46 protein-coding genes and 1 pseudogene (1 of these 47 only partly in view) are annotated in these 56,602 nt (G+C 72.8%); 20 read left to right on the top strand and 27 right to left on the bottom strand.

Features of this window, described 5'->3' with window-relative positions; all coding sequences use genetic code 11:
• Positions 1-17: the beginning of a hypothetical protein gene (locus U8525_RS23020; RefSeq protein ID WP_374268439.1), read on the bottom strand. The gene continues 469 nt to the left of window position 1, outside the view; only the first 17 of its 486 coding nucleotides appear in the window; it begins with the start codon at positions 15-17; the stop codon falls past the left edge of the window.
• A gap of 125 nt (positions 18-142) precedes the next feature.
• Between U8525_RS23020 and U8525_RS23015 the strand changes: the two genes are divergently transcribed.
• Complete coding sequence (locus tag U8525_RS23015) at positions 143-850, top strand: class I SAM-dependent methyltransferase (RefSeq protein WP_374268438.1); 708 nt, start codon at positions 143-145, stop codon at positions 848-850.
• A gap of 7 nt (positions 851-857) precedes the next feature.
• On the opposite strand, the gene U8525_RS23010 is transcribed toward U8525_RS23015, so the two are convergent.
• Positions 858-1,379 (bottom strand): GreA/GreB family elongation factor, encoded by a 522-nt coding sequence (locus U8525_RS23010; RefSeq protein ID WP_374268437.1) that lies wholly within the window; start codon positions 1,377-1,379, stop codon positions 858-860.
• Between the two features lie 127 nt (positions 1,380-1,506).
• On the opposite strand from U8525_RS23010, the gene U8525_RS23005 reads away from it, so the two are divergent.
• On the top strand, positions 1,507-1,842 hold the full coding sequence (locus tag U8525_RS23005) for a PilZ domain-containing protein (protein ID WP_374268436.1): 336 nt from the start codon (positions 1,507-1,509) through the stop codon (positions 1,840-1,842).
• Positions 1,843-1,851: 9 nt separating this feature from the next.
• Here the strand turns inward: U8525_RS23005 and U8525_RS23000 are convergent, their stop codons facing one another.
• The 5 genes from U8525_RS23000 to U8525_RS22980 all read right to left on the bottom strand — a co-directional run bounded on the left by U8525_RS23000 (position 1,852) and on the right by U8525_RS22980 (position 9,578).
• Entirely contained in the window at positions 1,852-2,337 is a 486-nt protein-coding gene (locus U8525_RS23000; RefSeq protein WP_374268435.1) for a hypothetical protein, read from the bottom strand.
• Between the two features lie 754 nt (positions 2,338-3,091).
• A complete protein-coding gene (locus tag U8525_RS22995) occupies positions 3,092-5,980 on the bottom strand; it encodes a DUF4105 domain-containing protein (protein WP_374268434.1) in 2,889 nt (962 codons plus the stop codon).
• Positions 5,977-6,855 carry a hypothetical protein gene (locus U8525_RS22990; RefSeq protein ID WP_374268433.1) on the bottom strand — a complete coding sequence of 293 codons (879 nt, stop codon included), beginning with the start codon at positions 6,853-6,855 and terminating at the stop codon, positions 5,977-5,979. Before U8525_RS22990 ends, U8525_RS22995 begins: the two co-directional genes overlap by 4 nt.
• 181 nt (positions 6,856-7,036) lie before the next feature.
• Complete coding sequence (locus U8525_RS22985; RefSeq protein ID WP_374268432.1) at positions 7,037-8,398, bottom strand: D-arabinono-1,4-lactone oxidase; 1,362 nt, start codon at positions 8,396-8,398, stop codon at positions 7,037-7,039.
• Between the two features lie 4 nt (positions 8,399-8,402).
• Entirely contained in the window at positions 8,403-9,578 is a 1,176-nt protein-coding gene (locus U8525_RS22980) for an alanine racemase (protein WP_374268431.1), read from the bottom strand.
• Positions 9,579-9,968: 390 nt separating this feature from the next.
• Here U8525_RS22980 and U8525_RS22975 point away from each other — a divergent pair, with 390 nt between their 5' ends.
• Positions 9,969-11,096, top strand: a complete 1,128-nt coding sequence (locus tag U8525_RS22975; protein WP_374268430.1) for a LuxR C-terminal-related transcriptional regulator — start codon at positions 9,969-9,971, stop codon at positions 11,094-11,096.
• A gap of 42 nt (positions 11,097-11,138) precedes the next feature.
• On the top strand, positions 11,139-12,290 hold the full coding sequence (locus tag U8525_RS22970) for a transcriptional regulator (protein WP_374268429.1): 1,152 nt from the start codon (positions 11,139-11,141) through the stop codon (positions 12,288-12,290).
• 48 nt (positions 12,291-12,338) lie between these two features.
• Here U8525_RS22970 and U8525_RS22965 read toward each other — a convergent pair whose 3' ends face one another.
• On the bottom strand, positions 12,339-13,718 hold the full coding sequence (locus tag U8525_RS22965) for a thioredoxin family protein (protein WP_374268428.1): 1,380 nt from the start codon (positions 13,716-13,718) through the stop codon (positions 12,339-12,341).
• A 104-nt stretch (positions 13,719-13,822) separates the two neighbouring features.
• Between U8525_RS22965 and U8525_RS22960 the strand changes: the two genes are divergently transcribed.
• The 4 genes from U8525_RS22960 (at position 13,823) to traB (ending at position 20,608) form a co-directional block, all read left to right on the top strand.
• Positions 13,823-15,589 (top strand): GTPase, encoded by a 1,767-nt coding sequence (locus U8525_RS22960; protein ID WP_374268427.1) that lies wholly within the window; start codon positions 13,823-13,825, stop codon positions 15,587-15,589.
• A 72-nt stretch (positions 15,590-15,661) separates the two neighbouring features.
• Entirely contained in the window at positions 15,662-16,726 is a 1,065-nt protein-coding gene (locus tag U8525_RS22955) for a hypothetical protein (protein ID WP_374268426.1), read from the top strand.
• Positions 16,727-16,937: 211 nt separating this feature from the next.
• Positions 16,938-18,998, top strand: a complete 2,061-nt coding sequence (gene traA, locus U8525_RS22950; RefSeq protein ID WP_374268480.1) for an outer membrane exchange protein TraA — start codon at positions 16,938-16,940, stop codon at positions 18,996-18,998.
• Entirely contained in the window at positions 18,995-20,608 is a 1,614-nt protein-coding gene (gene traB, locus U8525_RS22945; RefSeq protein WP_374268425.1) for an outer membrane exchange protein TraB, read from the top strand. Before traA ends, traB begins: the two co-directional genes overlap by 4 nt.
• 50 nt (positions 20,609-20,658) lie before the next feature.
• On the opposite strand, the gene U8525_RS22940 is transcribed toward traB, so the two are convergent.
• The 3 genes from U8525_RS22940 to U8525_RS22930 form a co-directional block, all read right to left on the bottom strand.
• Positions 20,659-21,465 (bottom strand): Ig-like domain-containing protein, encoded by an 807-nt coding sequence (locus tag U8525_RS22940; RefSeq protein WP_374268424.1) that lies wholly within the window; start codon positions 21,463-21,465, stop codon positions 20,659-20,661.
• Between the two features lie 162 nt (positions 21,466-21,627).
• Positions 21,628-25,500, bottom strand: coding sequence for a protein kinase (locus U8525_RS22935; RefSeq protein WP_374268479.1), 3,873 nt, complete (start codon positions 25,498-25,500; stop codon positions 21,628-21,630).
• 199 nt (positions 25,501-25,699) lie between these two features.
• Complete coding sequence (locus tag U8525_RS22930) at positions 25,700-27,583, bottom strand: lipase maturation factor family protein (RefSeq protein WP_374268423.1); 1,884 nt, start codon at positions 27,581-27,583, stop codon at positions 25,700-25,702.
• Between the two features lie 139 nt (positions 27,584-27,722).
• Here U8525_RS22930 and U8525_RS22925 point away from each other — a divergent pair, with 139 nt between their 5' ends.
• Positions 27,723-28,376 (top strand): MBL fold metallo-hydrolase, encoded by a 654-nt coding sequence (locus tag U8525_RS22925; protein WP_374268422.1) that lies wholly within the window; start codon positions 27,723-27,725, stop codon positions 28,374-28,376.
• Between the two features lie 3 nt (positions 28,377-28,379).
• Here the strand turns inward: U8525_RS22925 and U8525_RS22920 are convergent, their stop codons facing one another.
• Positions 28,380-29,174 (bottom strand): hypothetical protein, encoded by a 795-nt coding sequence (locus tag U8525_RS22920; protein ID WP_374268421.1) that lies wholly within the window; start codon positions 29,172-29,174, stop codon positions 28,380-28,382.
• A complete protein-coding gene (locus U8525_RS22915; protein WP_374268420.1) occupies positions 29,164-30,066 on the bottom strand; it encodes a dimethylarginine dimethylaminohydrolase family protein in 903 nt (300 codons plus the stop codon). Before U8525_RS22915 ends, U8525_RS22920 begins: the two co-directional genes overlap by 11 nt.
• A 271-nt stretch (positions 30,067-30,337) precedes the next feature.
• Here U8525_RS22915 and U8525_RS22910 point away from each other — a divergent pair, with 271 nt between their 5' ends.
• Positions 30,338-31,951 carry a Na+/H+ antiporter gene (locus U8525_RS22910; RefSeq protein WP_374268419.1) on the top strand — a complete coding sequence of 538 codons (1,614 nt, stop codon included), beginning with the start codon at positions 30,338-30,340 and terminating at the stop codon, positions 31,949-31,951.
• A 6-nt stretch (positions 31,952-31,957) separates the two neighbouring features.
• On the opposite strand, the gene U8525_RS22905 is transcribed toward U8525_RS22910, so the two are convergent.
• Both U8525_RS22905 and U8525_RS22900 read right to left on the bottom strand, forming a co-directional pair.
• Positions 31,958-32,617 carry an SRPBCC domain-containing protein gene (locus U8525_RS22905; RefSeq protein ID WP_374268418.1) on the bottom strand — a complete coding sequence of 220 codons (660 nt, stop codon included), beginning with the start codon at positions 32,615-32,617 and terminating at the stop codon, positions 31,958-31,960.
• On the bottom strand, positions 32,614-33,264 hold the full coding sequence (locus tag U8525_RS22900) for a 2OG-Fe(II) oxygenase (protein WP_374268417.1): 651 nt from the start codon (positions 33,262-33,264) through the stop codon (positions 32,614-32,616). The genes U8525_RS22905 and U8525_RS22900 overlap by 4 nt, the downstream gene beginning before the upstream one ends.
• Before the next feature lie 281 nt (positions 33,265-33,545).
• On the opposite strand from U8525_RS22900, the gene U8525_RS22895 reads away from it, so the two are divergent.
• On the top strand, positions 33,546-35,813 hold the full coding sequence (locus tag U8525_RS22895; protein WP_374268416.1) for a di-heme oxidoredictase family protein: 2,268 nt from the start codon (positions 33,546-33,548) through the stop codon (positions 35,811-35,813).
• 78 nt (positions 35,814-35,891) lie between these two features.
• On the opposite strand, the gene U8525_RS22890 is transcribed toward U8525_RS22895, so the two are convergent.
• Positions 35,892-37,217 carry a hypothetical protein gene (locus U8525_RS22890; protein WP_374268415.1) on the bottom strand — a complete coding sequence of 442 codons (1,326 nt, stop codon included), beginning with the start codon at positions 37,215-37,217 and terminating at the stop codon, positions 35,892-35,894.
• A 322-nt stretch (positions 37,218-37,539) separates the two neighbouring features.
• Here U8525_RS22890 and U8525_RS22885 point away from each other — a divergent pair, with 322 nt between their 5' ends.
• Both U8525_RS22885 and U8525_RS22880 read left to right on the top strand, forming a co-directional pair.
• Entirely contained in the window at positions 37,540-38,250 is a 711-nt protein-coding gene (locus U8525_RS22885) for a hypothetical protein (RefSeq protein ID WP_374268414.1), read from the top strand.
• A gap of 79 nt (positions 38,251-38,329) precedes the next feature.
• Complete coding sequence (locus U8525_RS22880) at positions 38,330-40,039, top strand: GTPase (RefSeq protein WP_374268413.1); 1,710 nt, start codon at positions 38,330-38,332, stop codon at positions 40,037-40,039.
• 225 nt (positions 40,040-40,264) lie between these two features.
• Here U8525_RS22880 and U8525_RS22875 read toward each other — a convergent pair.
• Positions 40,265-40,429: pseudogene (locus U8525_RS22875) on the bottom strand (M23 family metallopeptidase); the annotation flags it as partial.
• Positions 40,430-41,057: 628 nt separating this feature from the next.
• Here U8525_RS22875 and U8525_RS22870 point away from each other — a divergent pair.
• From U8525_RS22870 to U8525_RS22845, 6 genes are all read left to right on the top strand, one after another.
• Positions 41,058-41,696 (top strand): TetR/AcrR family transcriptional regulator, encoded by a 639-nt coding sequence (locus U8525_RS22870; RefSeq protein WP_374268412.1) that lies wholly within the window; start codon positions 41,058-41,060, stop codon positions 41,694-41,696.
• Between the two features lie 20 nt (positions 41,697-41,716).
• A complete protein-coding gene (locus U8525_RS22865; RefSeq protein ID WP_374268411.1) occupies positions 41,717-42,616 on the top strand; it encodes a sterol desaturase family protein in 900 nt (299 codons plus the stop codon).
• Between the two features lie 169 nt (positions 42,617-42,785).
• Complete coding sequence (locus U8525_RS22860) at positions 42,786-44,375, top strand: glucose-6-phosphate isomerase (protein ID WP_374268410.1); 1,590 nt, start codon at positions 42,786-42,788, stop codon at positions 44,373-44,375.
• A gap of 241 nt (positions 44,376-44,616) precedes the next feature.
• On the top strand, positions 44,617-45,198 hold the full coding sequence (locus U8525_RS22855; RefSeq protein ID WP_374268409.1) for a methyltransferase domain-containing protein: 582 nt from the start codon (positions 44,617-44,619) through the stop codon (positions 45,196-45,198).
• 56 nt (positions 45,199-45,254) lie between these two features.
• Entirely contained in the window at positions 45,255-46,025 is a 771-nt protein-coding gene (locus U8525_RS22850; RefSeq protein WP_374268408.1) for an SDR family NAD(P)-dependent oxidoreductase, read from the top strand.
• Between the two features lie 42 nt (positions 46,026-46,067).
• Positions 46,068-46,595, top strand: coding sequence for a hypothetical protein (locus U8525_RS22845; protein ID WP_374268407.1), 528 nt, complete (start codon positions 46,068-46,070; stop codon positions 46,593-46,595).
• On the opposite strand, the gene U8525_RS22840 is transcribed toward U8525_RS22845, so the two are convergent.
• The 10 genes from U8525_RS22840 to atpG all read right to left on the bottom strand — a co-directional run bounded on the left by U8525_RS22840 (position 46,585) and on the right by atpG (position 55,633).
• Positions 46,585-47,616, bottom strand: a complete 1,032-nt coding sequence (locus tag U8525_RS22840; protein ID WP_374268406.1) for a cytochrome d ubiquinol oxidase subunit II — start codon at positions 47,614-47,616, stop codon at positions 46,585-46,587. The genes U8525_RS22845 and U8525_RS22840 overlap by 11 nt on opposite strands.
• Positions 47,606-48,946, bottom strand: coding sequence for a cytochrome ubiquinol oxidase subunit I (locus U8525_RS22835; protein WP_374268478.1), 1,341 nt, complete (start codon positions 48,944-48,946; stop codon positions 47,606-47,608). The genes U8525_RS22840 and U8525_RS22835 overlap by 11 nt, the downstream gene beginning before the upstream one ends.
• 36 nt (positions 48,947-48,982) lie before the next feature.
• Positions 48,983-49,480, bottom strand: coding sequence for a hypothetical protein (locus U8525_RS22830; RefSeq protein WP_374268405.1), 498 nt, complete (start codon positions 49,478-49,480; stop codon positions 48,983-48,985).
• The gene (locus tag U8525_RS22825; RefSeq protein WP_374268404.1) at positions 49,477-49,881 is read right to left on the bottom strand and encodes a phage holin family protein; all 405 of its coding nucleotides are present in this window, start codon (positions 49,879-49,881) and stop codon (positions 49,477-49,479) included. Before U8525_RS22825 ends, U8525_RS22830 begins: the two co-directional genes overlap by 4 nt.
• 194 nt (positions 49,882-50,075) lie before the next feature.
• The gene (locus tag U8525_RS22820; protein WP_374268403.1) at positions 50,076-51,107 is read right to left on the bottom strand and encodes an ADP-ribosylglycohydrolase family protein; all 1,032 of its coding nucleotides are present in this window, start codon (positions 51,105-51,107) and stop codon (positions 50,076-50,078) included.
• Between the two features lie 424 nt (positions 51,108-51,531).
• Positions 51,532-51,801 (bottom strand): hypothetical protein, encoded by a 270-nt coding sequence (locus U8525_RS22815; protein WP_374268402.1) that lies wholly within the window; start codon positions 51,799-51,801, stop codon positions 51,532-51,534.
• A 155-nt stretch (positions 51,802-51,956) separates the two neighbouring features.
• Positions 51,957-52,361 carry a F0F1 ATP synthase subunit epsilon gene (locus tag U8525_RS22810; protein ID WP_374268401.1) on the bottom strand — a complete coding sequence of 135 codons (405 nt, stop codon included), beginning with the start codon at positions 52,359-52,361 and terminating at the stop codon, positions 51,957-51,959.
• Between the two features lie 29 nt (positions 52,362-52,390).
• On the bottom strand, positions 52,391-52,948 hold the full coding sequence (locus U8525_RS22805; RefSeq protein WP_374268400.1) for a hypothetical protein: 558 nt from the start codon (positions 52,946-52,948) through the stop codon (positions 52,391-52,393).
• Positions 52,949-52,970: 22 nt separating this feature from the next.
• Positions 52,971-54,416 (bottom strand): F0F1 ATP synthase subunit beta, encoded by a 1,446-nt coding sequence (atpD, locus tag U8525_RS22800; RefSeq protein WP_374268399.1) that lies wholly within the window; start codon positions 54,414-54,416, stop codon positions 52,971-52,973.
• Positions 54,417-54,736: 320 nt separating this feature from the next.
• Positions 54,737-55,633: an ATP synthase F1 subunit gamma gene (gene atpG, locus U8525_RS22795; RefSeq protein ID WP_374268398.1), complete on the bottom strand. Its 897-nt coding sequence runs from the start codon at positions 55,631-55,633 to the stop codon at positions 54,737-54,739.
• Positions 55,634-55,907: 274 nt separating this feature from the next.
• Here atpG and U8525_RS22790 point away from each other — a divergent pair, with 274 nt between their 5' ends.
• Positions 55,908-56,555 (top strand): vancomycin high temperature exclusion protein, encoded by a 648-nt coding sequence (locus tag U8525_RS22790; RefSeq protein ID WP_374268397.1) that lies wholly within the window; start codon positions 55,908-55,910, stop codon positions 56,553-56,555.
• The last annotated feature ends 47 nt before the right edge of the window (positions 56,556-56,602 follow it).

Here is a 56,602-nt window from a genome sequence, read left to right as displayed (position 1 = left end):
CCGAGCTTGAAAGCCATGTCTTCCATCCTCCGTCCAGGTTGCTTGTCCTGACTGACGGGGCCCCCGCCGGAACATTCAAATCCCGTCGGCGCTCGCCCGACCCCGGTGGCGGGACCGGAGGGATGTGGGTACACCTCGCTCCATGTTCCACCGCGACGGCCCCACCTTCCGCGAGCTGGCCCGGCAGGCCCTCACCTCCGTCGAGCACGGCTACGACCTGCTCGCGCCCAAGTTCGAGCACACGCCGTTCCGCACGCCGGATCCGGTGCTCAAGGCCGCGCTCGCGCACGTGGGCCCCGTGGGCAGCGCCCTGGACGTGTGCTGCGGCACCGGCGCCGCGATGCGCGTGCTGCGCCCCCTGTGCCGCGAGCGCGTCGTCGGCTTCGACCTGAGCCAGGGCATGCTGGACGAGGCGCGGCGGCGGCTCGCGGATGCGCCGGGGAGCGCGGCGCTCGACTTCGTGCGCGGGGACGCGCTGGCGCTGCCCTTCGACGCGGCGTTCGACCTGGTGACCAGCTTCGGCGCCTTCGGACACATCCTGGAGGAGGACGAGCCCCGCCTCGTCGCGGGCATCGCGCGGGCGCTGAAGCCCGGGGGCCGCTTCGTCTTCGTCACCGCGCAGCCGCCGTCCGCGCTGAACCCCGGCTACTGGGTGGCGAAGGGCTTCAACGCGGCGATGCGCGTGCGAAACGCGCTCTGGAAGCCGCCGTTCGTCATGTACTACCTGACGTTCCTCGTGCCCCGCGCCCGCGCGCTGCTGGAGGCGGCGGGGTTCGACGTGGAGGTGCGCGAGGGCGACATGCCGGAGCCCTTCGGCCGGCTCGTCACCGTCATCGCCACCAAGCGCTGACGCGGCCTCACGGCGCGGCCGTGGCGCCTTCGGACTCCGCGTACTCCACCGCGAGGAGCTCGTATTCGACCGTGCCGCGCGGACGCTCCACCTGCACGGACTCGCCGGCCTCCTTGCCCAGGAGCGCGCGCGCCAGCGGGGACTCCACGCTCAACCGCCCCGCCTTCACGTCCGCCTCATCCGGACCGACGATGCGGTAGCGCATGCGCGCGCCGTCCTCGTCCTCCAGCACCACCCACGCCCCGAAGAAGACGCGGCCCGCCTGCGAGGGCTCCGGCGTCACCACCCGCACGTCCTCCAGGATGGCGGTGAGCTCGCGCGCCCGGCGCTCCCGCTCGCGCTTGCGCACGCCCGCCTCCAGCTCCGGCCAGTCCCGCGGCACGGGACCCTGAAGCTCCTGGAGCTCCTCCTGGAGCGCGCGGTAGCCCTCCGGCGTGATGTAGCGCTGCTCCGCCGACGTCGAACGCGGACGCGCGGGCGTGAGCCCCTCGTCGCCGCCCCCGTCTTCCTTGGTGAATGCCTTCGACATGGCCCGCTCCCTCCTCCCGGGAAATTTCTCAACGTTTCCCGGGCCTTGCACGTGGGGTCCGCCTGCCCGCCTGTTCTCCGCAGGTGCAATTTTACTACTTGGTCGGAATTGGACAGAATCCCGGGACATGCACCTCCCCCGAGCCGTGCCTCGCTTCGAGCATCGCCTGGCCGTCCGTCTGCGCGGCATGCTGCCGCTCTACACGCGGGATGTTTCGGAGAGCGGCTTCTGCGCGGAGATGCTCCAGCCGATGAAGGCGGGCGATCTCCTGGAAGGCGCGCTGCTGCTGGGGGACGAGGAGGTCCCCTTCCAGGCCCGGGTCATGTGGGCCCGCCGCTCCGCTGGGGAGCGCACGCGGGGGCGCTGCGGCGTGCGCTTCGTCACCATCGGCGAGGACTTCCAGCGGCGGCTGGGGGCGTTCAGGCGCGCGCAGGGCAGGCGCCTGATCCGCTGGTTCACCTGAGGTCCGGACCTACTTGCTGGTGGCCGTGTCGGGGGTGGGCTCGGCCGGGGTCTCCGACGGCGCGCCGGGCGTCGCGGGCGTGGCGGACGACTCCGGGGCGGGCTCGGCCGGGGCGGTGATGGGGGCGCCTTCGGGCGCGGGGGCCTGACCGGAGGGCACCACCTGGAGCTTGTAGCGGCTCACGCCCTTGGGCAGCACGACCTCCACCAGCGGGTTCTCCTTCACCAAGCCCGGGTCGAGCTGGAGGGAGAACTCGCCGTTCTCGTCGCTGACGGAGTTGAGGTGGTTGCGGTACTCGCCGCCCAGGATCTTGGCGCCCTTCACCGGCTGGCCCGTCTCGGCGTCCGTCACGCGCAGCACCACGAGCTGGTTCTCCTGGAGGGCGGTCGCGCCGTTCGCCTGCACGATGTCGTTGTAGCGCGGGCGCAGCGCGCAGGCGGACAGCAGCGCGGAGGAGAGGAGGGCGACGGTCAACAGGTTGCGGCGAAGGCTCATGGAATCCATCCGGGCTGGGAAGCGGTACTGCGGAGGCGCGGCAGCATAGCCGCCAGCCACCGGACGCCAAGTCCCCGGTGTGCCATGGTCCCCGCGTATGGCACCCGCCCTCACGCCCGGTGGCGGAAATTCCCGGCGGGCAGGCAGAACCAGCGCCCTCCTCCTCGGGGACCGGCGAGGCCCTCGGCCCTTCCACCCGCCCGCTTCCAGCACCATCTCCCAGGTGTCCGGGCACGTCCTTCCCCCCGCCCGAACGGAGGCCCATGCTCCATGAGTGAGACCTATACGGAGGAGTCGGAACGCGTCGCGAGTCCGGGCGAGCGCTTCCCGCTGAGGAATGAACAGGTCGAATACGCGAGCCTCCCGCCCGACACGCGCGTGGAGGAGAGCCGGATCTTCTGGAAGCACAACCGGTTCGACGTCAGCGTGCTGACGATGGTGCTCATCAGCGCCGTCACGTTCTTCATCCCGCTGTTCAACGGCCTGCTGGCCGGCACCTTCGGCGGCTTCCACGCGGGGCGGCCCCGCCGGGCCCTGGCCGCCGCGCTCGTCGCCGCCGTGGGGGTGCCCGCGGTGTTCTTCGTGGCCTACAACGTCTTCAGCGTGGGCTCCGAGCGCCTCTTCTACGGCCTGGGCTGGTGGAACTGGACCCTCCTGAACGCCATCGGCCTGTTCATCGGCGCCCTCTGCGGGGCCGCCAGCCGCCCGATGTTCAGCGGGGAGATCCCCGTCGGCTACGCGTACCCGACGGGCGTCAGCGGAGCTCCACTCCTAGCGCAAGGCGATGTCGCGCCAGCCCTTCCGGAAGGCTCGCGAGACTTCTCCCGGGACCTGCCCACGACGCGAGTGTCCCCTCCCAGTGAACCTGGGCGCGAGGAGTGAGCAGCACGCTCCAGCGGGCGACCCGCCCCAGGTACCACTCCACCTGGAGCGTCGCGTCCGCCTCGTGCGTGAAGCCCGGCGTGATGCCCATGCGCCACGAGGGCACGTAGGTGGCCTCCAGGCGCAGCGCGCTGTTTCCCGGTCCGGGCAGGCCCGTGCGATGGGCCAGTGACAGCCGGGGCCCGACGGTCGGGACCGTCTCCCCCCGGCTCCAGGCCATCGCAGCCTGGGCGCCCAACCCCACCGCCAGGAAGGTGTCGAAGCGCTCCGAGGCCGACACCACGCCCAGCGCCTCCGCCTCCATCGTCGCGCGGTAGGGCAGCGGGCGGTCGAGGTCCGTGGACATCCTCGCCTCCGCGCCCCAGCCCAGCGCGTCGGAGAGCGACCGCTGCTGCTGGGGCAACTCGGGCAGCAGCGTGCGGTAGCCCACCAACGTCAGGCGCGACCCGATGATGCGCGGCACGCCCCAGCGGGGCTCCACCGAGAGCTCTCCGTCCAGCACGCGCAGCTCGCTGCTGGACTGGAAGCCGTGCAGGCGCGCGTCGCCCAGGGCCTCGTTCATCGCGGAGGTGCGCAGGCTCACCACCGGCCGCGCGGCCCCCACCTCCGGGAAGTCCATGCCGCCGCTCACCACCATGCGGGCCGCGCCGGATTCGCGCAGCGCGCCCCGGGCCCAGGTGGTCTCCGCCTCCACCTTCCGTTGATGGTCCCGCGCGAGGAAGGCGCGCGGATCCACGCCCGCGAACGGACCCTCGTTCAGCGTGCCCTGCGCCTCCGTGGCCGCGGCGAAGGCGGCTTCGGTGCGCTCCGCCCGGACCAGGGCCTTGAGCTCGTCCGGCGTGGGCAGGCGCTTGGTGGCGGTGTCCAGGGCCTGCTGGAGCAGGGCCGTGCGGTCGAGCACCGCGAGCTTCCGCTGCATGGCGTCCTCGCGCTCGAAGAGGCGCTGACGTTCCCGAGCCCCCTGCGTGGCGCCCCCCTCCCCCTTGAGGTCGACGGCGACGAGGCGCTCACGTTCGATGGAGAGCTTCTCCTCCTCGGCTTGATCCACCGCCGCGCGCTCCACCCGAACCGCGTGCGCCACGTAGGCGTGCAGGGCTTCGCGCGCGTTGGCTTGTTCGGGTGGCGCGGCGGCATCGAGCGCCGTCATCACGGCCTGGGGCAGGTGCTCGTAGGCCCGCCGGCGGACGTCGGGCTCGGGGGACTGGAGCTGGCGGTGCACGTGGTGCAGGGGCGCGAGGGCAGCGGCCGGCAGCAGGGAGGCCAGCGTCGTGAGCAGCCGCTCCTCTTCCACGAGCGCGCGCCGGGCGCGGTCACCGGTGGACTCGAAGGCGTCTGGCAGGTGCTCCAGGAGCGGCACCGTGCGGCCCCGGGCGTCCACGACGCTCGTCTTCGCGAGCGTGTCCAACGTGGCGGTGGGCAGGACCCACAGCGTGCCGGGGGCGCTCACGTGTCTGCCGTCCTCCAGCGAGCCGTTGAGGAGGAAGAGGAGCGCGGCGGCGCAGTTGTCGGTGAAGAAGTAGTAGCCCAGGTAGCCGCGACGCTCGAGCTCCCAGATGCGCTCCAGCATGCGCTGGGACTCGCCGGGCGTGAGGTTCAGCCGGAAGCGGCGGATGGTGCGCTGCTCCAGCTCCAGCGACTCGTGGGTGATGTCGCCCAGGGTGCCCGTGAGGAAGACGGTGCTGTAGCCGCCCGTCATGCCCTTCATCAGGTAGCCCAGGCCCTTCTCCTCCATGCCGGTGAGCGCCACGAGCTGCACGACGCGCTCGAAGCCCGGGCCCTGCACCCTGGCGCCTTCGCGCCAGACCGGGCGCAGGAGGAGGTGGCCGAAGAGGGACTGGGGCTGGCGGCCCGAGGCCGCGACGAGCAGGACCTCCAGGTGGGAGAGCGCGTCCGCCTCCGCCCAGGCGTCGAAGGCCGGGCAGTCGCCCCTCGCGGGCAGCGTGCCCAGGCGCGCTTCCGCGATGAGCTCCGACAGGGCGCGCGCCTTGGAGAACTCCTGGCAGCGCACCTGATCATCCACGGGCAACGCCTCCGGGCGCAGGGACTCCACGGGGACGAACAGCTCCTCCGCGAACGTGACCAGGTCCAACGACGCGCTGACCTGGCCCCGGGCGCGGCTGAAGGCGCCCGCGTAGGTGATGCTCGCGGACTCCCTCCACGTGAGGGGCCGGTCGAAGGGGAGCAGCCATCCGTCCAACCTGCGCCACTGGGGACGCTTGCTCCAGCCGCGCGCGTCGTCCCAGCGCTGCATCACGGCGTGCACCACGGCGCGGCGGCGCCACAGGTGCTCGGCCTCCGGGTCGGTGAGCCGTGACAGCCGCAGCGTGGCCCGGCGCTCCTCGGACGGGGCGTAGCGGTAGAGGTGGAACTGCTCGCGGGACTCCGACCAGTCGGGACGGGCCTTCGTGCCGTCGCCCAGGCCCAGGGGCGCGGGCTCCGGGTGGAGCACCAACTCCAGCTTGCCCCCCGGCGGACGGCGCATCGCGGGAGGCAGGGCGGCGAGGCCCGCCTCCACGTCCGAGACCAGCGCGGCATCCCGCGCCGCGGCGCCGCGCAGGAGGATGCCCGCCGTGGCCTCCAGGGCCGCGACCCGCGAGGCCAGGGCGACCTCCGGGGACACGCCCCTCAAGAACGCGGGCACCGCGAGGTGGCCTGGGGGTTCTTCGAGGAGCGCCGCGTCCTGTCCCCGCGCGTGTGCCCGCGCGCTCACGCAGAGCAGCAGCACCGTCAGCAACCCCGCCCAGGCTGGGCGGGGCTTCACTGAAGGGCCTCGGCCGCTTGGGTCGCCCCTTCCTGCTCCTGGAGGAACGCCCGCCGGTCCTCTTCGAGCCGGGGCTCGGTGCGCGCCAGCGCGCCCACCCGCTCCAGCCAGGCGCGGGCGCGCTCGGGCGTCAGCCTCCTCGCGTCCGCCATGCTCAGCAGCTCCTGGCGGTGCGCGCGCAGCAGCCTGCCGAAGACCTCCAGGTTCTCCCGGCGGATGCGCGCCGCCTGCGCCAGGTCTTCCACCGTCGGGCCGGCGCCCAGCGCCAGGTCCTCGCGCAGCTGGTGCGTGCGGGCCCGCAGGTACACCTGGGCCGCCTGCCCCACCTCCCTGGGCGAGGGCCGCTTGCCCTTGCGCCGCGCCGAGTGCTCGTAGGACTGCCAGATGACGATGCCGAGGCCCATCACCGTCAGCGCCACCGTGGCCGTCGATAGGAGCTGGTTCTCCCGGCCATTGCTGCTCTCGCTGCGCGTGCGCGAGTCGTCGCCCTGGTCCACCTGGTTCGACTCGCTGGTGCCCGAGTCGCTGTGCTCGCTGGAGCCGGAGTGGCTGGAGTCCCCTTCTCCCGTGCTGTGGTCGCTGGCGCCCGAGGAGTCGTTCGAGTCCGTCTGACTCAAGTCCCCGTGGCTGGAGTTGCCCGAGTCGGAGTCGCTGGACTCGCCCGAGCCCGACTCGCTGGAGCCCTCGTCGCTGGAGCCGTCGGAGCCGGACTGGCTCGAATCTCCACCGCTGGAGTTGCCCGAGTCCGACTGGCTGGAGTTGCCCGAGTCCGACGCATCCGCGGCCCGCAGGCCCGCGGAGGGCGTGCGACACCCCACGGCGAACACCAGCATCGACGCCGTCACCACGCGCTTCCAGGAAGGCTTCGTCCGCATCCATCCCCCTCGACAAGGCGCCACCGGGCCTGGCGCCAACCCACGCCCTAGCCAACCGCATGCCGGGCGTTGGATTGTGCATTATCGAGAGGTTGGTGGATCGTCTGACGCGATACGGCGCGAAAACCCGGTCCCAGGGTGCGTCAAGGACTTCGCGCCCCTCGCTCCACGGCGGGTGGGGCTACGCGAGCCTCGCGCTTCCGGGTTCCCTCCCCGGGCGACGGGCGCCCTCCTCCAGGAAGAGACGTCTCAGATAGGGATTGAGGAAGCGCCCCTCCGGGTCCAGCTGCTCGCGCACGCGCTGGAAGTCGTCCCAGCGCGGATACAGGTGTTTCAGCGTCTCCGCCGTCTGCGTGTGCAGCTTGCCCCAGTGCGGCCGGCCGCCGTGGTTGCGGAAGATGGCCTCCGCGCCGGAGAAGTAGGGCTCCAGCGGCATGCCCCGGTATTGATGCACCGCGATGAACGCGCGGTCCCCGCCGTTCGCCGGGCTGAGGAACACGTCGTCGCCGCGCACGAAGCGGTACTCCACGGGGAAGTGCACGGGCAGGTGCTCGCGCGTGATGTACCCGGACAGCTCGCGCAGGCAGTCCGGCCCGCGCTCCACCGGCACGGCGTATTCCATCTCCTGGAAGCGCACGAGCCGCGGCGTGGCGAACAGCGCGTGGCTCTGCCCCGCCAGCACCCCCTCCGACGCCAGCTTCGCCGACAGCCGGCTCACCGGCGCGCACCACGCCGGCCGCAGGCGGCACGCGCGGCTCACCGCGCCAAAGACGGCGTTCTCCATCACCATCTCGCTGAACCAGCGCCCCACGCCCACCCCGTGCGGGGTCTCGTCCGTGAGGTCCATGGCCTTGGTCATCACGCGGTCGGAGTGCGGGAACCAGAAGAACTCGTAGTGCCGGTGGCGCGCCCGCGCTTCGTCCAGCCCCGCGAGGCACTCCTCCAGCCCCAGGTTCCGACGCGTCAGCCGCAGCCGGTACGCGGGCAGCAAGCGCAGCCGCACCCGCGTCACCACGCCCAGCGCGCCCAGGGACACCCGCGCGGCCTGGAGCAGCTCCGGCGACGCGTCCTCCGAGCACGTCACCTCGTCACCGCTCGCCGTGACGAGCGTCATCGCCGCCGCCTGCGTGGAGAGGATGCCCAGCTCCACGCCCGTGCCGTGCGTGCCCGTGCCCAGCGCGCCGCCCAGCGACTGCTTGTTGATGTCGCCCAGGTTCTCCATCGCGAGCCCGTGCGACGCGAGCAGCGTCCCCAGCTCGCGCAGGTTCGTGCCCGCCCACACCACGGCCTCGCGCGCGCCCTCGTCCACGGACTCCAGGCCCCGCAGCGCTTCGAGCGACACCATCGTCTCGTCCGTCGCGCACAGCGGCGGGAACGAGTGGCCGCTGCCCACCACGCGCACGGTGCGCCCCTGGGCGCTGGCCTCGCGGAGCGCGGCCTTCAGCGCGTCCACGGACTCCGGCTGGAGGAAGCCGGACGGGTGGGCCACCACCGCGCCGGACCAGTTGCGCCACGTCTTCGCCTTCACCGCCTCGGTCGTCATGCCGTCACCCCCATTCACCCCGGTAGGTCGGGACCTCTTCCACGACGCGGCCCTCCGAGATGAGCAGCAGCGTGCGGAAGTGCTCGCACACCTCGCCCGCCTTCGCGTGCCGGAAGAACACCGGCGCGCCCAGGGGCAGCGGCACCGGGCCCGTGTACGCGATGGGCGTCTGCACCTCGCCCGCGCCCTCCAGCGGGAGGAGCCTGGCGCCCTCGGGCAGGTAGGGCGCGGGCAGCTTGTCCGCGCCCGCCGCGCCAGAGGCCACGTAGCCCCCGCCCTGGAGCGTGAAGACGCCCGGGCCCGGACGCCGCGTGACGGGGATGGCGAACGCCACCGCGGGCTGGTGGTGGAAGCCGCGATAGCCGTCGAAGAGCGCGGGCGAGTACAGGCCGCTGCCCGCGGTGAGCTCGGTGACGCTCGCGTCCTGGCGCGTGGACTCCAGGCTGCCGGTGCCACCGCCGTTCACGAAGCGCGGCGCGAAGCCCGCGACCTTCAGCGCCGCCACCACCGCCTGCCGGCGCGCGTGCACGCGGCCCACCGAGCCCCGCTTGAGCGCCCGGATGACCACGTTCTTCGCCCCCGTGCGCGGCGCCGCGTCCGGCACGCCCGCGAGCTGCGCCTCGTAGCCCATGACGCCCGCCAGGAACGCGGCGTCTTCTTCCGCCGCGATGCGCCTCGCCACCCTCAGCGCGTCCTCCGGCGAGCGCACCGGCGAGCGGTGCACCCCGAAGCGCAGGCCCGGCAGGTCCACGGACAGGTCCACGTCCAGGCACAGCGGCGCACGCGCGCCGTGCCGCCGGGCAGCCCGGGCGGCGAGCGCCACGTGCTCCACCGAGTCGACCATCAGCGTCACGGGCGCCGGCGGACGGCAGAGGTCCGCCAGGGCCTCGGCATCCACGACGGGGTAGCCCATGAGCAGGTCGCTAAAGCCGCGCTCGCGCAGGCGCACGGCTTCGTCGGCGCTGAAGCACATGAGGCCCTGGAAGCCGGGGTGCTCGTCGAGCACGCGCCGCAGCAACGACACGCACCGCACCGACTTGGTGGCCACCCGCACCGGCAGGCCCCCCGCGCGCCGCAGCAGCGCCGCCGCGTTCTCGCCCAGCAGGTCCAGGTCCGCGAAGGCCAGCGGCAGCCGCCGTCCCTCCAGCGCCCGGGCGTAGTAGGCGTAATCACGCGGCATCTCAGGGCCTCCGGGCGGGGACGACAGGCGCGGCCATCATCGCCGCGCCCCGTCACGGCGGGGGCGTCGCGGCACCGGGCCCGTGGGGTGGTGGACAGGTGGGGCGGGAGGCGCCAGAAAAGGGGCAGCGCGCCGGACATTCCTGGGGGAACGCCCGGCGCGCGCACACGCGGTTTCTTCGACTCCTAGGGTCGGCCCACCCCCCCGGAAGGGCACGGAATGCCATGGTGCCGTCAGCCGAAAGTCATTTCTATTGAGGAAATCACGCGAGTCTTAAACGACTCGGGGGTCTGGGAATCACTTCCCACCTGGACAGGCGGAAGAGGCGCTGATTCCCATTCCGACCTTACAAGTCTTCCAATTGGCCCCAGCGGCTATAGTAAGTAAACCGTGATTGATTTGATTTCCGAGGACCAACGCCTCTTGCAGGAGCTGGAGGGCCTGCTGGAGGGGTTGGAGCCTGGCTCCGAGGCCCTGCCGACGGTCCTCACCGCGCTCCGGAGCGCCCTGCGCGCGGAGCGGACGGCGGCCTACGGCGTGGACGTGGGCCCGGACCGCTATCACACGGCGTTCGTGCACGGCGTGGGCTTCCCGCAGCCGCCCTCGGTCCTGTCAGAGATGTTCGACGCGTCGCTGCCGCCGGCGGGGACCTGCTTCGGCTATTTCGATCCCGCGCGGCCGCCCCTGGCCCAGCGCAACCGGGCGATGCGCTTCTCGCCGCTGGGGCTCTCGGAGCCGCTGCGGGCCCTGCCCATCACCGGCGAGGGCGAGGGGCCGCTGTGGGAGCGTCTGGGGTTGAGCGAGGCGGAGTGGGAGCACGGGCGGACGTACCTGGCGGGCTCCCCCGCCAATCTCTATCGGCAATTGGGATTGGAGCCGCTGGCGCAGCTGCGGGTGCTGGTGTGCGAGGGCGACATGATGCTGGGCTGGGTGGGCGCCTTCCGGACCGAGCCCTTCACGGAGCGGGAGCAGCGGCTGTTGCAGGCGCTGACGCCGGCCATCCAGCGGCGGATGGCCATGGACCGGCGGCTGCGCGAGGCGGGCCTGCTGGGGCCGGCCCTGGGCGCGGCGCTGGAGGTGCTGGGGCGGCCCGCGTGGGTCGTCACGTTCAGCGGCCGGGTGATGCACGCGAACAAGGCGGGCCAGGCGCGGTGGGAGCAGGACGCCCAGGCGCTGGCGGCGCAGGTGCGCGAGTGTCTGCGGAGCCCGCCGGGCACGGGGCCGCTGTTCTCCTCCGGGCCGCTGCGCACGCAAGGGCTGCCGGACCACTACCTGGTGCTGGACCCCGGGCCGCCGATGGATCCGACCTCGCGCCTGCCGGTGCTGACCCAGCGCTGGGGGCTCACCGCGCGCGAGGCGCAGGTGCTGGAGCACGTGGTGCAGGGCGAGACGAACAAGGCCATTGCCCTGCACCTGGGCTGCGCCGAGCGCACGGTGGAGGTGCACGTCACGCACCTGCTGAACAAGGCCCAGGTGGAGAGCCGCTCCGCGCTCATCTCCCGCTTCTTCCAGTCCTGAAGGGCCGGTGGGTGACGGCCGGGACGTGACTAGGATGGAGGGATGGACGACGCGCTCTTGAGGAAGGCGCTGGCTCGCGCGGACGCGGCGGTGGCGAAGGGGCCGCACGCGGTCGCGGCGGAGGGCCGGCGCCGCACGCTGCACGTGGCGATGGGGGACCCGCAGGCGGACTTCGACCGGGTGCTGTCCATCCTCTGGCTGAAGGGGCTGCTGGACGGAGAGGGCGGGCTGCGCTCGGACGTGTGCCTGGTGTCCGTGGGCGACCACTTCGACTGGGGCCCCGCGGCGGACCGGGAGCGCGTGGCCCGGAGCGCGCTCCGGCTGGTGGCGTGGCTCGCGTCCCACCCGGCGGACCAGGCGGTGATGCTCCTGGGCAACCACGACCTGGGGCGCGTGGGGGAGCTGGCGGACTTCACCGACGCGACCTTCCGCGCCGCGCAGGCGGACGCGGACCGGGTCTACGCGGGGGACGCCACCGACGCGGCGGCGGAGCGGGCCTTCCTCCAGCGCTGGCCCGGGCTGCCGAGCGCGGAGCTGGCGGCGCGGGACTTCAGCACCTGGACCGAGGAGCAGCGCGCGTGGGTGGAGCACCTGCTGCGCGCACGGCGCTTCCGGGTGGCGCACGCGGCAGGAGACTCGCTGCTGGTGCTGCACGCGGGCGTCACGCGTGAGGACCTGCGGGTCGTGGGGCTGGAGCCCGCGAGGTGGGCGGAGGCGCGCGCGGTGGCCGAGGCGCTCAACGGCGTGATGGACCGGGCGGTGGACGCGTGGAAGGGCGGGCCGCTCGTGCTGCCGGGGCTGCACCATCCGGGCAACGCGAAGGATGGCGAAGGGCTGGGCATCTTCTACCAGCGGCCCAGCCTCCAGGCAGACGACGCGGAGCGCGTGCGGGGGACGCCCCGGCGCAGGTTCGATCCCCGGGACCTGCCGCGCGGGCTGGTCCAGGTGGTGGGCCATACGCGGGACAAGCGGGTGCGGGAGCTGGTGTCCGCTCCGGGGCCCGCGCGCGACGGGGTGTTGCGCCATCTGGTGACGGACGGGGCGCGCGTGGACTACGCGCACGGCCCGCCGCCAGTGACGGGCCCGGGCGAGGCGGTGATGGTGTTCACCGACGGCGCCATGCGCGAGGGCCGCGCGGAGGACTTCGAGCTGTTCGACCTGGAGGCGCGGCGCGCGGTGAAGCGAGCGCCGTGAACCCCCGCGCGTGCCCCATCCGAGGCGCGCGCGAAGGCGGGTGCCCCGCTACGGCGCCGCGCCCGGAGCGGCGGCGGGCGACTGGAGGCCGGCGAGCTTCTTCTCCAGCGCCTCCACCTGACGCGCGGACACCTGCGCCGCGGGCAGCGTCTTCGCGAAGGCCAGCGCCTCCTCCAGCGTCTTCACCGCGCCCGCGGTGTCCTTGCGCGCGACCTGGATGTCCGCGCGGCCGGAGAGCACGGCCAGCCGCCGCGATCCCCGCACCCGCGCCAGGGCCCGGTCGCTCGCGGCGAGCGCGTCGTCGAGCCGGCCCGACAGGCGGTACAGCGTGGCGAGCCGCGCGGGCGGGTTGTAGTCCTGGGGCAGGTCCTTCTCGCTCTGCTCCAGCGCGGGGATGGCCCGCTGCGGCTGCTCCAGCGTCATCGCCGCGAGCATGCGGTGCGAGTCGAACACGCTGCGCGCCTCGGGGTTCGGCGCCTTCGCGGCCTCGCCCTCCAGGTACGTCAGCCACTGCTGGGCCACCTGCTTCGCGCCCTCGGTGTCCTTGTCCTGCTTCCGGGCCTCCACCAGCACCTCGTACAGGCCGGAGCGGTCATCCGCCTCCATCTCGATGGCGGGCGGCGCCAGCACCTCGCGCGCTTTCGCCTCCAGCGTGTGCCGCAGCTCCGCCGCCTCGGGCGCGCCCTCGGGGATGGCCAGCGCGCAGGTGAGCCCGTTGAGGACGCTGTTGGCCTGGTGGAGCGAGCGCGGCACCGTCGGCAGCTCCGCCACCGCCTTCCGCGCGCAGGGCACGTACTGCTTCGCCCCGTACTGCGCCATCAGCAGCGACTCCAGCGCGCGGCCCCGGCGGGACCAGTCCGCGGGGGCCTCCGCGAGCGCGAGCGACAGGGCCTCCGCGGCCTCCGCGGGCTTGCGCTCGCCGTAGAGGGCATCGCCCCGGGCGAGCAGCGCGTCCGCGCCGGTGGCGCCGCCCTGGTAGGCGCGCTCACCGTCCTCGAAGAGGCGCTCCAGCTGCGGCACCGTCGCGCTGCCGGCGAAGCGCAGCAGGGCCTTCTCCTCGCGCGGGTCGATGATGAAGAAGGTGGGCCAGAACTCCACCGGGTACTTCTCCTGGAACGCCGCGTTCTGGGTCAGGTCGGTGTTGAGCTCCAGCCACACGAAGCGGTCCGCGTGCTTCGCCAGCGCCTGGTCCGTGAAGACATACGCGCGCATGGAGCGGCAGGTGTGGCACCACGGCGCCCAGGTGTCGACGAACAGGGGCACGCCCTTCGCCTTCGCGTCCGCGAGCGCGCGGGCGTAGTCGTCCGGGATGAAGGGCAGCGGGCCTTCGGCGTGGGTCCCGGCGGACGCGGGCGCCGGCGCGTTGGCGTTCGTGGCCGTGCAGGCGACGGACCCCGACAGGAGCAGACAGGCGAGGAGGGAGCGCATGCGGCGCACCCTATCGCGCCTCTCCAGGGGTGTCCCCGGTGGACAGAGCGCGCACACTTGTCTGGGCACCACGCGGCGCGCGTGATGTCCTGCGCCTGGCCCCTATGCCCCTGAAGGACCCTCGCGCCCTGCGCACCGCCCTCGCGTCCGCCCTGGACGCCCTGCCCGCCTCCGAGCGCTTCCCCGACGGAGGCGACGCCGACGTGGCCCGCCGCCTGGCCGAGCGCCTGCGCCGCGACCTGCTGCCCCGCCTGGGCTCCGGCGCCGAGGACGCCCCGCTGCTCCTCGTGGCCATCGCCGGGCCCAACAACGTCGGGAAGTCCACGCTCTTCAACGCGCTGGCGAAGGCGCCCCTGTCGCCCGCGCGCCCCGAAGGCGGCCTCACCAAGCAGTGCCTGGCCGCGGCGAACCCGGAGACGTGGACGGGCGCGCTGAAGGACATGCTCACCCAGCGCTACGACATCGTCCCGGTGGCTGACGGCGCGGTGGCGCCGGTGGACGAGCCCGGGCCCGCGGGCCGGCTGTACCTGGTGTTGTCGGGCGTGGTGCCGCGCGGGCTGCTGGTGATGGACACGCCGGACTTCGACAGCGTGTACCGCGACAACCGCGAGCGGGCCGAGGCGCTGCTCGTCACGGTGGACGTGCTGGTGTTCGTGGTGAGCCGGCAGACGTACCAGAACGCGGCGCTGGTGGACTTCCTGCGCGCGGCGGTGGGCCACGGCAAGCCGTACCTGCTCGTCTACAACGAGGCCACGCGCGAGGACGTGGCGCGCGGCCACCTGGACAAGCTGGCCCAGGACGTGGGCCACCCGCCGATGGCCCGCTACCTGGCGCCGCATCAGCCGGACGTGGAGGCGGGGCTGAAGCCGCTGGCCACGGAGGCGCTGGATGGACGGCCGCCGCTCGCCGCGCTGCTGGGACAGGCCGAGCACGCGCGCGAGCTGAAGGCGCGGGCGCTGGAGGCCTCGCTGTCGGATGCGCGCTCGGAGCTGGACGCGGTGGCGCAAGCGGCGACCCGCGCGGCCCGTGAGCCGGAGCGGCTGCGGCAGCGGCTGCGGCACGACCTGCGAGGCATTGGCGCGCAGGCGGCGCTGAAGGCCGTGCCCGCGGACGTGCTCGTGGACGCGTTCCGCGACGAGCTGGACGCGCGCAGCACCTTCCACCGCTTCGTGCGCCTGCCGTTCCGCGGGCTGGCCACGGCGCTCACGTTCGTGAGCCGCAAGGTGCGCGACTCCTTCACCGGCCCCCGGCCCCAGGAGGCGCTGCCCACGCAGGCGGTGGATGCGTCGCTGAAGGACGGGCTGCGCAGGCTGGTGGACGCCTTCGCGCCGGAGGTGGCCGCGTGGCGCGGTGACGCGGAGACCCAGGAGAAGCTGGCGCGGGCCTTCGGCCCCGCGATGCTCGGCCGCCTGGATGCGCCGCTGGACCTGGGCGCGCTGCACGCGCACGCGGCGGACCGGGCGACGCTGTATGACTTCTGCCGCCAGTTGGTGGGCAGCGAGCTGCAGGGCGGCATGCGCGAGGAGCTGCTCCAGGCGCTCACCACCCTGGTGTACTCGGTGCCGTCCGGGGCGGCGGCGGTGGTGACGGTGGCCACCGGCGGCCTGGGCCATGACGCGGTGGTGTGGGCGGGGACGCTCCTGTCCACGCCGCTCCTGGAGCGCTTCGTGGACCTGCTGGGCGCCCAGGTGCGCGCGACGGTGACGCGCAAGTGGGCGGACGCGCACGGGGCCACGCTGGCGCAGGCGCTGGAGACCCGGTTCTTCGCGGAGCTCCTGTCCCACCTCGACGCCCAGGCGGAGGGCTGGCTGCGCACCGCCTCCACCCTGGAGTCGGCGCGGCGGGCGGCGGAGCAGGCGGCGGCCGCCTGACACGTCCCAGCCTCCGGGAGGGCGGCGAGACTTCGTGCCTCGCCGCCGCCGATGCGCCATGCTGGGTCCGCCATGACCGGTCCGGGCCCGGAAGCGGGTTCACCTCCCATCCTGTCGTTCCGTCACCTGCTGACCGAGTCCGTCAGTGCGTTCCTCGACGAGGCGGACATGACGTGTCCGCAGACGGCGGACGCCCTCAGCGAGCTGCTGGTGACGCTGTCGCGCTACCGCGAGGAGGGCGCGCTGCTGTTCCCCACCGCGTTCCTGGGGGACGACCTGGGCACGATGATGGAGCTGCTGGGCGGACATGATCCGATCCCCATCGGCGTGGGGCCGCGCAACCGCGCCACCATCCAGCGCGCGCTCAAGCAGTGCGCGCCCCTGGGCCAGGGGCGCTGGTGGGCGCTGTACCTGCTGCGTGAGCCGGCGGGCCTCTCCTACGGCATCTTCCGCACGGATCCGTTCCCCCTGGCGGAGACGCCCCTGGAGCGCCTGCGGCACGCGCCGGACCGGGGCGCGCGCGTGGTGGGCGTGTTGCAGCTCGCGGACAACATCATCGAGCTGCGCGGCTGTGGGGACCTGTGCCGGCACGTGTACCTGTCCGGCGCGCGTATCGATCTGGAGCCCCCCTCGGTGGTGCTGGACGCCCTGGCGAGCGCGGTGACCGAGCAGGTCCTGCCCTCCAGCCGTGAGCACGCGCGGGGCTTCTTCCGGCGGGTGCTCTTCGAGGTGATGCAGTCCTCGCACGGCACACTGGTGGCGGTGCTGCCCCGGGAGCGCGCGGGCTCGGCGCTGTTCGTGGACGGCATCCTGTTGCCCCGGCCCATGGACGTGGTGGCGCTGCTGGATCGTCACCACGCGACCCAGGACGACAGCGTGGCGTCGGCGGTGCGTGCGACCGCGCAGCTCCTGCGCGGCATGATGGCCACCGACGGCATCACCGTGCTGCGCGCGGATGGGTGCATCCTCGGGTACAACGTCTTCGTGCGTCACCCGGAGACCCTGACCCGGCAGCCGGGCTTCTACGGCGGGGCGCGGCGGCGGACGTACGAGGTGCTGTGCGCGGCCCTGGGCACCGAGCTCGCCGCGGCGTTCATCCGCTCGCAGGATGGGGACGTCGCCTGCCGTCGCGCGTGACGCTTCCGGCACGCGGATGGGTTCCGGTTTTGCGTGCTGTCCGGATTGCTTGCGGCCCAGAGGAATGGAGGACCCTGGAGGTCGCATGCGGCACGGGGTTTTGAGACGCGGGCGGAAGGTTGAGAACGTCAACCAGATCTGAAAGGCTGTGCGCGTTTTGCGCACTGCTCCCTTCTCCCTCCACGCGACCGCCGCGCTGTTCCTGCTCGCGATGTGCCTCGCGAGCACGTCCGTCGTCGCGCAGAAGCTGCCGGATGTGGTGGTGACGGGAGCCCCTGCGGCGCCCTCTCCCACTGAACCCGGTACAGGGATTTGCATGGCGTCCAACGTGTGGACGCGCACCGCGAATGAGTTTCCGCAGAGCCAATCGCTCTACACGGAGAGCCTGAACGCATACATGGAGGAGAACAGCGGAACGCGCATGACCTCCGTGCTGCGCTCCGCGTTCGACCTGTCGAACAACCTGAACGATGGTCGAATCCTGAGTTACGGCGACTTCGTCAACGAGGTCTCGGGATGTGCCCAGGGTGGCTGCCCCTTCCACTACAACGATCCGAACACCCGGTTCGTCTCTCGCTTTCGCGGCTACCTGAACGTCACCCCGGACATGGTTGGACGGGTCCTGCACTTCGGCTTCTACGCCGACGACGCGATCAGCCTCGTGCTGTTCGACAAGACCAGCAAGCGCTACGACGTCATCATCCGCCCGCCGGAAATCGGGGCGCCAACACGACGTACCACCAACTCCGTCACCTTCACCCAGTCCGGGCTCTATCCTCTTGAGTTGCTCTACGTGCAGATCGTGGAGCACTCCGCGCTGGAGTTCGCCATCCTGGACGGGTCGTTCACGGACTTCGACCGGCCCGCGAACCAGCCGCCAGTCGTCCCGCTCTACAACACCACCGGCACCACTAGCTTCTCACTGGTCCAGCCCACTCGGCTGTTCCAGACGGAAACCGGCCGACCGTCATTCCCTGACAACCTGGATCAGTGCGTCCAGTGCAACCGGCAGTTCGCGAACCAGCCCGGCAACGGCAGTTGCGGTCCGTCCTACTACTGCAACTCCGCTGCGCTCTGCGCGCCCTGTGACACGAACCTCCTGTGCGGCGACACGTGTTCTCCGTGCGGCCCCACCGCGCCCATCTGCGCCCAGGTCAGCGGCCAGTTCACCTGCGTCCAGTGCACCCAGAACAGCGACTGCGCCACCGGCCGCTGCGACACCACCACCCACGTCTGCACCGGCTGCGTCCGCGACTCCGACTGCGGCTCCGGCCAGGTCTGCGACGAGGAGAACTTCACCTGCGTCCAGTGCACCTCCGACGCGGAGTGCCCCGGCAGCCAGGTCTGCGACCTCACCGCCAACACCTGCGTCGAGTGCAACGACGACGCCCAATGCGACCGCGGCGAGTCGTGCTCCAACCACGTCTGCACGCCCTGCAACACCCAGGACGCCTGCGCCGGCAACTCCTGCAACTGCTGCCCCAAGGGCACCCAGTGCGCCGCGCCCACCCCCGGCGCTCCGCCCTCCTGCGTCGAGTGCACCACCGACAGCCAGTGCGCCAACGGCCAGCGCTGCGACACCCTGAACGGCGCCTGCGTCGACGCCATCCCGGAGTGCAACACCTCCGACCGCTGCGGCCCCGGCTGCTCCAAGTGCCCCGGCGAGCGCCCCTTCTGTCTCGACGGCGAGGTCTGCGTCCAGTGCCGCAACGACCTGGAGTGCGGCGACGGCCAGTTCTGCCTCAGCGGTGAATGCAGCTCCTGCACCACCGACAAGCGCTGCGGCCCGCGCTGTGACGCCTGCGACGGCGAGACCCCGTTCTGCCTCTCCGACGGCACCGTCCAGAACAGCGTGTGCGTGGGCTGCGTCAATGACTCCGACTGCGGCAGCGGCACCTGCGACCCCGCCACCCGCACCTGCTCCAACACCGGCGCGTGCGCCGTGACGTGCGCGGAGGGGCTCGTATGCGACGGCGCCGCGTGCGTCGAGTGCTTCGCCGATGCCCACTGCCCCTGCGGCGGCACCTGCGACCTCACCACCAACACCTGCCTCGAGTCCTGCTCCGACAGCGGCGACTGCCTGGGCGTCGAGTTCTGCTCCGCCCAGACCCAGCAGTGCGAACGCGGCCGCCGCAAGCCCGGCACCGAGCCCCAGGGCGGCGCCTTCTGCTGCGGCACCACCGCCGAGGACACCCCCGCCGGCAGCGCCGCCATGCTGGTCACCCTCGCCCTGGGCTTCCTCTTCCTGCGCTCCGCCCGCCGCGTCCGATGAAGCCCTCCCGCACGCCGCTCCTCCCGCTGCTGCTGGCGCTCGCGCTGTCCACCGCCGCCCACGCCGCGCCGGATCCGCGCTTCAACATCCAGGTCTTCCGCCCGTCCGGCGCGCCGCAGGACCTGGTGATGGTCACCCAGTCCCGGCCCCTGTCCCACCTGTCCGTCTCCGCCGGGCCCTACCTCAGCTACTCCATCAACCCGCTCTCGCTCGTCCCCAAGGACGGCGACCTGGGCTCCATCAGCCTCGTGGGCAACCGGCTCCAACTGGACGTCATGGCCACGGTGGGCCTCTTCGACTGGGCCGAAGTGGGCGTGGACATGCCGCTCGTGCTCCTCCAGGGCGGCCAGAACCTGGAGGTCATCGGCACCGAAGGCCCCGTGGAGAGCTTCGCCCTGGGCGACCTGCGGCTCATGGGCAAGGTGGCCATCCCCGGCCTGCGCCGCTCCGCGGAGGGCCACGGCTGGGGCGCCTCGCTCACGCTCAACGTCAGCTTCCCCACCGGCGTGCGGGAGGCCTTCGCCGGTGACGGCGAGCTGACCTGGGCGCCGGGCCTGGTGCTCGACTACCGCTTCGAGTCCGGCATCCTCCTCGCCTTCAACGGCGGCTTCTGGAAGCGGCCGGACATCATCTTCAACAACGTGGAGCTGGGGGACATGGCTCCGTTCGGCCTGGGCACGGAGGTGCCCCTCCTGCGCGGCAGCGGCATCACCGCGCTGGGCATGGTGAACGGCGCGTTCGGCCTCAAGAAGGCGCCGGGGCAGGAGCGGCAGATCCCCGCGGAGCTGCTCATCGGCCTGCGCTGGTACAGCTCGCTGGGCGTCACCTTCACCTTCGGCGGCGGCCTGGGCTGCGGCTGCTCGCTGGCGTCGCCGAACCTGAGCTTCTTCACGTCCATCCTCTGGGTGCCCGCCAAGACGCGCGAGTGGGAGGCCATCGAGCGCTTCAAGGAGCCACCCGAGCCGCCCCCGCCGCCCGTGGACCCCGACAACGACGGCGTCATCGGCGAGCGCGACCGCTGCCCCAACCTCGCGGGCCCGGTGGAGAACGGCGGCTGCCCGGACACCGACGCGGACTCCGACGGCGTGGTGGACCGCATCGACAAGTGCCCGGACGTCCCGCAGGGCAAGCGCGGCCGCGACGGCTGCCCGCTCGCGCGCACGTCGGGGAACAAGATCGTCATCCTGGAGCAGGTGAACTTCGCCACCGACCAGGACGTCATCCTCTCCGAGTCCTTCCCCGTGCTGGAGGAGGTCGCGCGGGTGATGCAGGAGAACCCGCGGATGGACCGCATCCTCATCGAGGGCCACACCGACTCGCGCGCCAGCGACCAGTACAACCTGGACCTGTCCAGGCGCCGCGCCGCCAGCGTGAAGCGCTTCCTCATCGAGACCGGTGTCGCCGCGGAGCGCGTGTGCTCGCAGGGCTTCGGGCGCAGCATGCCCCTGGCCGACAACGCCACGGAGGAGGGCATGGCCCTCAACCGCCGCGTCGAGTTCACCATCCAGCCGCCGAGCGACGGGCCGCGCCCGCCCTGCCCGGATGACGCGGGGGCCGCGCCCAAGAAGAAGGGCGGCAAGCGCCCCGCCCCGCCCGCGAAGAGGCCGTAGGGACTCCGTGGCCCGCCGCGCCAGGGCGGGCCCGCGCCGGAGCGGCGGACCTACTCGACGATGAAGTCCGCGGCGGTGCGGCGACGGCCGGCCACCACCGACACCACCGCGCGCCCCGGGCCCACGGCCGTCACGCGGCCCTCGGGCGACACCGTCACCACGGCGCTGTTCGAGCTGAACCACTCCAGCGGCACCTGCTCCAGCGCCACGCCGTTGCGGTTGTACGCGCGCGCCTGGACCATCACCGACTGGCCCTTCTTCTTGAAGGTGTACGAGGTGAGGTTCAGCCCCAGGCGCGCGAAGTCCGGCGGCACCACCTGCACGGCGATGGCGCGGCTCAGGTGCCCCAGCGTCGCGGTGATGGTGGCCACGCCGGCCGACGCGGCGATGAGCTCGCCGTTCTCCACGCGCGCCACGGCCTCGTTGGTGGAGCGGAAGGCGGGCGCCGCGTCCGCGATGACGTGGCCCGCCTCGTTGCGCGCCACCACGCGCAGCTTGATGGTGCGCCCCACCTCCACGAAGTCCGCCCCCGGCGCGCGCACGTCCAGCGACGCGAGGATGGTGAGGTCCAGCGGCAGCGCCGCCTTCGCCCGCCCCCCCTGCACCCCGATGATGGTCTTCCCGGACCTGCGCACCACCACCGTGCCGTCCTCCATCACGGAGGCCACCTCCGGCGCGGAGCTGGTCCAGCGCAGGCGCGCGTCCATCATCTTGCGCCCGTCCGCGTCCAGCACCGTGTAGCCAAGCGGCAGGTTCTGTCCCTGCGTGCGCAGATAGCGCAGCTCGGGCGGCTCCAGGGTGATGGTGGAGGGCGACGGTCCGCACGCGCCCAGCACAGCCAGCGCGAGGAGGCCCATGAGGGAAATGGAGAAGGAACGTGACGTCTTCACGAAGGCAGGCACGGGAGCGGGTGGGGAGCGGCCAAGTCTACCGGCGGACCCACTGGAGGGCGTGAAAACCGTGCGCGCCCGCGCCAAAGTCCGCGCGCCTGCACGCCTGCTGATGCATTTCCCGCACTTTCAGCGGCGGGGGGCCCGGGCCTCCATCGTCCCCAGCACCTGCGCGGCCAGGGCCTCCCCCTCCCGCCAGCCCGCCACCCGGGCGCGCTCCCTCGCCTGCTCCAGCCGCTCGCGCGCCTCCGGCGCCCGGCCGCCCGCCACCAGCAGGCGCCCGGCGTTGAAGTGGATGCGCGCCACCTCCTGGGCATCCCCGCCCTGCTCGGCCAGCGCGAGCGCGCGCTCCAGGTCCGTCAGCGCCTGGCCCGGCTCGCCCGCGAGGACCCGCAGGCCCGCGAGCTGCGACAGCGCCCGCGCCTGCCCCACCGCGCTGCCCACCGACCGCGCCTGGTCCGCCGCGCGCGTGAAGGCCACCCGCGCCCGGTCCAGCTGCCCCAGCCGCTGCTGCAACCGACCCAGCAGCAGGTAGTGCTCCCAGAAGAAGTCCGCCGCGCTCGGGGTCCGGTTCCCCATGCGCTGGAAGGCCCGCGCCAGCAGCTCCACCGCGGCGGTCGCCTCGCCCCGGGCCTCGCGCACCCTGGCCAGCTCGCACAGCACCAGGGCCTCCACCTCCGGATCCGCGCCCGAGGGGCCCTGCGCCATGCGGAGGCGCACCTCCGCGTCGTCCACGCGCCCCAGCTTCAGCTCCGCCACGGCCAGGCGCCGCGCGGCCTCCGCCCACCGGCCGGGCGTCTGCATCACCGGCACGTTGTCCAGCCACGGCGTCACCAGCCCGTCCACGGCGGCGGGGTCCACCTGCGTGAGGCACGCCGCCGCGCGGGCGAGCACGTCCAGCTGCCAGCGCACCACCGCCGCCGTCGCTCCGGGCGCCCGCCCCAGGGCCCAGCGGTAGAAGTCCACCGCCGCGCGCCACTCGCCCCGGGCCGCGAACCAGTCTCCCGCCCGCTCGCACGCGGCCGGCGCGCCAGCGGACTCCGCGCCCAGCAGGTGGTCCGCCACCCGCACCTCGCGGGCCGGCTCGTGCGCGAACGCCTCGTCCTCCAGCGTCTCCGCCAGCGCCTGGTGCGCGCCGCGCAGCTGCGGGAGGGACAGGCGCTCGCGCAGCACCTGCCGCGCCTCCTCGCGCGTGAAGCGGAAGATGCCGGGCTGCCCGGGCACGGGCGCCACCCACTCCGCGTCCTCGAGCACCTCCGCGCCGTCCGCGGCCGCCAGCGACGCGCGCACCAGCTCCGCGGAGAAGAGCGAGCCCTCCACCGCGGCCCGCTGGAGGAAGCGCAGCGCCGCGGCGGGCAGCAGCTCCAGCCGCGCCCCCAGGGCCTGCCCCAGGCCTTGCGGCAGCGCCGCTGGGGACAGCGGCCCGTTGGCCTGGAAGCCCCCCTCCGTGCGCTGCAACACCCCCACCGCCACCAGCAGCCGCACCAGCGCGAGCGCGTGCGCGGGGTTGCCGCGCACCCGGTCCGCCACCGCCCGCTCCAGCGACGGCGACAGGGCCATGCCCAGGCTCGCGGTGAGCAGCGCGTTCAGCTCCGACGGCGACAGGCCCTCCAGCACCGTCACGGGCAGGGACGCCAGGGCCGTGGGCACCGCGTCCACGTCGCCCGTGGCCACCAGCGCCACGCCCAGGTCCTTCGCCGCGAGCGCGCCCGCGAGCAGCGCCAGCGAAGGGCCGTCCACGCGGTGCACGTCATCCACCAGCAGCAGCAGGCCCGACGGCTTCGCCACCCGCTGGAGCGCGTCCACCACCGCCCCGTCCGCCGCCGGCAGGTGTCCGCCCGTCGGCGCGCCCCGCGCGAGCCTCCGCCAGAGCGCCGCGGCCTCCGCTTCGGAGAGGCCCAGCCCCGACAGCGGCGGCAGCGCCGCGTCGCCCCCCGTCGCGGCCCGCGACAGCGCGGTGAACACCGTGCGCCACAGCCCCATCGCCCCCGCAGAGCGGGGGTCTCCCCCCCACGCGTACACCACGCGCGGCGAGGCCCCCGTGGCCAGCTCCGCCACCGCCTCCAGGAAGCGGCTGCGGCCCACGCCCGTGGGCCCCACGAAGAGCCGCGCGCCGCCCTCGCCCTTGCGCGCCGACTCCACCACCACCGCCGCCTGGGTCAGCGCCTCGTCGCGTCCCACCAGCGCGTCCACGCGGGTCGCGGGCGCGCCGGACTCCACCCGCCACGCCGTGCCGCCAGGCAGCTCGCGCGCCACGCCGATGCGCACCCCGCCCGCCTCCACCAGCAGCGCCTTCACCGACGCGCCCACCAGCAGTTCCCCGGGCACCGCCGCGTCCGCCAGCGCCCGCGCCCGCTCCAGCCCCTGGCCGGACAGCCGGGGCGCCCCGGCCTCCGTGCTCACCCGCACCACGCCGGACTCCAGGCCCCGCCGCACCCCCGGCCCGGCGCCGCCCAGGGCCTCCGCGCACCTCAGCGCCCGCGTCGCATCCTCGGGGTGCGCCTGCGGCAGGCCGAAGGGCAGACACCAGTGCGTGTCCGACAGCGCCACCACCTCCACGTGGTGGCGGGTCGAGGCCTGCGCCACCGCGTCGCGCAGCCGGGCCGCGTGGGCCGGCTCACCGCCGACCACCAGCAGCGTGAGCCGGCGCATCTGCGCCTGCGCGTCCATCGCGCGGATCTTCACGGTGGGGCCCGGGGCGTCGTCTCCCAGGGCCGGGGGCCCGTCGTCGTCCTCGGCGGCGGGCGGCGCCTCGGCCAGCGCGGAGGCCAGCGGCGCGGGCACCTCCATCGTCGGGTCGGTGGGCGGCTCGTGCACCGCGCCGTCGCCGCGGCGGGCGGGCGCCTTGGCCGTCGGCGCGTCGGGGAGGGCCTCGTCGCCCAGGTGCACGGGCGGCTCGCGCAGCACGGGCATCGACGGCAGCCGCCGCGCGGCGCCTCCGGACGAGGGCGTGAGCGCCTTCGGCGCGGCGTCCCCGGGAGGCGTGAGCGAGTTGCCGCACGCGGGGCAGAAGCGGCTGGTCGCGCTGGTGGACTGGCCGCAGCGCGGACACGACACGTTGGAGGGTTCGCGAACCTGGGGCAGGCCGGGCTCGCCGCTGCCCGCGTCGCGCAGCCGCGCCAGCACCGCGTCGCCCACCAGCCGCGTCACCACCGCGGAGACGGACTCCTCCGGGGTCTCCGGCACGTCATCCAGGTAGGCCTGGAGCGCGCGGGCCACGTCCGCGCAGCGGGCGAAGCGCTGCCCGGGCGCGCGGTGGAGCATGCGCAGGATGATCTGCTCCAGCTGCGGTGACAGCCCCTCCACGAACTGCGAGGGCCGGGGCACCGCCGCCAGCGCGATGCGCCGCATGGCCTCCGCGGGGTTGTCCGTGTCGATGAACGGCCGGCGCGTGCACAGCTCCCACAGCACCACGCCCAGCGCGAACTGGTCGCTGGTGCCGGAGACGGGCTCGTTGCGCACCTGCTCCGGCGACATGTACCGCAGCTTGCCCTTGAGCACGCCCGTGCGCGTGCGGCTGGCGCGGATGCTCGCCTTGGCCACGCCGAAGTCCACCACCTTCGACAGGCCGTCCAGGCGCACCATGATGTTCTGCGGGCTGATGTCCCGGTGCACCAGCTCCAGCGGCTGGCCCTGGCTGTCGCGCGCGTGGTGCGCGTGGTCCAGCCCCAGCGCCGCGTCGCGGATCATCTGCGCGCAGACCCGGTGGGGCAGCGGCGTGCCGGCCCGCTGCGCCGCCTTCGCCAGGCGGCCCAGGTTCTCGCCCTCGATGTACTCCATGGCGATGTAGAAGGTGCCCTGCCACGCGCCGACCTCGTACAGCGAGACGACGTTCGGGTGGTTCAGGTGCGCCGCGACGCGGGCCTCGTCGAGGAACATCTCCACCGAGCCCTCGTGCTCCAGCAGGTCCGGCAGCAGGCTCTTGAGGATGACGGGGCGCTCGAAGCCGCTCACCCCCACCTGACGGGCCAGGAAGATCTCCCCCATGCCCCCCACGGCCACGCGGCGCAAGACCGCGTACCTGCCGAAGATGAGGGAAGACGGGGAAGCACCGGACACCATCGCCCTTGCACCGTACCCAGCGATCCCCATCCCCCGCCAGTCCCCGGCCCCTCGCTTTCGCATGGGAAGCCATTCGCCGCTCCGCCTCGGTGTGGGGTCCTGACGTACCGGGCATGCGGGGCCCGGACCCGGGCGCGACTCAGGCGTGCCAGGTCAGTCGGCCGGCCTGCTCGGACGTCCCGGGCGCGAGGGTCAACGGCGACACATACAGCCCGCGCCGCTCGCGCTTCCACCAGGCGCCGGTGCGCCGGCGCTCCTCCAGGGACGTCATCCGGTAGTCGTGGAGCACCGCGCGGACGAGCCGGGGCGGATGGTCCGGGAAGGGATTGGACGCGAACAGGCCCAGCACCTCCGGCGAGCCCTCCAGCAGCCGCTCCAGCAGGGCCAGGAACCACGAGGGCGGCGACCCCAGCGCGGCGAACCACATCTGCCAGTCCAGCCGGGGCTGGTGCGGGGCCACCTGGCGCGGCGGCCGGTCCACGGCGGACGTCTTGTAACGGAACGGGTACTCCACCCAGTGCACGCCGTCGTCCGAGCCCTCGATGGTGATCTCCGGCCGGTCCACCGTCATCACCGCGAACAGGCCATAGGAGTTCACCGAGTGCAGCGGCAGCACCCGGTCCTCCAGCCAGTCCACCGCGCGCACCAGGCGCTCCGGGCCGCGCGGCCACGCCCCCATGCGACGCAGCTGCTCCACGGCGCCCAGCGTGAGCAGCGGCACCGCCGCGACGGTGGACAGCGCCGTGCCCGACACCGACGGCCGCCGCGCGGGCCGGGCGTCGCGCCACAGCGCCTCCGGCAGCGCGCGATTCAGCGCCGCGTCGTCCAGCAGCCACAGCCCCAGGGCCAGCGACTGGACGTTGAAGAAGCCGTAGTTGCCCGTGGCCATGATGGCCGCCTGGAGCGCGGAGAGGATGCCGAAGGTGGCCTGCCGCACGCGCCGGGGACCGAAGGCGAGGAAGGGCACCGCCGTCTCCGCCGCCAGCACCGCCGCCGTGCCCGCGTGGCGCACCGCGCGCGGGAGCTGGTGCGCGGCCCAGCCGCCGCGCGTGGGCAGGGGCGCGGTCTCGAAGTACATGTCGCACGCGCTCAGCTCGCGCCACGTCCGGTCCCCCGAGTGGAGCTTGCTGATGCCGGAGCCGAAGTAGAGCCGGAACACGAGCATCCGGAAGAGCCCCACGTCCAGCGCGGACACGTCCCGCGCCCCCAGCCCGGGCCGCACGCCGCCCGGCGCGGTGAGCGCGCCCAGCAGCCCCATCTCCAGGAGCAGCACGTCCCACTGGAACGACAGGAACTCGCGGCCCAGCGACACGTAGGACAGGTACAGGCCCCACAGCGCGCCCGCGCTCAGGCGAGGGGCCACGTTGAGGAGCAGCGCCAGCGACAGGGCCTGCCCCACGCGGCAGCCGCGCACCAGCGCCGCGTCCGACGCGTCCCTCCAGAACACGGAGGGGCGGCGCCAGCGGCCCTGCGCGGCATGGCGCTCGGACTGCGCCACGTCGCGGATGGGGCGGATGCCCTTCGCGCCGTAGAGCCCCAGCACCTGCCTGCCCAGCGACGTGAAGGCGATGAGGAACGTGCCGCCCAGCAGCCGCAGGAAGGCCCAGCGCACCAGCCGGTGCTCCGCGGGCTCCGTCACGCGGCTGAACAACCACGTGTCCCACCGCGCCGCGCGCCGACGGTGGCGCGCGATGACCGAATACACGGCGTCCGCCACCTGCCGGACGCCGGGCGCCAGGCCCAGCCGCGCGGCCAGCCGCGTGCTCCAGCGAGGCGACCAGGCGAGCATGCGGAAGACGGCCTCCGCGCCGGCCGAGCGGCGCCCCGACGGCTCCACGAGCTGCATCGCCCGCCGCATGTCCCTCTTCGGGATGCCCAGGAGCTTGAGCAGCCAGCCGCTCCCGCGCGCGAAGCGCACGCGGCCCCCGGTGTCCTGGCGCCAGCGCGCCACCCAGCGCCTGCAGAAGCCGCAGTCTCCATCGAACAGCACGAGCGGTCGCGGCTCGCGGGTCATCGCGCGCATCGGGTCTCTCCTCCGTCCGATGACAAAGGTGCGCGCGGCGGGAGGGATGCGAAGGGGGCGGGAGGGCCCGCTGGAGGGGCAGGCGGGCGGCGGAGCGCGCCCCCCTGTCATCCGGGGACAGGTGCCTAGCTTTGTCCGCATGAGCGAGCCCAAGGCCCAGGCGAAGAAGACGGAAGAGATCGTCCCCGGCGTGCACCACTGGACCGTCTCCGACGACCGGCTCGGCGGCATCCGCAGCGACGCCTACGCGGTGGTGGACGACGACGGCACCGTCACCCTCATCGACCCGCTGCCCATCGACGAGAAGGCCCTGCGCAAGCTGGGCGACATCGACGCCATCGTGCTCACCGCCGGCAACCACCAGCGCTCCGCGTGGCGCATGCGCAAGCTGTTCGGCGTGCCCGTCTGGGCGCCGGAGGGCGCGCAGGGCCTGGAGGAGCAGCCGGACTTCGAGTACGTGAACGGCACCACGCTGCCGGGCGGCCTCAACACCTTCCAGACGCCGGGGCCCACGGAGGCCATGTACACGCTCTGGCTCCAGAAGAGCCCGCACGCGGTCGTGTTCATCTCCGACCTGCTGTCACACGAGGGCCGGCGCACGCCCACCTTCGTCCCCGGCGAGTACCAGGACGAGCCGCTGCGCACGCGCACCAGCATCCAGCGCATCCTGGACCACCTGCCCATCCAGACCGTCTGCTTCGCGCACGGCGCGCCCATCCTCAAGGACGGCGCCAGCGCCCTGCGCAAGGCCCTGGAGCAGGACGACGAGTTCCCGCACGCCCCCGCGCCCTGAGCCTCAGCCCGGCGGCAGCTCGCGCACCAGCACGTGGCCGTCATCCTGCCCCGGAGGCGCCAGCTCCAGCCGGGCGCCCCGCTCCGCGCGGTCCAGCAGCGCGCCCAGGGACAGCAGGTCCGTGACGGGGATGCGAGTGGCGGGCGCCGGAGAGTCGCCCCGGACCATCGCCCGGGCCACGCGGGCCTCGTCGCTCAGGTCCGTCTCGTAGACGAAGGTGCGCTCGTCGTAGTCGTGCCCGCCGGGGGCGCGCCCCACCAGCCGCATGGGCCCCAGCCGCGAGTGCACGCGCACGGCGGGGTTGTCCCACTGGGTGACGCCGCGCAGCCGCTTCGCGCGCACCATGCCCAGCGTGAGCAGCTTCACCCACGCGGACGCGCCCCGCCCCGGCAGGAAGCTGAACAGCGACACGCCCACGAACAGCCCCGGCGTCAGCGACGGCGCCACGTAGCAGGCCGCGCCGATGGCGGACTCCTCGTCCGCCAGCAGCAGCCGCTCGCGCGCGGGCGCCTTCAGCAGCCGCGCGGGACAGCGCAAGAGCCCGATGGCGCCGGGCATCAGGTACAGGTCCGACAGCACCCAGCGCGGCACGCCGAGGCCGCCGAACGCCAGCTGGTTGAGCGTGAGGTACTGCCGCGCGAGCTCCGCGTCGTGCTCCGCCAGCAGGTGCGTCACCGGGATGCCGTACGGCGCCAGGTCCAGCGACGGGACATGCACGCCGGAGCCCAGCGCCTGCAACGACAGCTCCGGGGTCGCGGCGAAGAACGCCCGCGCCAGCGACGCGAGCTCACCCGCCATCGGCTTCCAGGTCCTTCGCCACGACGTCCAGCCGGTACTCGGGCGGAAGCGTGACGCGCGAGGCCTCCACCGACGCGCGCGACACGAGGCAGCGCGACGAGCCGCCGCCCTTCTCCGTCAGCTCCGGCATGGGCATGGACACCACGCGCATGCCCAGGCGCTCGAACAGCGCCACCACGTGCGGGGGCATCACCGTGGGCGCGAGCAGGTCCCTGCCCAGCGGCAGCCCGTTCGTCGCGTAGCGGCGGATGTCCGCCTCCGTCACCCGCGCCATCCGGTGCGCGCCGAAGCGCTGCTCCAGGAGCGCCACCGACTCCGGCGCCATCACGTCCGGGCACACCACCAGCCGGTCCACCGCCGGCAGGGGCAGCACCGCCATGTTCCCGTGGAACGCGGGCTCGCGCACCTGCACGCGCAGCACCTCGCCGGGGAAGAACCGCTGGGCCGCCTCCAGGCCGTCGAGCGTGGTGCGCCCGCCCCAGGACAGCAGCGTCACGCCGTCGAACGTGGCCACGTCGCCGTGCGCCTCCCAGATGCCCACGCCCGGGTCGACGACCTCCATCCCCAGGCGCCGGGCCAGCGGCGCCCAGTGGTCGCGCTCCGTGAAGCGATGCGCGCTCAGCATCCTGGGCAGGAGGAACAGCGGCGCCTGGCCCTCGCGCGCCACCACCTGGCCGCACTCGGCCGCGTAGGGCATGCCCGTCAGCGCGTCCGACGGCGAGGGCAGCGCCACCACCGTGCCGCCCCGCGACTCGATGTGGCGGGCGAGCGCCAGCCACTCCCGCCGCGCGCCGCGCGCATCCGCCGGAGCGGCCTCCCGGCTGCGGAAGTTCGAGCGGCCTCGCAGCGCCCAGCCCCGGCCCGGGGGCGACATGAGGAAGAGGTCCATCATCCCCCCGCTTCTAGCCGCCGGCCCGGGGGCCCACAATGCATCCAGCCCCCTCCTCCGCCCGCCCGAAGCCCGGCCGTCCGCCGCTCCACAGTGGATGTTCATTTCATCCGGCGCGGGCCCTCGCGCTGATCCCTCTCCAGCCTTGAGAAAGCAGTCTGGCAAAATGCCACGCCTGCACGTCCCCTCTCATTTCCACTCGAAAGGGGGTTGCCCCACCGCCCCGTGCGCATGGCATCCTCCCCCCTTTCGAGCACGAACGGGCTGGGGATTCATGCACTTCGAGTTGGCCTTCGTGTTGCTGTTCTCCATCGCGACGGCGGTGGCGATCGCGGCGCGCTACTTCAAGTTTCCGTACACGGTGGCGTTGGTTCTGGCGGGGCTGGGCCTGGGCATCGTGCATGCCTTCGAACCTCCGCACCTGACGAAGGAGCTGCTGTTCGCGGTCATCCTGCCGGGCCTGCTGTTCGAGGCGGCGTTCCACGTGGACTTCCGCAAGTTCATGAAGAACAAGCTGGCCATCACCTCCATGGCCATCCCGGGCGTGGTGGCGTCCATGGCGCTCACGGCGCTGCTGCTGTCCCCGGCGATGCGGGGGATGAACCTGCTGGAGGGCTTCGGCCTCATCCACGCGATGGTGTTCGCGTCGCTCATCGTGTCCACGGACCCCATCGCGGTGGTGGGCCTGTTCAAGGCGCTGGGCGCGCCCAAGCGGCTGGCCATCCTGGTGGAGGGCGAGAGCCTGCTCAATGACGGCACCTCCGTGGTGCTCTTCACGCTGGTGCTGGGCGTGGCCGGCGGCCAGTCCTTCACCGTGGGCGGCGCGGTGCTGGACTTCATCAAGGTGGCGGGCATGGGCGCCGTCATCGGCGGGGCGGTGAGCTGGGCGGCGTCCAAGGTCATCCTCCGCGTGGAGGACGCCATGGTGGAGATCACCCTCACGGTCATCGCCGCGTACGGGTCCTTCGTGGTGGCGGAGCACTTCCACTACTCGGGCGTCATCGCGGTGGTGGTGGCGGGCCTGCTGTGCGGCAACTGGGCGGCGCGCCTGGGCATGGGGCCCACCACGCGCATCGCGGTGGAGAGCTTCTGGGAGTACCTGGCGTTCGCGCTCAACTCGGTGGTGTTCCTGCTCATCGGCCTGGAGGTGCAGCTGACGTCGCTGCTCCAGTCGTGGCTGCCCATCCTGCTGGCGTACGGAGCGGTGGTGCTGGGCCGCGCGGTGGTCGTCTATGGCGTGTCCGGCCTGCTGCGGTTCACGTCGGAGAAGCTGCCGTGGAAGTGGAGCGCGGTGCTCACCTGGAGCGGCCTGCGCGGCGCGGTGTCCATGGTGCTGGTGCTCGGCCTCCCGAACGACTTCGCCCACCGCGAGCTGCTGGTGAACATGACGTTCGGCGTGGTGGTGCTGTCCATCATCTTCCAGGGGCTCACCATGGCGCCCCTCCTCAAGTGGATGGGCATCACCGGCCAGAAGGACGTCTACCAGGAGCAGTACGAGCTGGCCCGCGGCAAGCTGGGCGCCATCCACGCGGCGCTCGCGTCCCTGGAGGCCATGCGCCGCGCGCGGGAGATCCCGGTGGACGTGCTGGAGCCGCTGGAGCGGGACTACCAGCAGAAGGCGCAGGCGGTGGAGCAGGAGCTCACCACGCTCAAGCAGCAGTCCAACCGCTTCCACGAAGAGGAGGAGCAGGAGGCCATCCGCCGCGTCCTCATCGTGGAGAAGGCCGCCCTCTTCAACGCCTACCAGCAGGGCACGCTCAACAAGGAGGTCTTCGAGCACCTCACCGCGGAGCTGGACGAGCGCATCGCCAAGGCCAAGGACGCGGAGGCCCACGTCCCGGCGGAGGACGCCCAGGCCTCGCCGCCGCCGCAGGCCCTGGCCTCCTGAGCGCCGTCAGCTCGCGTCACCCTCGACGCGCGACTGGAGCACCGCGCCCAGCACGGCCGCGGTGTCCTCGCGCAGCCGCGACAGGTGCGTGTAGAGCACGTCCTCCACCTGGGCCACCGTCTCCCTCGGCGCGCCCGCCTCGCGCAGGCCCGCCAGCACCGCGTAGGCGGCCACCGCCAGCGGCCCCACGTAGCCGCGCGACTCCTCCCAGAACTCCTCGAAGCACGGCACCGCCTCGCCCGCCACCACGCGCGACAGCCGCCCCAGGCACGCCTCCCAGTAGGCGCGGTGCGCGTCCCGGGCCGCGTCGTCCGCGAACGGGCCCTGGCGCAGCTCCAGGCGCGTGCCCCCGTCCGTCGCGTGGAAGGTCAGCTCCGCCCGGGTGCGCCCCGCCGGCACCGGCCCGCCCTCCCAGTCCATCTCCAGCGCCAGGAACCGCCCCGGCGCCACCTCCACGATGCAGCCCACCTGCGCGAACGCCCGCCCCGCCGCGTCCCGCAGGCCCACCCGGTAGGGCTGGCCCAGCGCGCCCGGGTCCGGCGCGTGCGTGCGGTGGCAGCCCGGCGGCGCGCCGAACCAGCGGCGGATGAGCGCGGGCTCCGAGAGGGCCGGGAACACCGCGTCCGGCGGCGCGGGCAGCCTCCACTCCAGCGTCAGGTCGCTCACGCCCGCACCCCCGAGCGCGTGCGCAGCTCGAAGCGCGGCACGTTCGCCAGCAGCGCCGCCGGCGCGCGGTACTGCTCCACCACCAGGCTGATCCGCGACTCCGACAGCCCCGGCGCGCCGGAGGTGACGGCCTCCACCTCATGCAGCAGGTCGCCCCGGAACATCACCAGCGCGTTCTGCTGGGGCGCCAGCTCCGCCACCTGCCCTCCCCGGTGGTACAGCCGCAGCGCCCCGCCCCGGAGTTCCTTCGGAACCTGGACATACAGCACGCTCACCGCCACCGGGCAGCCGATGCTCGGGCCGTAGAACTCGAGGCTCCGGTCGATGTGCGCCGCCACGTTCCGGCCCTGCCCCACCAGCAGCGGGTTGAGCAGGAAGGCGTTGCACTCCGGCAGCAGCGTCTTCGCCAGGTACGGCGCGAAGGCCGGGAAGCGCTGGTGGACCTCCGGCAGCGCGTCCCGCCGGAACGTCAGCGAGAAGCCGTACGTCCCGGAGAACTGCCCGGACAGGTTCGACTCCCCCAGCAGCGACGAGCCCAGGATGGCCGAGCGGATGGCGGCCATCGTCTCCTCGGGGAGGACGTCCGGAGTGCGGTGGAAGAAGGTGTCGAGCCGGAAGGCCCCACCCCACGGTGGCTGGAAGCGCATGGCCCGGAGTCTACCCACCCACGCCGCGCCGCCCCATCCCCCGCCGCCCGGGGCCGGGCACGCCCACGCCCCCTCCAACACAACGCGTCAAATCAGGATAACGCAGCGCATCAGGAGCAATATCAATTTCGCTTATTTATCAGTTATCAAGCCTAAGCCGAATTCTCAGCCATCCCACCTTGCGACCTCCGGCCGTTCCGACTTTCTTCGGACAAGCTACGAAGTCCCCCTTTGTAGCGCTCGCCGTCCCACGCCCCATCCACCCACGGGAGTTCGCAACCATGAGCCGAAGCAGACTCACGGGAATCGCGCTCGCATTCCTGGCCGTCAGTTGTCTGGCGGTGCAAGCCGCAGAAGCCGCCACGTATGGCGTCACGCCGTCTGGCTCATCCGCCGTCTTCTACGTCGACACGACGGACTGGGCGGACATCCACTACAAGCTCAACGACGGCGGGCAGCTGAACATCCGCATGACGGTGACGGGCGGTCGCAACCAGTACACCGTCACGGGCCTGAGCAACGGCAACACCATCGACTATTTCTTCACGTACTGGGACACGTCCTGCGGCTGTGCGCGGGACACGACCTGGACGCGCTACACGCATACGGGCACCGGCGGCGGCACGGACGCGGGCACGGGCACTCCCGACGCGGGCAGCGGCGTGGACGCGGGCCCTCCGCCCAGCGGCGACGCGGGTCCGGTGGTGCCGCTGTTCACCAGCGCCACCGCGCTGGAGCCCGCCACGGTGGAGAACACCGCCACGGCCCTCATCACCCGCGTGGGCGACCGCGTCCGCGACCGCCACATGCGCGAGGACGAGTACCAGGCCTACGACCACTACCTGAGGCTGTACTTCGAGAAGCGCACCCACTGGATCGAGATCGTGGACGAGGTCGCCAAGGGCGGCAGCGTCATCACGGTGAACCTGTACACGATTTATCCGTATGACTCGCCGGACTTCCGCGCGTTCTTCCGCGGCATCAACACGGTGGCCGAGTACTGGCACAACGCGGACTTCGTGAAGGTGAACGACTACAAGTACACGTCGTCGGTGAACTTCAACGCCAAGGAGGGCCGCGCCATCCGCAACGGCGACCGGATGGAGCTGGAGATCGGCGTATTCCTCCAGGGGCCGGTGGAGGGCCGCTTCAACTACTACTCCACGGTGATGCTCTACATCGTGGGCCAGGGCGGCATCGTGCCCTTCGAGGGCCAGGGCTCGCTGCGCGACTCCTTCCCGCTGCCGGAGAAGGCCTGGGCGGGCGGCCGCGGCACGCTGCACACGCCGTTCTCCAACGAGCCGGACAACCGCTTCCTCCAGATGGCCACCAACCTGGCGCCGGTGAGCGCGCAGCCCTTCGTCGAGGGCCGCCGCCTGCACCACACGAACTTCCGCGACGGCAGCCACTCCGAGCCGGACAACCCCCTCTTCACGGCGCAGGCGAACAAGCTGGGCAACAACTACGTCAACGTGTCCTGCATCTCCTGCCACAAGCAGAACGGCCGCGGCCTGCCGCCCTCCACCACGAACACCACGCTGGACAACTACGTGGTGAAGGTGGGCAAGGTGAACGGCAGCGCGGTGACGGCGGACCCCGCGCTGGGCTTCCGCCTGCAGCCGCGCGCGGTCAGCGGCACGCCGGAGGCGGACGTGCGCATCAGCGGCTGGACGACGACGGCGAGCGGCACGCTGCCCGGCGGGGCGACGTACCAGCTGCGCAAGCCCAGCTACAGCTTCCTCAACGTGACGCCGACGAACTTCTCGCCGCGCATCACGCCGCAGCTCATTGGCATGGGCCTGCTGGAGGCAGTGCCGGAGTCCCAGATCGCGGGCCTCGCGGACCCCAACGACGCGAACGGCGACGGCATCTCCGGCCGCATGCAGACGGTGAAGGACCCGGAGACGGGCGTCACGCGCATGGGTCGCTTCGGCTGGAAGGCGGCGGCGGCGCGCGTGAAGCACCAGGTGGCCGAGGCGCTCAACAGCGACATGGGCGTGACGACCAGCGTGTTCAAGACGCAGGACTGCGGCTCGTCGCAGCAGGGCTGCGCGGGCACGAGCGTGGAGCTGGCCGACAGCGACCTGGACAAGCTCACCCGCTACATCGCGCTGCTGGGCGTGCCGGCGCGCCGCGACCACTCGGACGCGACGGCGCTCCAGGGGGAGGCGGTGTTCAACAACGCGGGCTGCGCGAAGTGCCACGCGCCCACGCTGACCACCAGCCAGTACGCGGCGATGAACGAGTTCCGCAGCCAGACCATCCACCCGTACACGGACCTGCTGCTGCACGACATGGGCCCGGGCCTGGCGGACAACCTGCCGGAGGGCCAGGCCTCCGGCGCCGAGTGGCGCACGCCGCCGCTCTGGGGCATCGGCCTGACGGCGGGCGTGTCCGGCGGTGAGGCGTATCTGCACGACGGCCGCGCGCGCAACGTCACCGAGGCCATCCTCTGGCACGGCGGCGAGGGCGAGGCCGCCCGGCAGGCCTTCGTGAACCTCAGCGCCGCGGACCGCAACGCGCTCTTGAAGTTCGTGAACTCGCTGTAGGGCGGCGGGCCGGCTTCGCACACGGACGCCGGGCGGGAGGGGCCACCGTGAGCCCCTCGCGTCCGGCGTCGTGTCGTCTCAGGGCGCGAGGGGCGTCTCTTCGCGGCCCACGGTGCCGACGTTGCCGTCGTAGGTGTTGGCGCTCTGGGTGAGCGTGGCGTTCTTGAAGACGAAGACGCCCCAGCCGGCGCCCTGTGACACCAGTGAGTCGGTCAGGGTCAGACTCCCCCGCCCCAGGGCGCCTCCCACGGAGATGTTGGCCCGAATGCTCCCATCCCGCGTGAAGTAGTCACAGCAGAACGAGTCCGAGCCCCCATGGCTCACCTGCGTGTGGTCGAGGACGTTGTCCGGGCTCAGGGAGCGGATGGAGAGGCCCTTCCAGTATCCCGGCGTCTGCGTCCTGCCCGTGAACACGATGGGCGCCTGCGCCGTCCCGCGCGCCACCAGGGAGCCGGTCTCCGTGATGCGGAGGCCAGACTCGGCCTCGAACTGGAGGCGCACCCCCGGCTCCACCGTGAGCGCCCCCGAGTACTCCAGGGTCGTGTCCGGCACGCCGGTGGAGACCCCATAGGGCACGTCCAGCCTGCGCAGCGTCTGCGCCGTGGCCGTGTCCGCGACCGGCGCCGCCTGCAGATGGACGACGTTGTCGCCGTTGGCCTCTGGCTGGGTGGAGCTGCTTCCGGAGTAGATGCTCGCGCCGTCCAAGGCCCCCGCGACGGACAGGCTCACGACCGCGGGGGCCCCCACGTTGCCCCGGAAGAGGTTGCGCGAGAACCCCGGCAGCCGCCCCTTGTTGAAGACGAACAACCCGTTCGTGCCGCTCTTCTCCAGCGTCGCATCCACCAGCCGCACCTGGCTGATGCCTCCCAGCTGGGACCCCACCACCACTGCCCCCGCGGCATCCAGCCCGCCGCCAGCGCCATAGAAGAAGTCACAGCAGAACGGCTGCTCGCTGCCCGCGTAGGAGATGACCACGTGCTCCAGCGCGTTCTCCGGCGTGTTGGACTTGAACGCGAGCCCCTTCCAGTAGCCTGGCGTGAGGGTCTTCCCCGTGAACAGGATGGGGGCAGCCTCGGTCCCCACCGCGTGGAGGGAGCCGGTCGAAGTGACGAGCAGTCCTGCTTCGGGGCCAAAGCGGACCACGGTGCCAGGGGCGATGGTGAGCGCGTCGCGCACCTCCACGACCCCGGTCACCTCATAGGAGCACTGCTCGTCCCCCGGCGCCCAGGCCGCTGCGGAGGTCAGCGCATCGGAGATGGTCCGGACGCAGAGCCCCCCGGTGGGCGGGGCGTCGCCGGTGTCATCGTCTGGAGCGGGCTCCTCTCCGCCGCAGGCCACCAGCAGCGGGACCACCGCGAAGGGAAGGAGAAGGAGGCGGAGCAGCTCGGGTTGGATGCGCGTCATCGTTGGATTCCCCAGGAGTGCAGGCAGCGGCAGAGGCCGGGTTCGCCCATGGGTTACGCCAGCGCTCGCGCCTATTCCCCGCAGGGGGTGGAAAACTGGAGCGCCCCGGCCACGGCGGAGGCTTCGCCAGGGACGGCGCTCCCCCACCAAGGCGGGACCACATCCGCGGAGGCCCCCCGACACCCTGGCGTCCCGGGTGACCGCGCACGGGAGCACGGTCCGCATCCGGGATGCGCAATGGCAGACACGCGTGGGGAGGCCTCCACTCCCAGTCTTGCGGGGCATTCCGAAGTTTCAGGTGTCCCTTTCCCGGAGAACGCCCTTGGCGCATCGCATCGTTGCCCCGCCGCCGCTTTCCGACCATGAGCTCCAGGTGGAGGCCGTGGCCTTCCTGGATGCACGGGGACACTGGCTGACCGCCGCCGCGACGCGGCGGGTGGCCGCGGTGCGCGAGTTCTTCCGCCAGCACGCCTACCTGCGACGCGACCTCCTCCGGGAGCGGGCCGAGGAGGAGCGCCGCGCGGGGCGCCTGGCGCTGGAGCTGTTCTCCCGCGCGGCCCAGCGCGTCCGGTGGCTGCTCACCACCGGAGAGGGCCCCACCACGCGCATCCACGGCGCGGAGGCCGGGCGCGACCTGGGCCTGCTGTTCGCCGGCACGGACTCCGGCCTGGATGGCCTGGCGTCGGAGCGGGATCAGCGCTGGAACCTCAACCACCCGCACCCGCTCCCGCCCACCGGCTTTCGCGCCAGCCGCGTCCACGGCGGCGCCAGCCCGCGGGAGGACCCGACCCACCACCTGGCCTTCTACGCGATGTTCGGCGCCTCCAACGAGAGCTTCCTCGAAGAGCAGTTGAACCGGCTGATGGGCACGCTCAGCGACCTGGGCCCGCCGGACGATCAACACCTGGCCTGGGACGGCATCGACCTGGGACGCCAGTTGGGCGACCCGCGCTTCGACGTGAACGCCTGGCTGTGGAAGACCGTCGGGGACCCGGGCCAGGTCCCGCGCGTCGCCGAGGCCGTCGCGAGCTGAGGGCGACTGCACGCTGGCGCACCGTCGCCGCGCATCTTCGTAGCCAGCACGCGCCCATCCGCGCGACGCTGGCCCTTCCGTGGACGACACCCGACTGCCCGACCCCGAAGCCCTCCGCCCGCTGCTCGCCGACGCCCTGTCGCTGCCCGCGCTGAAGCCCCACGGCCCGCGCCTGGAGCGCCTGCTGGAGGACTACGCGCGCGGCGTGGCCCGGCGGGACGCGCCGCTCGTCGTCGCGCTGGTGGGCGCCACCGGCGCGGGCAAGTCCACCCTGCTCAACGCCCTCTCCGGCCAGGACCTCTCCCGCGAGGGCGTGGACCGCCCCACCAGCACCGCCTCCACCCTCTTCGCGCCGGAGGGCACCTCCACGGACGAGCTGGCCCGCACCGGCGCGCGCGTCGTGCGCTACGCGCCCAGGCCGCAGGGCCTGTGGAGCGGCCAGGTCTTCATCGACACGCCGGACCTGAACAGCGTGGCCACCCAGCACCGCGACGTCGCGCGCGCCGCGCTGGACAAGGCGGACGTCGCGCTCGTGGTCATGCACCGGGGCAGCGTCGCGGAGGCCACCCAGGTGGAGTTCCTCGCCGAGTTCGCCCGCCGCCGCGCGCTCGTCTTCATCCTCAACTTCGCCGACGAGCTCTCCGCCGACTCGCGCGACGCGCTGAAGTCCCAGGTCCGCCGCGTGGCCACCCAGCACTACGGCCTGGCCGCGGAGGACATCCCCGTCTTCGCCATCAGCGCGCGCGCCGCGAAGGACGGCCAGGACGTCTCCGGCGAGTTCGGCCCGCTCCTCTTCCACCTGCGCGGGCTGGCCACCCAGGCCGTCGCCGCGCGCGTGCGCCACACCAACGCCCTGGGCGCGCTGGAGGAGTTCGCCGCCACCGTCCAGGCGGCGCTCGCGGACACGGACGCGCTGCTCGCGAAGACGCGCGCCGCGCTGGACGCAGGGCTCGGGCGCGCGGCGGAGGCGCTCCAGGCGGACTTCGACGCGCGGCTGTCCCTGGCCCACGGCCACCTGGCGGCGGAGGTGCGGCGGCAGGCCGCGGGCCGCTTCTGGGGGCCCGCCGCGTGGGGGCTGCGGCTGTCGTTGTGGGGCGCGTCCGGCATGGGCGCGGGCGCGCTGGTGGCCCGGCGCAGCCTGCCCGCGGGGCTCGCGGTGGCGGCGGCCTCCACGGTGGTGGACGCGGTGAGGGACCGCACCCGCGCCCGCGCCGCGGAGGTGGCCGTGGTGGAGCCCTTCGAGGACGACTTCCTCGCGGAGTCCGCCGCCCGCACCGCCCTGGCGGAGGCGCGCAGCGTGGCGCGCACGCAGGGCCTGGAGGCGGAGAGCCTGGGCGTGCCGGACGTGGAGGCGCTGCTGGCGGAGCTGCGCGTGGCCCGGGCGGGGGCGTGGCGCTACACGGCCTCCACCGCCGTCGCGGAGGCCGTGGCCCGCTGGTGGCGCACGGCCCGGTGGCTGGTGCTGCCGCTCATCAACCTGCCCCTGCTCGCGCTCCTGGGGCACGTGGGCTACCGCGTGGTGCGCGGCTACGTCGAAGGCCCCCTGTTGCCGCTGGAGTACTTCCTCAACGCGGGGGCCTTCTTCGGGCTGCTCGCGGGCGCCGGGGCGCTGCTCGCGTCAGCGAGCCTCGTCGGAGCCGCTCGCCATGCGGGGCGTGCGGGCCGGGCTCGCTTTGTCGAGGCCCTCGCCGCCCTGGGCGGGAGGCTGGGAGAGGCCGTCGATGATGGCCTTGGCGCCGGGCGGCAGGCCGCGCGTCGCATCCTGGAGCGGATTCGCGCTGTCGGGTGACATGGACATCACGGCCTGGCCCGGCACGTGGACGCCGCCGTTGGAGGCCATCATCGGCTGCGCGGAGTCCTTGCACAGCGGCGCCGACACCAGCGTGTCGCGCACCGGGTCCCCGTAGCCCACGATGCGCGCGGGCACGGAGGGGTTGTTCCAGCCGGAGCCCTGCTCCCTGGCGACCTTGAAGTGCAGGTGCGCGCCGCACGCCCAGCCCGTCGCGCCGGAGAAGCCGATGAGCTGGCCCTCCTTCACGCGCTCACCGGCCTTCACCACCACGGCGCTGAAGTGCAGGTACTGCGTCTCCAGCCCGTCGCCGTGGGAGATGACGACGTAGTTGGCCAGCGGCGCGAACTGCTCGCCGCAGCCACCCTGCTTGCTGTCGCCGCGCGCCATGCGCACGACGCCATCATGCGCCGCCACGATGGGCGTGCCCTCCGGCATCCGGAAGTCCCACGCGAACGTGTCGTTGTGCTGATGACTCCCGGTCTCGTGGCCCTGGCTCACCGTATAGATGCGGCCACACGCGAAGGGCACGCCCACCTCGGGCATGTTCGCGGCCGCCGCGGCGGAGGGAGGGAGGGCAGGAGCCGAAGCGAGGAGGGAGCCGACGAGCAGAGCGGAGAGGTTCATATCGGGGCGGGCGGTCAACCAGCGCAAGGCCTTGCGCTATTTCCCAGCCATTTTCGCCGGATCCTGAACGGATCACTAGCAGCCGAGCCACGCCCCGCCCTGTCTCAAGGGGGCGACGCTTGACCACACTCCAGAGGGAGAACCGCTCGAAAGCGCGGGAGCGCCTGGCTCCCTGCCTGTCCGGTTGGCAGGCGCCGTTCCCCTCAACCCCATCCGCTCCAATCCCTGTCAGCTGGACGGGCGCAAAGGCATACGCCCGGACGCCCGGATACCCCGCGGGCAGGCCTGGAACGGCCCCACCCTCGGGCGCGGTCGTCGGCCGCCGGACACCGCGGGACCCACCCCAAGAAAGTGACTGGTCACTTTTTAAGTTGCGGATTATCGTTCCGGCATGTCCCCGAAGTCCGTCCCCCGGAAGGCCGCGGTCCCGGCGCGCCGCACGCAGGCGGAGCGCCGCGAGTCGACGCGCCGCAAGCTGCTGGACGCCACCATCGAGGCGCTGGTGGAGCAGGGCTACGCGCGGCTGACGACGGTGGAGGTGGCGAAGCGGGCGGGGGTGTCGCAGGGGGCGCTCTTCACGCACTTCGACACGAAGGAGGAGCTGCTGGCGGTGGCGGTGGAGCACCTCTTCCCGCGCCTCATCCAGGACTTCCTCGCGGGCGTGGGGGCGCGCCCCTCCGGGAAGGACCGGGTGGGCGCGGCGGTGGACATGCTGTGGGCCGCCTACCAGCGGCCGGAATTGCAGGCCGCCGTCGAGCTCTACGTCGCGGCGCGCACCAGCCCTGAGTTGCAGAAGGCGCTGGCGGTGGTGGACGGGCCGCACCGCCAGAACCTGCACCGGGTGGCGCGCGAGCTGTTCCCGGACGTGGCCGCCACGCACCCGGACTTCGACGACGTGGTGGAGCTGGCGCTGGACGCGGTGCAGGGCGCGGCGGTGGGCGGGGCCGCCCGGCCTTCGGATCCCGCGCACCGCCGCATGCTGGACACGCTGGCGCGCCTCATGCGCGTCGCGTTCGCCCCCAGGGATTGATTCGCAGGAGGTCAGCAGCCATGGACATGACGCACATCCCCGACCTCATCACCCCGGCCATCCCGGTGTTCGTCATCACCGTCATCGCCGAGGCCCTGTGGGTGAGGAGGCTGCGCCAGGAGCGCGGCGAGCGCCTCAAGGGCCACACCTGGAAGGACACGCTGGCCAGCCTGTCCATGGGCCTGGGCAACGTGGCGGTGGGCGTCTTCTGGAAGGGCGTGGCGTTCGCGGGCTACGCGGCGCTCTACCACCTGACGCCGCTGCGCATGGGCCACGGGCTGGTGGCGTGGGTGCTGCTCTTCTTCCTGGAGGACCTCTGCTACTACGCCTTCCACCGCGTCCACCACGAGAGCCGCCTCTTCTGGGCGTCGCACGTGGTGCACCACTCCAGCCAGCACTACAACCTGTCCACGGCGCTGCGGCAGACGTGGACGCCGATGACGGGCTGGGTGTTCTGGGCGCCGCTGGCGCTGCTGGGCTTCTCCCCGGAGATGATCGTCACGCAGCAGGCGGTGAGCCTGCTGTACCAGTACTGGATCCACACGGAGGCCATTGGCCGGCTGCCGCGCCCGGTGGAGTGGCTGTTCAACACGCCCTCGCACCACCGCGCGCACCACGCGTCCAACGCGGCCTACATCGACGTGAACTACGCGGGCATCCTCATCATCTGGGACCGGCTCTTCGGCACGTTCGTCCCGGAGACCGAGCGCCCCATCTACGGGCTGACGAAGAACCTCACCACGTACAACCCGGTGCGCATCGCGTTCCACGAGTTCGCCGCCATCGCGAGGGACGCGGCCCGCCCGGGGCCCCTGAGCCAGCGGCTGGGCTACATCTTCCGCAACCCGGCGTGGAAGCCCCGGGAGGCGCCGCCGCCCGCGGGGCCTCCGTCCGCGGAGGCCGTGCACCCGGCGCCGTAGGGCCCGCGCCCTTCCGGGTGGCGGACAACGTGAGGGGGGAACCGACGTCCAGGCAACGCGGCGCGCGACATCGTTGCGTCCCCGCCGTGCGGGCCTTGCTACGGTGCGCCGCGACGGTTCTGGCGGGCGCCGCGCATGAGGTCGGCGCCCCTTGCAAGGGAGTCGGGTCATGACGGAGCGCGAGTTGTGGGAGCGGTACCAGCGGCACCTGTGCGTCGTCCCCTCCGTGGGGCTCACGCTGGACATCTCCCGCATGGGCTTCGGCGCGGACTTCCTGGACGGGATGCGCTCGCGCATGGACGCGGCCTTCCAGGCCATGGACGCGCTGGAGCGGGGCGCCATCGCCAATCCGGATGAGCAGCGCCGCGTGGGCCACTACTGGCTGCGCGCCCCGGAGCTGGCGCCGGACGCGGAGCTGAAGACGGCCATCACGGACATGCAGGCCCAGGTGGCCGCGTTCGCCAGGGACGTGCACGCGGGCAAGGTGAAGCCCGCGAAGGCGGCGCGGTTCACGCAGGTGTTGATCGTCGGCATCGGCGGCTCCGCGCTGGGCCCGCAGCTGGTGGCGGACGCGCTGGGCAGCGGCCGGGACGCCATGCAGGTGCACTTCCTGGACAACACCGACCCGGACGGGATGGACCGCGTGCTCAACGGCCTGGGCGAGCGGCTGGCGGAGACGCTCACCGTGGTCATCAGCAAGTCCGGCGGCACCAAGGAGACGCGCAACGGCATGCTGGAGGCCGAGGCCGCCTACAAGCAGCGCGGCCTGGACTTCGGCGCGCACGCGGTGGCGGTGACCGGCGACGGCAGCGAGCTGGAGCGCTACGCCAGGAGCCATCAGTGGCTGCGCACCTTCCCCATGTGGGACTGGGTTGGCGGGCGCACGTCGGTGATGTCCGCGGTGGGGCTCCTGCCGGCCCGGTTGCAGGGGCTGGACGTGGACGGCTTCCTCGCGGGCGCGAAGGACATGGACGCGGCGACGCGCGGGCATGACGTGGCGGCGAACCCGGCGGCGCTGCTCGCGCTGATGTGGTTCCACGCGGGCGGCGGCAAGGGCCAGAAGGACATGGTCATCCTGCCGTACAAGGACCGGCTGATGCTGATGTCCAGGTACCTCCAGCAGTTGGTGATGGAGTCCCTGGGCAAGGAGCTGTCGCTGGACGGACAGGTCGTGAACCAGGGCATCGCCGTCTACGGCAACAAGGGCTCCACGGATCAGCACGCCTACGTGCAGCAGCTGCGCGAGGGCGTGAACAACTTCTTCGTCACCTTCGTGGAGGTGCTGAAGGACCGGGACGGGAAGTCCCTGGCGGTGGAGGGTGAGAACACCAGCGGCGACTACCTGCTGGGGTTCCTGCTGGGCACGCGCCGGGCGCTGTTCGAGAAGGGCCGCGAGTCGATGACGCTCACCGTGCCGGACGTGAGCGCGCGCACGCTGGGGGCGCTGATTGCCCTGTATGAGCGCGCGGTGGGCCTCTACGCGAGCCTCGTGAGCATCAACGCCTATCACCAGCCGGGCGTGGAGGCGGGCAAGAAGGCCGCGGGGCGCGTGCTGGAGCTGCAGGGCAAGCTGCTGGCGAAGCTGAAGGCGGCGAAGGCGGAGGCGCGCTCGGCGGAGCAGCTGGCGCAGGACCTCGGCGCGGCGGATGAGGTGGAGACGGTGTTCAAGCTGCTGGAGCACCTGTCCGCGAACGGCGACCACGGCGTGAAGCGCTCGGGCGGCGCGCGGCCGGCGGAGGCCCGCTTCCAGGCCGGCTGACGAAGCACGGCCCCACGGGGCAACGCCTCGCGGTGGCCCAGCGCCGCCCCCGGGCGAAGGGCGCTCGGCGCGGCGAGCGGCGGCCCTGGACCTGTCCACCCGACGACTGGCGGCGCGGCTGATCACCCCCCGACGCTCGGACTGCCGCGGGTGCGACACCTTCTGGCCCCGGGCGACGGGGTGTGGAGCGCGGGGGCAGGTCGCATCCTGGGAATTCCCGAACCCCAGGAGCCTCCTCCCCATGAAACCGTCCTCCGCCCTCCTGCTGCCCCCGCTCCATCCGCCTCGGGAGGCCGATGACTCGTGGCGCCTCGACGCGCTGGGCTGCGTGCGCAGCCGCGACGACGTCACCCTGGCCGCGCTGCCCCACGCGCGCTACCGCTCCGCCCTGGAGATTGGCGGCGGCATCGGCCTGCTCACGGAGAAGCTCCAGGCGCGCTGTGACGCCCTGCTCTCCCTGGAGACCTCCGAGTCCGCCCAGGCCCGCGCCATCCACCGCTGCCACCACCTGCCGCACGTCCGCTTCGAGCAGACGGACGTGCTGGTGCGCTACCCCGCGCAGACCTTCGACCTCACCCTGGTGTCCGGGCGCGCCGCCTATTGGAACCTCCACGAGCTGTCGGTCGCGCAGCAGCGCATCCTCGACCACCTGGAGCCCGGCGGACACCTGGTCCTCGTGCACTGGACCGGCCAGACGCGCGACATGCGCCTCGACGGCCACGCGGTCCACGACGCCTTCCGCCTGCTCGCCCCCAAGCGCCTGCGCCACCTGCGCGGCGTGATGGAGGGCGCCTGGCGCCTGGACGTCTTCGAGCGCCTTTGAACGCCCCGGTGAATCCCGTCCCCCACCCGACCCGCGCCAGCGGTAGAAGGGACGGCATGGAACTGGGAATCACGGGAAAAACGGCGCTCGTCACCGGCAGCAGCCGGGGCATCGGGCGGGCCATCGCCACGGTGCTGTCGCGCGAGGGCGCCCGGGTGTGCGTGTGCGCGCGCCACCTGGAGCCGCTGGAGGTCATCGCGAAGGAGCTGCGCTCCGAGGGCGCCCAGGTGGCCACGGTGGTGGCGGACGTGGCCACGCAGGAGGGCGCGTACCTGGCGGTGGACTCCGCGGTGCGCGCCTTCGGCGCGCTGGACATCCTGGTGAACAACGTGGGCGGCAGCGGCGGCGCGGGCGCCTTCGACGCGGCCAGCACCCAGCAGTGGAGCGACGTCCTCCAGCGCAACCTGATGTCCGCCGTGTGGTGCAGCCAGCGCGCGGTGCCGGCGATGCGCCAGCACGGCGGCGGCAGCATCGTGCACATCAGCTCCATCTTCGGCCGCGAGTACGCCACCAGCGCGCCCTACAGCGCCGCCAAGGCGGGCCTCATCGCGCTCACCAAGGAGATGGCCGTGGACCTGGCGTCCCACCGCATCCGCGTCAACGCCGTGGCGCCGGGCTCCATCTTCTTCCCCGGCGGCAGCTGGGACCGGCGCCAGCAGCACGACCCGGAGGCGGTGGCCAGGATGGTGCGCGAGCAGATCCCCTGGGGCCGCTTCGGCACGCCCGAGGAGGTGGCGGACGTGGTCGCCTTCCTCTGCTCCGAGCGGGCGAAGTGGGTGACGGGCTCCACCCTCCCCGTGGACGGCGGGCAGGGCCGTGCCTACTGAGCCGGGTTGCGGTATGGAGTCCGCGCGCATGAGGCCAACGCATTGCTGAAGCTCTACAAGAAGGACGGCGACACCCTGCGCTACTGGGAGGCGTGGGAGCACGAGGGTGTCGTCACGGTGCACTGGGGCACCGTCGGTGATGGAGGCGAGCAGAAGACCGTTCCCGTCCCCCCGGACGAGGACCCCGACATGGTCATCGCCCAGGAGGCCGAGTCCCTGGTGGACGCCGGCTACGACGAGCCCGAGCCGGACGCCATGGCCGTGCTCCTCGTCGAGTACGCCGTGCAGGGCAAGGGCACCGGCCACGACTTCGAGCAGCGCACCGCCGTGGAGGAGCTGCTCACGGACGCGCTCGGCTGGACGGGCAACGGCGAGGTGGAGGGCGGCGAGACGGAGGCGGGCGTCATGCGCGTGCACTGCCGCGTGATGGACCCCGACACGGCCGCGCGCACCGTGGTGGAGGCGCTGGACGCGGAGGACCTGCTCGAGGGGGCCCGCGTGCTGGTGGCGCGGGGCGACGAGAGGCCCCGCGTCATGCACCCGCCGCTGTTCCCCGTGCTCAAGTCGTAGGCGACCCCGGAGCCTGGGGCGCCTGGCCCCGGGGCCCGAAGACGCGGAACAGCAGCACCAGCGACGGCACCACCGTCACCAGGCCCACGACGAGCGCCACCAGCAGCAGCCGCTGCACCTCCGGCTGCGCCGCGGCGCCCTGGAGCGTCAGGTGCGGGTACACCAGGTACGGCGCCTGCGACACCGCCCACCCCAGCACGATGAGCCCGCCCTGGGTGGCCGCCGCCACCCGGGCGGCCCGGAAGCGCCGCGTCCACAGGAGCGCGAACGCCGTCACCGCCGCCACCGCGGTGCCCGCGTGCAGCGCCAGCGCGAACGGCGTCTGCGACAGCCCCGTCCACACGCGGGGAGCCCCCTCGCGCGACAGCAGCAGGGCCGCCAGGGCCAGCGGGAAGAGGAGCCCGCCCGTCACCAGCGCCCGGCGCCGGAAGTCCTCCGCCAACCCGGGCGTCCGCGCCTCGTGCGTGAGGTACACGGCCGCCAGGAACGCGAACAGGCCCAGCGTCAGCACGCCCACGGACAGCGCGAAGGGCGACAGCCACGACGCGAAGAAGCCGCTCACCACCGCGTGCCCCTGCATGCGGATGGCGTCGCTGGCCACCGCGCCCACGCACATGCCCAGCAGCAGCGGGGCCACCACGCTCGCCACGCTGAACACCACGCCCCAGCGGCGCTCCACCGCGTCGCCGCGCGTGTCGTAGGCGCGGAAGGTGAACGCCGTGCCCCGGAACACGATGCCCAGCACCAGCAGCGTCAGGGGCACGTGCAGCGCCACGCTCAGCGCCGCGAAGGCGCGCGGGAAGCCGCTGAAGAGCAGCACCAGCCCGACGATGAGCCAGACGTGGTTCACCTCCCACACCGGCCCGATGGCGTGGGCGATGAGGGCCCGCTGCTCCGCCTTGCGCGGCCCGCGCGCCAGGAGGTCCCACACCCCGCCGCCGAAGTCCGCGCCGCCCAGCAGCGCGTACAGCACGAACGTGCCCGCCACCGCGAACCCCAGCACCGCCGTCTCAGTGGACATGGGCCACCTCGCCGCCCGCCGCCGCGCGGGGCCCCCCGGGCAGCGTGCCCGCCACCTGCCGCCAGAGCACGAAGAGCACCGTCACCCCGAGGAACAGGTACACCCCCGTGAAGGTGAAGAACGGCGCGGCCAGGTGCGGCACCGGCGTCACCGCCTCGCCCGTGCGCATCACGTCCCGGACGATCCACGGCTGCCGGCCCCACTCGGTGACGAGCCACCCCGCCTCCAGCGCCACCAGCCCCAGCGGCCCCGCCCCCAGCCACGCGCGCATCATCCCCCTGCCGTGCGGCCACTCGCGGCCGCGCCACCGGCGCCACAGCGTCACCAGCGCGAGCAGCGCCATCAGGCTGCCCGTGCCCACCATCACCTGGAAGGCCCCGTGCACCTTGGCCACCGGCGGCCAGACGTCGCGGGGGAACGCGTCCAGGCCCCTCACCACCGCGTGGGGGTCCGCGAACGCCAGGATGGAGAGCCCCTTCGGCACGTCGATGGCGCCCGGCACCGTGCCCGTCTCCGCGTCCGGCCACCCGCCCACCTTCAGGGGCGCGCCCGCCTCCGTGTGGAAGTGCGCCTCCATGGCGGCCAGCTTCACCGGCTGCGCGCGCGCCACGTGCTTCGCGGACAGGTCCCCCACCAGCGGCTGCGCGAGCGCGGTGACGCACGCGAGCGGCAGCGCGATGGACAGCGCCTTGCGGTGGAACGCGGCGCCCGGGTGCCTCAGCAGGATGAAGGCGTGGATGCCCGCCATCGCGAACGCGCTGGCCTGATAGCAGGACAAGAGCACGTGCGCCGTCTGGTACTGCCAGCCGGGGCTGAACATCGCCGCCAGCGGCTGCACGTCCGTGGGCCCCGCCGGCGTGGGCGTGAAGCCGGACGGGTTGTTCATGAACGTGTTCACCAGCGTGACGAAGAACGCGCTCGCCGCGCCGCTCAGCGCCACCATCCCGCCGCTGAACAGGTGCAGGCCCGGCGACACCCGCTCGCGGCCGTACAGGTAGATGCCCAGGAAGATGGCCTCGGTGAAGAAGGCCACGCCCTCCAGGCTGAAGGGCAGGCCAATCACCTCGCCGTAGCGGCCCATGAACTCCGGCCACAGGAGGCCCAGCTCGAACGAGAGCACCGTCCCGCTCACCGCCCCCACCGCGAACAGGATGGCGGTGCCCTTCGCCAGCTTCTCGCTGAGCCTCCGGTAGTCCGCGTCCCCCGTGCGCCGGTGCTTCAGGTCGCTGAGCACCATCAAGACCGGCAACGCCACGCCGGCCGCCGCGAAGACGATGTGGAACGCGAGCGACAGCCCCATCTGCGCGCGTGCATAGAGCAGGTCCGTCATGGACATCAGTCTGATTTATGCGCGCATTTTTCGCATTCAGGATTTCTTATCTTTGTCCGCAGGCACCTTTGCAATCGCCCGCGAGGGCACCAGGGTCTGGATGGAGTTGCGGGCCACGGCGGTGGCGAGCGAGGTGGCGAAGATCATCACCAGCTTGCGGCCCAGCTCCGCGCCCAGCGGCTTGTCCTCGATGCTGGTGGCCACGCGGTCCGGGTGGGCCCAGGCGCGCTCCAGGGCCTTGCGGCGCTGGCGGCGCACGCGCTCGTCGTGGTGGCGGGCGCGGTAGATGGCGAAGCCCACGCCCAGGCCCACCGCCACCAGGGCGGCGGCGCCCACGGTGACGAGCAGGTCGCGGTGCTGGCGGACGTGGTAGCGCACGTCCGTGGCGCGGGCGCGCCGGCGGTCCAGCTCCTCCAGGGTGAGCAGCAGCTCGTCGCGGATGCGGTCCGCGGTCTGCTCCACCTGCTCGCGGTCGCCCATGCGCCGGGTGATGGCGTGGTCCGCGTGGCGCTCCGTCTCGGGTGCCTGGCTCATTGCAGCGTCTCCCGGGTCAGCTGGAGGTCCGTCTTCAAGCGCTCCTGGGTGTGGACCAGCGGCTTCTTGGGAATCCGCTTCGCGCCCAGGAACAGCAGGAGGCCGGCCACGGCCAGCAGCACCGCGCCCACGATGAGCACGCCCACGGCGGCCCCCAGCGGCAGCGCCAGGCCCAGCGCGACGAAGAGCACGGCCAGTGACGTGAGGGCGAGCACGGCCCCCGCGCCCAGGAAGATGCCCGCCAGCTTGGCCGCCTGCAGCTCCTGCTTCAGCTCCTTCTTGGCGTGCATCACCTCCGCCCTCACCAACAGGCGGGTTTCCGACAGCGCGTGCCGGATGAGCTCCGCGGTGGAGAGCGTCTCCAGCTGGCTGCGCTCCAGGCGTTCCGATTCGAGGTCCACGACCGTACCTCCGACAGGATGACTCCCAGAGCGCAGTCCGCGGACGCCCGCCTGGCCGTCCCGGCTGCCCCCGGGCTGTCCCTCAAGGTGGTCAGGAAGGGTGTGCTGGAGAAGTCCCGCCGCACAGCCCTTTCACGGCCGGCTGCCTGCCTGCTGCCCCCGCCCCAGCGGGAGGGGCGGCCGGCCCGCGGTCGCTACCGGCGGCGCTGCTGGTGGGCGATCGCCGTGGCCAGCGTCTCGCGCACCTGGCGGGCCCGGAAGAGGCGGTCCGCGGTGTCCAGCAGGTTCTCCGCGTACAGCACCTGCTTGCGCAGGCGGGCCGGGATGGCGCGGGTGCCCAGGTGCGCGCCCAGGAGGGCGCCGGTGAGCGCGGCCGTCACGTCCGCCTCGCCGCCGCAGCGCAGCGTGAGGACCACGGCCTCGCGGAAGTCGTGCGGCACCTTCAGCGTCGCGTACAGCGACGTGAGCAGCACCGGCATCACGTGGCACGGCAGCCCGTCCACGCCCTTCAGCTCGCTGGGGGGCACGCCCACCTTGCGCAGCTGGTTGAGCGCGCGCTGGGTGTCCCAGGTGAGCAGGCGCGGCAGGTGGCGGATCTCCTCCGCCAGGTTCTTGTCGTGCACGGCGGCGGCCAGCGCCAGGGCCTCGCAGAAGGCTGCGGGGGTGAGGGCCTCCTGCTCCATGCCCAGCGCCACCGCCTGCGCGAACGCGGCCGCCGCGGCGGCGCAGACGGGGTCCTTGTGCGTGATGACGGTGAGCACGCCCGCGTCGTGCGGCAGGCGCGCGCGCTGGCCGCTTTCGAAGAGGCCCACCACCAGCGCGCGGCTGAGCACCGACGGGCACTTCGTGCCCAGGGGCGCGCCCGCGCTCATCCACGGCGTGCCGCCCGCCAGCCGCTGCAGCGCCTCCGACAGGCTGCGCGGCGGCTGGAGGATGATGCCCTCCTGCCACAGCCACGCCAGGTGCAGCGCCGCGCTGCGGCCGTCCACCTTGCCCTCGCGGATGACGCTCTCCGCGGCCGCGAGCAGCAGCTGCGTGTCGTCGCTGAACTGGCCCTTGGCGAACTTGCCGCGCGGCCGGGGCGCGAAGTCCTCCGCCAGGCCGGGCAGCCGCGCCAGGCTCGCCGGGGGGATGCCCCTCAGCGGAAAGCCGAGCGCATCCCCGATGGCGAGCCCCAGGAATGCCGCGTGAAAACGGTCCTGGCGGTCTGCGGGAGTCAGCGGCATCGGAGGGGCGGAGATTACCCGAGCCTCAGCCAAGGACGAGCACCGAGATGAACGCTGCGTGGGCGCGCGACGCGATGGCGGATCGAACATGGGGCCTTGACGGGAACGAGGCGGGTGCGGTGGAGCGCTGGACAAGAAAGGTCCCGCTGGATTGCACCACGCGCGTCGCCACTGTCCGCCTCCTCCGCCGTCACCACGGCGCAACCGGGGGCGCGGTAGCTATCGCATCCCGCCGCGTTTCAGCAAGCAGGCGAGCCCGTGGAAACGCGCGAACGCGCGCCCGTGTCCAACTTCGAATGCTGCACATGGACCGAAAGGGAAGCACGGGTGGCCGCGCGTGGGTGCGCAAGGCGCCGTGCACGTGCGCCGCACACGGGCTCAGGTGTTCACCTTGACGCGCGCGACTTCTCTTCGTCCACGCGGATCACCCGCCATCGCGGCCCAGGTTGACCACCGCCATCAGCCGCGCCACCACCGCCTCCGCGCCCTGGTACAGCCGCGCGCCGTCCCACAGCGCGGGGGACGTGTGGCCGCCGCGCTCGCGCCAGTCCTTCTCCACCTCTTCGTAGGTGAGGTTGCGGAAGCGCACGCGGTCCTCCAGCGCGTGGTCCGTGACGAAGCGGCGCGCGGCGGCGGACGGGGGCTCCGCGATGCGGTGGAACAGCTCCAGGACGGGCGAGTCGGGCGTGCGCATGACTGCGCCGCATCATGCGCCGGGAGTCGCCGGAAGCGGGAGCCCGTGGGCCCGGGAACGCGAAGAGGGTGGAGCGCCGGCCCCGTCCTCGGGGCTTCGGAGCTCCACCCTCCCGGGTGCCGCGAGCGCGCCCTGGGAAGGGCGCGCGGGGGACGTCAGCGCGCCTCGGCGGCGCTGATGCGCGCGGCCTCGCGGCGCACCGCGGCCTGCTCCAGCGCGTAGCGCGCGTCCGCGCTGTTGAGGTCCTTGAGGCGCGCCTGGGCCTCCTCCATGCGGCGGCGGGCGGTGGCCACGTCGATGCCGGTGACGTGCTCGGCGGCGTCCGCCAGCACCAGCACCTTGTCGTTGCTCACCTCCACGAAGCCGCCGGCCACGAAGTAGCGGTCCTGACGGCCCGCCTCGGTGAGGGTCAGCGTGCCCGGCTCCACCAGCGACAGGAACGGCGTGTGGCCGGGACGCACGCCGAACAGGCCCTCGCCGCCCGGCACGATGGCCTCGTCGGCCTGCACGGACAGGATGCGCTTCTCGGGGGTGACGATCTCGACAGTCAGCTTGGCCATGAAGGTCCTCGTGCTACCGCACTACCGCATCAGAAAGTCAGCCGCTGGGTCTGCGCGCCCACCGGCTCGAACTCCAACACCCCGGCGTCCGTCAGGCGGGGGCCCTTGCCCGGAATGCCCAGGGTGCCCTCCAGCCACTTGAGGTGGTGGGCCAGCTGCCGCACCTCCGACAGCTGCTTCGTCGTCATCAGCTCCGTCAGCCGCCGCTCCTGGAGCTTCTGCCCGGTGCGGTCGAACTGGGCCGCCACCATCACCCGCGCCCACGCCAGGCTCTGGCCCTTCGCCTTCTTCTTGCCCTTGACGAGGAGCGGCTTGCCCTTCTCCACCAGCGGGTAGAGCACCCAGACCTTCTCCCCGTCGTTGGACGCGAAGTAGAGGTCGTCCACCGTCCCCACGCACACGTCCGCCGACCAGAGGGGCCCGTTCTCCTTGAGCACCTCCAGCCGGCACTTCCCCACGCCCACGTCCACCGTGCGGACGCTGTAGAGGCCGTTCGCGCTCACCCGTGCCCGGCTGCTGCGCTCCTCCGCCAAGGCGGAGGGCGCGGCACCACAGAGCAGCAAGGCGAGCGCGGCGGTCAGGCGCATGGGTCGCTCCGGGAGGCGGGCCTTACGCCGCCGCCATCTTGCGGGCCTTCTCCTGGGCCTCCTCGATGGAGCCGACCATGTAGAAGGCGGACTCCGGGAGGTCGTCGTGCTTGCCGTCCGCGATCTCCTTGAAGCTGCGGATGGTGTCCTGGAGCTTCACGTAGCGGCCGTCCAGGCCCGTGAAGACCTTGGCCACGAAGAACGGCTGGGACAGGAAGCGCTGGATCTTGCGGGCGCGCGCCACGGACAGCTTGTCGTCTTCCGACAGCTCGTCCATGCCGAGGATGGCGATGATGTCCTGGAGCTCCTTGTAGCGCTGCAGGATGCCCTGGACGCGGCGGGCCACGGCGTAGTGCTCGGCGCCCAGCACGTCCGCGGACAGGATGCGGCTGGTGGAGTCCAGCGGGTCCACGGCGGGGAAGATGGCGAGCTCCGCGATGGAGCGGTTGAGCACCGTGGTCGCGTCCAGGTGGGCGAACGCGGTGGCCGGCGCCGGGTCCGTCAGGTCGTCCGCGGGCACGTAGATGGCCTGCACGGAGGTGATGGAGCCCTTGGTGGTGGAGGTGATGCGCTCCTGCAGGCCGCCCATCTCCGTGGCGAGCGTGGGCTGGTAACCCACCGCGCTGGGGATGCGGCCCAGGAGGGCGGACACTTCCGAGCCGGCCTGGGTGAAGCGGAAGATGTTGTCCACGAAGAGGAGCACGTCACGGCCCTCCACGTCGCGGAAGTACTCCGCCATGGTCAGCGCGGAGAGGGCCACGCGGGCGCGGGCGCCGGGCGGCTCGTTCATCTGGCCGTACACGAGGACCGCCTGGCTCTTCTCCAGGTTGTCGGTCTGGATGACCTTGGTCTCCTGCATCTCGTGGTACAGGTCGTTGCCCTCGCGGGTGCGCTCACCCACGCCGGCGAACACGGAGAAGCCGCCGCGCTCCACGGCCACGTTGCGGATGAGCTCCTGCAGGAGCACCGTCTTGCCCACGCCGGCGCCGCCGAACAGGCCGATCTTGCCGCCGCGGGTGTAGGGGGCGAGCAGGTCGATGACCTTGATGCCGGTCTCGAACATCTGCACGCGCACGTCCTGCTCCGTGAACGGCGGGGGCGCGCGGTGGATGGGCCAGTACTCGGTGGCGTTCACCGGGCCCATCTCGTCCACCGGCTCGCCGGTGACGTTCATGATGCGGCCCAGGGTGGCCTTGCCCACCGGCACCTGGATGGGGGCGCCCGTGTTGGACACCGGCATGCCGCGGCCCAGGCCCTCCGTGGAGTCCATGGCGATGCAGCGCACGGTGTTCTCACCCAGGTGCTGCGCGACCTCGATGGTGAGGTTGTCCTTCTCCGCGCCCAGGTTGGGGTTGGTCACCTTGAGGGCCGCGTACACCTCCGGGAGCCCGCCGGGCGGGAACTCCACGTCGACCACGGGGCCGAGAACCTGCGTGATCTTGCCAGTCGTCGGGACTTGAGCGCTCATGGGACTCCTCTGCCTTGTCTCGTGTGGCGAGCGGCCGGGGCGCCGCCGCCCGTCAGAAAATCGAACCCCGAAGAGGGGTGTGGGCGGGCCCCCTTTACCGGGGGGCGCCCGGCAGGGTCAAGCCTCCCGGGTCCGCGCACGTAAGTCCCGCTTAGCGGAGCGGTGTCCCCGGCGCCAGTCCCCTGGCGCGCCGCCCGCCTCCGCCTGCCCGGAGAGGGGGCCTGGAACGACGAAGGGCCCGCGCCCCGGGCGCTCGTGGGAGCGCGAGGCAACGGGCCCTTTGCGGCTGGAGCCGGGGAGCCGGCCGGACGGGAGGCGGACTACTTGAGGGCCTCGGCGCCGGAGACGATCTCCATCAGCTCCTTGGTGATGACCGCCTGGCGGGTGCGGTTGTAGATCAGCGTGTAGCTGGAGATCATGTCCGTGGCGTTGTTGGTGGCGTTCTCCATGGCGCTCATGCGCGCGCCCTGCTCGCTGGCCACGCTCTCCAGCAGCGCCCGGTACAGCTTGATGTTCACCGCCTGGGGCACCAGCCGGTCCAGCACGGCCTGGCGGGACGGCTCGTACTTGAAGTCCACCAGGGCGGGGGCCGCCGCGACGGTCTCCGCGGCGGGCGGGGGGGTGGCCGCGGCGGCGGCCGGCTGCAGCGGCAGGAGCTGCGAGACGACCACGTTCTGGCTGATGGCGGAGACGAACTCGTTGTAGATGACGTAGACCGCGTCGACCTCGTCATTGAGGAAGGCGGCGGCCATCTCTTCCGCGACGTTGGCGGCGGAGCGGTAGTTGAGCGTCGCGTACAGGCCGGCGAAGTCCTTGCGGATGGACTGGCCGCGGTTGCGGAAGAAGTCGTTGCCCTTGCGGCCCACCGTGGAGATCCGCACCTGGAGATTGCTGTTCTCGTACAGGAAGCGGTTGGCGCGGCGGATGACGTTGGAGTTGAAGCCACCGGCGAGGCCGCGGTCGGACGTGAGGAGCAGCAGCTCCACGCGGCGGATGGGGCGGGTGGTCAGGAGCGGGTGCGCCAGCTCCTGGTCGGCGGAGCGCACGGCCAGCTCGGAGATGATCTGCTCCAGCGTCTGCGCGTACGGGCGGGCGGCGAGGATGGCGTCCTGCGCCTTCCGCAGCTTCGCGGCGGAGACCATCTTCATGGCCTTGGTGATCTGCCGCGTGTTCTTCACCGAGCGGATGCGCTTGCGGATATCGCGAAGGGACGCCATGGACCGGGAACTCCTCTGGGACGACGTGCGGCGCGCGCCCCGCGACGGCCCGGGCTGGCCATGTAGGGACGGCGGGCCCCCTATATAGGCGGGGCGGGGGCCGGTCAACGGCGGGGTGCCCGGAGGGGGCCTCCGCCCCGCGCCGGGGCCCGCCACCACCGCCGTCCGGTGGCCGGGCGGGCGTGACCAGTTCCCATCAGCGGGCCGCCGGTGATGCTTTCCGAGTGGGGGGCGCCGGAAGAGAATGGCCCCTTCCGACCGTTCTGCGGGGTCCATGAAGGCTGGCGGCACGACCAGGGTGTGGGTACGCAGGGGCCTGGGGCTGCTCGGGCTGGCCCTGGCCGTCCTGCTGGGCCTCTCCCACTTCGTGCGCCTGCGCTACCAGGCCCGCATCGTGCCGCTGGCGGGCGCGCCGGAGGCCCCCGTGGCCCTGGTGTTCGGGGCGGGGCTGGCGCCGGGCGCGGTGCCGTCGCCGGTGCTGGCGCAGCGGCTGGACGCGGCCATCGCGCTGTGGCGGCAGGGCAAGGTGCGGTCGCTCCTGGTGAGCGGGGACAACTCCGCGCCCTTCCACAACGAGACGCGGGCCATGCGGCGCTACCTGCTGGAGCGCGGGGTGCCGGAGGACGCGGTGCTGGGGGATGAGGCGGGGCTGTCCACCTACGACAGCTGCCTGCGGGCGCACTCGGTGTTCGGCGCGGACCGGGCGGTGCTCGTCACGCAGCGCTTCCACCTGTCGCGGGCGCTCTTCATCGCCAACTCGGTGGGCATCGACGCGTGGGGCGTGGCGGCGGACGAGGGGCGGCCGACCCCCTGGCGCTACACGGTGCGCGAGACGCTCTCCCGCGTGCTGGCGCTGGGGATGGTGCTGCTGGAGGTGGAGCCCGGCAGCCCTGACGGCCAGCCGCCGACAGCTCCCCGCTGACGGGGGCGGGCCCGGCAGGCAGGCGGGCTGCGTCCATTGCGGCTGCC

The organism is Corallococcus sp. RDP092CA (genome assembly GCF_041903675.1).
In the GTDB taxonomy this organism is placed as follows: Bacteria; Myxococcota; Myxococcia; order Myxococcales; family Myxococcaceae; genus Corallococcus.
Note: the sequence above shows the minus strand (reverse complement) of the source record. Positions and strands in the feature narration are given on the sequence as shown.

What these genes read in the sequence shown, in the direction of transcription:
- U8525_RS23015 (WP_374268438.1), top strand. Translation starts at nt 143, where the DNA reads ATGTTCCACCGCGACGGCCCCACCTTCCGCGAGCTGGCCCGGCAGGCC.
- U8525_RS23010 (WP_374268437.1), bottom strand. Translation starts at nt 1,379, where the DNA reads ATGTCGAAGGCATTCACCAAGGAAGACGGGGGCGGCGACGAGGGGCTC.
- U8525_RS23005 (WP_374268436.1), top strand. Translation starts at nt 1,507, where the DNA reads ATGCACCTCCCCCGAGCCGTGCCTCGCTTCGAGCATCGCCTGGCCGTC.
- U8525_RS23000 (WP_374268435.1), bottom strand. Translation starts at nt 2,337, where the DNA reads ATGAGCCTTCGCCGCAACCTGTTGACCGTCGCCCTCCTCTCCTCCGCG.
- U8525_RS22990 (WP_374268433.1), bottom strand. Translation starts at nt 6,855, where the DNA reads ATGCGGACGAAGCCTTCCTGGAAGCGCGTGGTGACGGCGTCGATGCTG.
- U8525_RS22985 (WP_374268432.1), bottom strand. Translation starts at nt 8,398, where the DNA reads ATGACGACCGAGGCGGTGAAGGCGAAGACGTGGCGCAACTGGTCCGGC.
- U8525_RS22980 (WP_374268431.1), bottom strand. Translation starts at nt 9,578, where the DNA reads ATGCCGCGTGATTACGCCTACTACGCCCGGGCGCTGGAGGGACGGCGG.
- U8525_RS22970 (WP_374268429.1), top strand. Translation starts at nt 11,139, where the DNA reads ATGGACGACGCGCTCTTGAGGAAGGCGCTGGCTCGCGCGGACGCGGCG.
- U8525_RS22965 (WP_374268428.1), bottom strand. Translation starts at nt 13,718, where the DNA reads ATGCGCTCCCTCCTCGCCTGTCTGCTCCTGTCGGGGTCCGTCGCCTGC.
- U8525_RS22960 (WP_374268427.1), top strand. Translation starts at nt 13,823, where the DNA reads ATGCCCCTGAAGGACCCTCGCGCCCTGCGCACCGCCCTCGCGTCCGCC.
- U8525_RS22955 (WP_374268426.1), top strand. Translation starts at nt 15,662, where the DNA reads ATGACCGGTCCGGGCCCGGAAGCGGGTTCACCTCCCATCCTGTCGTTC.
- traA (WP_374268480.1), top strand. Translation starts at nt 16,938, where the DNA reads ATGTGCCTCGCGAGCACGTCCGTCGTCGCGCAGAAGCTGCCGGATGTG.
- traB (WP_374268425.1), top strand. Translation starts at nt 18,995, where the DNA reads ATGAAGCCCTCCCGCACGCCGCTCCTCCCGCTGCTGCTGGCGCTCGCG.
- U8525_RS22940 (WP_374268424.1), bottom strand. Translation starts at nt 21,465, where the DNA reads ATGGGCCTCCTCGCGCTGGCTGTGCTGGGCGCGTGCGGACCGTCGCCC.
- U8525_RS22930 (WP_374268423.1), bottom strand. Translation starts at nt 27,583, where the DNA reads ATGCGCGCGATGACCCGCGAGCCGCGACCGCTCGTGCTGTTCGATGGA.
- U8525_RS22925 (WP_374268422.1), top strand. Translation starts at nt 27,723, where the DNA reads ATGAGCGAGCCCAAGGCCCAGGCGAAGAAGACGGAAGAGATCGTCCCC.
- U8525_RS22920 (WP_374268421.1), bottom strand. Translation starts at nt 29,174, where the DNA reads ATGGCGGGTGAGCTCGCGTCGCTGGCGCGGGCGTTCTTCGCCGCGACC.
- U8525_RS22915 (WP_374268420.1), bottom strand. Translation starts at nt 30,066, where the DNA reads ATGATGGACCTCTTCCTCATGTCGCCCCCGGGCCGGGGCTGGGCGCTG.
- U8525_RS22910 (WP_374268419.1), top strand. Translation starts at nt 30,338, where the DNA reads ATGCACTTCGAGTTGGCCTTCGTGTTGCTGTTCTCCATCGCGACGGCG.
- U8525_RS22900 (WP_374268417.1), bottom strand. Translation starts at nt 33,264, where the DNA reads ATGCGCTTCCAGCCACCGTGGGGTGGGGCCTTCCGGCTCGACACCTTC.
- U8525_RS22895 (WP_374268416.1), top strand. Translation starts at nt 33,546, where the DNA reads ATGAGCCGAAGCAGACTCACGGGAATCGCGCTCGCATTCCTGGCCGTC.
- U8525_RS22890 (WP_374268415.1), bottom strand. Translation starts at nt 37,217, where the DNA reads ATGACGCGCATCCAACCCGAGCTGCTCCGCCTCCTTCTCCTTCCCTTC.
- U8525_RS22870 (WP_374268412.1), top strand. Translation starts at nt 41,058, where the DNA reads ATGTCCCCGAAGTCCGTCCCCCGGAAGGCCGCGGTCCCGGCGCGCCGC.
- U8525_RS22865 (WP_374268411.1), top strand. Translation starts at nt 41,717, where the DNA reads ATGGACATGACGCACATCCCCGACCTCATCACCCCGGCCATCCCGGTG.
- U8525_RS22860 (WP_374268410.1), top strand. Translation starts at nt 42,786, where the DNA reads ATGACGGAGCGCGAGTTGTGGGAGCGGTACCAGCGGCACCTGTGCGTC.
- U8525_RS22855 (WP_374268409.1), top strand. Translation starts at nt 44,617, where the DNA reads ATGAAACCGTCCTCCGCCCTCCTGCTGCCCCCGCTCCATCCGCCTCGG.
- U8525_RS22850 (WP_374268408.1), top strand. Translation starts at nt 45,255, where the DNA reads ATGGAACTGGGAATCACGGGAAAAACGGCGCTCGTCACCGGCAGCAGC.
- U8525_RS22840 (WP_374268406.1), bottom strand. Translation starts at nt 47,616, where the DNA reads ATGTCCACTGAGACGGCGGTGCTGGGGTTCGCGGTGGCGGGCACGTTC.
- U8525_RS22835 (WP_374268478.1), bottom strand. Translation starts at nt 48,946, where the DNA reads ATGACGGACCTGCTCTATGCACGCGCGCAGATGGGGCTGTCGCTCGCG.
- U8525_RS22830 (WP_374268405.1), bottom strand. Translation starts at nt 49,480, where the DNA reads ATGAGCCAGGCACCCGAGACGGAGCGCCACGCGGACCACGCCATCACC.
- U8525_RS22820 (WP_374268403.1), bottom strand. Translation starts at nt 51,107, where the DNA reads ATGCCGCTGACTCCCGCAGACCGCCAGGACCGTTTTCACGCGGCATTC.
- U8525_RS22815 (WP_374268402.1), bottom strand. Translation starts at nt 51,801, where the DNA reads ATGCGCACGCCCGACTCGCCCGTCCTGGAGCTGTTCCACCGCATCGCG.
- U8525_RS22810 (WP_374268401.1), bottom strand. Translation starts at nt 52,361, where the DNA reads ATGGCCAAGCTGACTGTCGAGATCGTCACCCCCGAGAAGCGCATCCTG.
- U8525_RS22805 (WP_374268400.1), bottom strand. Translation starts at nt 52,948, where the DNA reads ATGCGCCTGACCGCCGCGCTCGCCTTGCTGCTCTGTGGTGCCGCGCCC.
- atpD (WP_374268399.1), bottom strand. Translation starts at nt 54,416, where the DNA reads ATGAGCGCTCAAGTCCCGACGACTGGCAAGATCACGCAGGTTCTCGGC.
- atpG (WP_374268398.1), bottom strand. Translation starts at nt 55,633, where the DNA reads ATGGCGTCCCTTCGCGATATCCGCAAGCGCATCCGCTCGGTGAAGAAC.
- U8525_RS22790 (WP_374268397.1), top strand. Translation starts at nt 55,908, where the DNA reads ATGAAGGCTGGCGGCACGACCAGGGTGTGGGTACGCAGGGGCCTGGGG.